Genomic DNA, 57671 nt, shown 5'->3' on the forward strand with positions numbered 1-57671 from the left:
AAGACTTTTCCAATGCAGATTTCAGCTCATCCTTTGTAAAGGGCTTGGTCAAATAATCGACCACGCCGGATTTAATAGCCGCTAAAGAACCTTGAACGGACGGATAGCCCGTTACCACCAACTTGGGCATTTTTGGGTAATGTTCGGACACGAATTTTATGAGCTCGAAACCGTCAACTTCCGGCATTTTTAAATCAGTAATCAATAAATCCATCCGTGTATCCCGTAGGATTGTAACGGCTTCCTTTACTGAAATCGCTTTAAAAACATGATAGCTCCATGATTGCAAATGGCGCTGCAAAAGCTCGAGGATATTGACATCATCATCAACAATAAGTATATTTTCTTTTCGTAACTGCATGGCTATTATTAATCTTTTGGAAGTGTTATGGTAAATATAGCACCTTTTTCCAAGTTATTTTCTGCTGTAATGGTGCCTTTGTGCGATGCGACGATGCCATGAACAACGCTTAAGCCCAAACCCGAACCATCTCCTGTTGGCTTTGTGGTGAAAAACGGCTGAAACACTTTCTCTAAATCATCTTTAGCAAATCCTTTTCCTTCATCAGAAATTTTAAGGACGATGTTCTTTTCCGTTTGGTAGGCTTCAATAATGACCAATCCTTCTTTTGGCGAGAAATAGATGGCATTCATCAACAAATTAAAAATAATCTGGGTCAATTGGATGGGGTCCGCCCGTAACCACAATTCTTTTTCTTCAATCAATACCAAATGTTTAATATGTTCTTTTCTAAACGTGGCATCCAGTAATTTTAAAGCATTTTTTATATGTGGAACAATATTGATGGATTTTTTTTCCTGTGGCATTTCACAGGCAAAAAACATCAATTTTTTAACCACTTCCCTAGAAAAAATAGCATTTTCAATGATTTTATCTAAATCTGGGGTCGCTTTCCCATTTAATTTTAAATCACATTTAAGCAATTCGGCAAAGCCCAAAATATTTGCTAAAGGGGTATTGAGCTCGTGGGCAATGCCTGCTGTTATTTCACCTAAAATACCCAAACGGTCTGCATGCTCCATTTGTCTTTTTAAAGAGGCCTCGCTTTCCTGTATCTCTATACGCTCTAATAAACTCCCTACCTTTAAGGCTACATTATCCAGCAGCAGTTGTTCCTCTTTTAAAAAATTGATCTGTTTAGAATCGGCACCGCTCAATCCTGCAATCAATTCGCCTTTGGTTTTATTGAAAATCTTAATATCGGATTTAATTTCCAATGCGTTACCAATTTGACTGTCAGTAGAGATGGAAATGGTATCCATTATGAAAGATATATAGGTGCTTTCGGGATATTGGAACGCTTTTTTCAAACTAACAACCACTGCTTTTAGCATATCTTCAATCAAATCCACATTGGCATTGCCAATAATGGATGACACCTCATAAAGACAGGTTAGCTCTTTGATGCGTTCTTTTAGTGCTGCTTCGGTACTATTCATTTTTTGACTTCTTTACCCTATAAAAAATAATAAATTGAAACAACACCCCTACCAGAATCAAAAATCCAATTTCTAACTGAGAGATGAGTTTATTATTGTTAAGTGATTTTTGAGCGATATCGGTCATTTGTTTACTTTCTGAGACCTGTATCAATTCTAAATTATTTAAATCGGTTCGCAAAGATTCAAGATAGTTAATAACCTCTTTATTTGCTGAAGTTTGCTCTTTGATTTTAAGTTTTTTAAAATTTTCCTTTAAACTTTCAAACACCTTCGATTCCTTTAGGGTGAGCTTAGTTGTACTGAACACGTCCATAAGCGTTTGAAATTCCTTATTCATTGCATTACGGCCATTGGTTGAATTACTATAAAGAAGCTGTATTTCTTTTTTATGGAGAATAGTGTTCATTCTATAAATATAATCCTGTGCAACAACTCGATCCTTGTACACCGTAGAAAGTGAATGTTGTACAGTTTCAAAATGTCTTTTATCAATACGATTTGTAGCCAATACCAATAAAAAAACGACCAGAAGTGCGAAACCAATATTAATTCGGTTTGAAGTAGATATTTTTTTAAACATGTTTATTTGCTTTAATACCCTAAAAATAAGGTAATATGTTAAATTAATGTAGAACTGATTTAAACTTTTTCGCTTAAATGTAAAAAGTTTAAATCAGTTCGCAATCAAATTTTATACCCCACCGAACTTGTAAAAATACACTATTGATTTTCAAATGATTAAATTTACATTATAAAATACTTCTGAAGAATAATTACCCAATCGAGGAAATATTACCCAACATAACACCTGATCATAAAGATTAATTTATATCATTCCAAGAACCCGTCTTGACTGATGTTTTTAACCGAAAACAAGATAATCCACATAGCCATTGGGAGTTCAGAAGAGCCACGTTTTGCAAGCCACTATACGAGCAAATAAATTATTGGCAGAATTAAAAGGTTATTGCCAAACCTTGCCCAATCCACAAATGCTGTTAAGCACCATTGTGTTGCAAGAAAGTAAAGTGTCTAGTGCCATTGAAAACATTGTAACCACTCAAGATGAGTTGTACAAAGCAGCGTTAATGGGCGATGCTATAAAAAACCAGGCAGCCAAAGAAGTTTTACAATATAGAGAAGCAATTTATTGGGGCATTGATCAGTTAAAAAAAATAATTTAATTACAACTAATTTGCTAGTGGGTTTAATGCAGCGTTTGCGGGGTTCTTCAGAAAACATTAGAAAAAATACAGGTACAAAATTAGCCAATCCTACCAATAATAAACAATAATAAAGTAGTTTACACACCACCAGAAGGTAAAAAAGTTATCAGAGATAAATTATCAAAACTTGAAATTTTTATAAACGATTCTGCTTTTTCAGATTTAGATCCATTAATAAAAATGGCTCTTATACATTATCAGTTTGAAGCCATTCACCCATTTAGTGATGGCAATGGTAGAACAGGAAGAATATTAAATATACTATATCTTATCCAACAAGAACTATTAGGGCTGCCAGTTTTGTATTTAAGTCATTACATAATTCAAAAAAAACCAGACTATTATCGTTTGATTAAATCAATTACCGAAGAAAATAATTGGGAAGAATGGGTTTTATTTGTGGTAAATGGTGTAGCAACAACCGCCGAAATGACTTTACAAAAAATTAAAGACATTTTAGAGTTAAAGATTAATACAGAGATTAATGCTAAAGAAGTGCTAAAATCTTCTTATTCTAAGGAGTTAGTAGATTTACTATTTAGGGTCTCCTCAGACTCTCTGAATAGCCTATTTACAGTGGGTTTTAAACGATTTCAGATGCTTTTTAATGCAAGGTTATTTGCCTCTTTATGCAAATTTTCAGTATTTCGTAACAGTTTTTTTGGGAATAAAATAAAATTTCCGCAATCCGGGAAACACTGTATTTGATAAAAGTATCATTAAAATGGCTTAAAATGCGTATATGGGCATATTGAAAAATCTGAAAAATAGTTTTTTGTTACAAATTGACTTTCTGAGGAAACCCTATTTAGTCATCCTTATTTAAAAACAAAAGTTTTAGAAGATAATAATATAGCCAAAAGACAAACGGCGAGCGAATATTTAAAAAAATTAGAGTCCAACAAAATACTTTCTTCTGTAAAAATTGGTAATGAAATATATTACATAAATCAAAAATTGATTGAGATTTTGTCTCGATAGCAACAAAATGATATGTCGATTCGATCGACACTACAACTATCTATGTCGATTTTTTGTGACAATTTTGACATACTTTTAAATCATGTCGATTGAATCGACATAGACTTTCATACTGTTCATTTTTTTAGTTTTTTTTGACATGACAAAATTTAAAAGTATAAAATATTCAAAGTAGTCAACCCTGAACTTTAAACTTTGAACTTTTTATTTTTGAACTTTTTTCAATCCTTATACAAACTTGGTAAGCTAATTTTAAACTTTACAGCAATTAAGCGTACAATTATTACTACCGAACCAGAAATTACGAACACAATATTATTATCTATGGGTAATTTTCTTAATAAAAAATAAGTGAATCCTCCCAAAATACTGGCTGTTGCATACACTTCTTTTCTAAAAATAATGGGTATTTCATTACAAAGTATATCTCTAATAACACCGCCAAAACAGGCGGTTATAGTGCCTAGGGCAACATAAATAATGGGATGCAACCCAATATACAAGCCTTTTTCAATGCCCACAACCGTATACAAACCAATACCAATAGTATCAAATAAAAACAGAGACACCCTTAAATAATTAAGTCGTTTTCTAAAAATTATAGCAAAAACGGTGGCTGCTATAATGGTGTAAACATAAATCATATTTTCCATCCACGTTACAGGTGTTTTTCCTATAAGTATGTCTCGCAATGTTCCGCCACCAACCGAGGTTACAAAGGCAATAATGAGTACGCCAAATACATCCATTCTTTTTTCCAGTGCTACCAATACCCCCGAAATGGCAAAGGCAAAGGTTCCGAGTATTTCTATTATTTATGCGAATCAAGAGTTGAAAAGATTATACCCATTAGGATTTAGAAAACAATATTAGGGGCGTTAGCCCTGAAATCGTCGTAGATACAAACGTTAATGAAATAAAAAGGGGCGTAGCCCTGTTATCTTTGTAAAATAAAACGATAACGAGCAAAAAAGATATAGTCCTCAAATCTAATAAACACGGTAAACACGTACACAATATGTTTTGTCAAAAAGATGTCAGGGCGAACGCCCCTAATTCATCTTCATGGCACATTTAGCTACAAAGACTATAGGGCTAACGCCCCTAAGTCAAGCGCGCACTCCAATTTTTCAGTCGGCTAAATAGTTACAATATTTTAACCCTTGATTTGCATTATTTGAAAAAACATATTGTTTGGGTGTTTGGTGTTGGTAAAATCAAAAATCTATTTCAACTTCTAAACTCTAACTTGAAACCTTGAACCCTGAACTTGAAACTTTGAACTTTTTAAACTCACATACTTTGCGTATAATAATTATAATCCTTTAAAATAGTGTTTAGAAAATCGACATCATACAAATTCGATTCTATATTTAACACCGTGGTTACTTTATTTCTTAATAAGGTCAGGATTTTATAATCGTTGTTCTTTTTTGAAATGGTAAAGGCTTCCTTAATAATGCGCACATCTTTATCGGTAAGTAGGGTCACGTTATTAAAAACGGGTTGATAGTCTGTTTCTATATCTTCCAAAATAGTACTGGTAATTTTATGTTTCTTCTTTACGCTAATAACCACGGTACCTGCTGCGGCATCGCCCACCCGTTGTTTTTTATCGGATAATAAAATACTTAAAACCCCTATGGATGCAAAAAACAACCAAATATCAATGATGCGCAACATCCATCTAACCAACAGGTTATACCATTGGGTGGGTGCGCCATCCACACGAACCACTTTTATCTTCAATATCATTTTCCCAATGGTTTGTCCGCTAAAAAGGATGTGGCATAACAACGAATAAAAAAGTGCTGGCAACATAAGCAAGCCTAAAAACCCACGCCGGGTCCAATCATCGGTATCAAAAATTTCCGAAAGGGCCACCAAGTTTTCCATGATGGTTATGTAGGTAATTAAAATAAGGACATCGATTAAAAACGCGACAAACCGTTCGCCCAAACCAATTAGTTTGTAATCCACATTAACATTTTGTGCTGTGTTAATTGCTAAATTGCTCATTGAAATGTATATTCGTTCTTTATTAAAATAGTTTTATGCGCGAAGCATCTTTCGTCAAGCAAAATAAGGAAAAATGGATGGGTTTTGAAAGTGCGTTACACAATAATGCAAAAATAAATCCGGACGACTTAGCTTCTTACTACATCCATCTTACCAACGACCTGGCGTATGCGCAAACCTACTACCCAGAAAGTAAAACGTTGTTGTACCTAAACTCGTTAGCATTGGAGGCGCATCAAAAAATTTACATCACCAAAAGAGAATCGAAAAGCAAAATAGTATCGTTTTGGAAATATGAGTTTCCGCTGTTTTTCAGAAGCTATCAAAAAACATTGTTGTACACGTTTTTATTTTTTATGTCTGCCGTATCTATTGGAGCGATTTCAACGTTGAACGACGATTCGTTTGTCCGCTTGATTTTAGGTGATGGCTATGTAAACATGACCATTGAAAACATAGAAAAAGGCGAACCCATGGCGGTTTATAAAAGCGGTAGTAACATTGGGTCGTTTTTGGGCATTACCATAAACAACATTCGGGTGGGCATTATTGCCTTTGCATTTGGCGCGCTTTTTAGTGTGGGCACTATTTACATTCTTTTTAGTAACGGTATTATGTTGGGTGCTTTTATTGCATTTTTTTACAACTATGGCATTTTGGAAAAAACATCGACCATTTGGTTGCACGGCACTATTGAAATTTCGGTAATTGTAATTGCTGGTTGTGCCGGTTTGGTAATGGGAAACAGTTTTCTGTTCCCAAAAACCTATTCCCGACGCGTGGCATTTACCAAAGGTGCTAAAGACGGACTGAAAATTGTGGTAAGTACCATGCCGTTTTTTATAATCGCTGGTTTTATTGAAGGCTTTATTACCCGATACGGTGAACAGATGCCTAAAGTTTTATCGTATGGCATTATTGGGGGTTCGTTATTTTTAATCGTATTTTACTATATTATTTACCCCATCAAACTTCATAACGCTTACCAATCTGAAATTAAAAAAATCAATAAGTGAACAAAACCTATATAGAACTGCGCAACAGAAACGATTTTGGCGAAACCATAAACACCTATTTTCTGTTTCTTAAACAAAACTTTAAACATTACACCAGTTTGTACTTGCGCTACAATGCGGTGAGCATCATCCTTTTAATAGTAGGATCTTATCTGTTGGTTACCGGATTTATGGGGTTGGCAAGTAGGGACTTTAGGTTTGGAATGAACAACGATGGCGACCATACCATTTATCTAATTGCCGGTGCCATTGTTTTCGTGCTTATCTTATTTATTACCGCGCTTATTAACTATAGTTTTTCCAGTTCCTACATGGCAGAATATGTTGATAATGGTGGCCATGTAGCATCTAAAAATGTATGGCAGAACATTAAAAGGAATATGGGCACTATCATATTGTTCATTCTTTTGGGAATAGGTATTTATATTGGATATTTTATAGTTTCGATCATTTTCGCATTCATTCCACTTATAGGAATGCTGATTCAATACGGCCTTAGTTTTTTGTTGACCGCCTTTTTTGGGTTGTCCTTTATGTCCATTTTTTCAGGAAATAAAGGATTAAGTGATGCCCTTGCGGAAGGTTGGTCGTTTACCTTTTCCAGCTTTTTAAAGGTGATTCTTTTTGGCTTGGTAATTGGTATCTTAAATTTAATGATTACCATGCTGATTATTTCCATTCCTGGATTTATAATCGGCATTTACGTTTATTTTTCCTTGGAAAGTAATGTCGATTTAGTAACAAGCGTATTCGCCAATATGGTTTTCACATTAGGGTTCGCCCTATTTTTACTGGCTTTTATTTATAGTCAAGCGTTAACGCAAGTGGCTTACGGGGTTCTGTATTTCAATATATTTGAAGAAAAACATAATATATTTTTAAGAAACAAAATCGAGCAAATTGGTATTGATGAATAAAATAGCATACCATAATGCGTTGGTTTCTTTTGGCTTCTTTCTTAGCAATGCCTATTGTTTTTCACAAGATAGCATTAAAAAAGATTCGTCCCATATTAAGGTCACTTACTTTAAGGATGCCATTAAGGAACGCTATAAAGGCGACGACTTTAATTATTCCTTAAACGATACGGGGGGCATCAATTTATTGCAACGTATCTTGCAGAAATTTTTTGGTTGGCTAGGCGATATTTTTGGTTTCGATATCGATTTTATCAATTACCAAACCTTGGAATATATGGTGTATGGTTTTATGGGGGTTGCAACGCTTTACTTGATTATTAAATTTTTAATGGAATCGCCCATAAATTCGGTCTTTAAAACAGAAACACAAGATATTAACGATTTTAAATATGTTGAGGAAAATATCAAGGATGTTAATTTTGACCAGTTAATTGAAGCCGCTTTAAAAGACAACAACTACCGTTTGGCAACACGGTATCTGTACCTAAAATCCTTAAAAATGCTGACCAATAAAAATATTATTGAATGGCATTACGATAAAACCAATAGTGATTATATAAACGAGATTAAAGACGAAAACACGAAATCGGTTTTTAAGCGCATTTCCTATATATACGATTATGTTTGGTATGGCGAATTCCCTATAGATGAAGGTATTTACACAAAAAACAAATCCGCTTTTGAAAAACTAAACACCCTGCAGCATGGATAAAACCTCTAAAATAGCACTGTATGCCATTGGAGCGATTATCTTGTTGATGATGGCTGCAGAAATAACCAAGCCAAAAGCATTGAATTGGCGCGATTCCTATACGGCTACCGATAAAATCCCGTTAGGCTGTTATGTGCTTTTCAATGAATTAAAAGATTTTTCAAAAACACCCATAACCATTTCAAACAAGACCGCTTTTGAAGCTTTAAAGGATTTTAAAAGTGATGAAAAAACCGTATCTGTTTTTATAAATAATGTGGTTTCGTTTGATAAACAAGATTCGGAAGTGCTCCTTAAATATGTTGAACAAGGGAACTCGGTTTTTATAAGCAGCAACTATTTTTACGGCGTTTTAAGCGATACTTTGAACATAGAAACAGGTACCAATAACAGTCAATTATTCAAAAAGGCATCTTTAAACGGTTTTATCAGCCCACATTTAAAAAATAACGAACGCCAGTTTAAAGACGTTATAGAAAATAGTTTTTTTACCAGTTTAGATACATTAAATGCCGTTGCCTTGGGCACGACGAAAGTGGATAAAACCAAAAAATTGGTTAACGATACCATTCCAGATACCAATATTAATTACATAAAAGTATCTTTTGGAACAAATAACGGCGCATTTTATATGCACACCAACCCGTTTGCATTTACTAATTACCATCTATTGAACGGTAACGAAGCTTATGCTGCAACGGTGTTGTCTTTTTTGCCAAAACACCGCATTGTTTGGGATAATTATTATAAAAGCGGACGCAAAATAATTACGAGTCCATTGCGTTTTGTACTTCAAAACGAAGCCTTGAAATGGGCGTTCTACATCACTTTACTGGCACTCATTCTTTTTGTTATTTTTAGAGGAAAGCGCACCCAACGCATCATTCCCGTGGTTGAGCCTTTAAATAATGCCACCTTGGATTTTACCAAAACCATTGGCGATCTATATTACCAACATGGCGATTTCAGCAACATCATCACCAATAAAATTCAGTATTTTTTAGAACAAATACGGTTTAAATACTACTTAGATACGAATGAACTGAACGAAAATTTCATTTCCAAGTTAGCCATTAAATCATCCAATAAAAAACAAGACACCAAAGCCTTAATAGACTATATGGTGTATTTAAAATCGAAATCGAACCACACGGAAAACGATTTGATCCAACTTAACAAACTCATAGAATCATTCACAAAAAACAGCTTATAATGGAAGAACAAACTCCTGAAAACCAAGATATAAATTTTGAAAATAGAATCGATTTAAAACCGCTTCAAGACCATGTGGAAGCCATTAAAAAGGAAATCGGAAAAATAATAGTTGGGCAAAACGACATGATCGAACTGCTTATCATTTCCATACTTTCAAACGGGCATACCTTAATTGAAGGCGTTCCCGGGGTTGCCAAAACCATTACCGCAAAACTATTGGCAAAAACATTGGCAGTAGATTTTAGTAGAATCCAGTTCACCCCCGATTTAATGCCCAGTGATATTTTGGGAACCTCCATTTTTAATGTGAAAACCAATGAGTTTGAATATAAAAAAGGGCCTATTTTTTCAAATGTTATTTTAATTGATGAAATAAACCGGGCTCCAGCAAAAACACAAGCAGCACTTTTTGAGGTGATGGCAGAACGACAGATTACCATGGATGGTACCAAATATATCATGGAACCGCCTTTTTTAGTCTTTGCTACCCAAAACCCGATTGAACAAGAAGGCACCTACCGCTTGCCCGAAGCACAATTGGACCGTTTTCTGTTTAAAATTGATGTGGATTATCCCAATTTGGATGATGAAATCCAGATTTTAATGGAAAACCACCAACGACTGGATGTCATGGATTTTGATGCCGTTGTACCCGTTTTAAACGCTCAACAAATTGCTCATTATCAAAATCTTATAAAACAGATAGTCGTTGAAAACCATTTGATAACTTACATCGCTTCCATTGTGAACAACACGCGTACCAATGCCAATTTGTATTTGGGCGCGTCGCCAAGGGCGTCTATTGCGATACTGAATACAGCCAAATCCAACGCTGCCATTCATGGACGGGATTTTGTAACACCCGATGATATTAAACGCTGTACCAAAGCCGTTTTAAAACACCGTTTGGTTTTAACGCCAGAGCGTGAAATGGAAGGTTTTACGGTTGAAAAAGTGATCGATCAAATTCTGGAAACTATGGAGATTCCTAGGTAATGATGAATAAAAAACTACCTCGACCCAAGGGTATGAGTTATTAAAATTCCAAAAAGACAAAAACTAAATTCCAAAAAAAAAAAGAAAAACGAGGCAAGCCTCGGGGTAAATCCAAAAAAATGAATAAAAAATAAATTACATGTTTTTACAATCCTTTTGATATATGCAGTCCCTAAGGGACTGGATAATCAAGAGGTTGTATTGTTACCAATATTATATGCCTAAAGGCATAAAGAGGGAGTTTCATAACTAAAACAAGTCCTTGAGAATTGACTCCGAGAGGAGTCCGAACAAAAAATAGAAAAAGAGACTATTTCATGAGTTATGAGACAGCCTCATAAAGCCCCAGAGGGGCAAAATCTTGGTAGAAAGACAATTAGAAAATAAAGAAATGTCCCGTAGGGACAATATATGATTTGTATCGATATCTATGAAAAACAACATAACCATTCGTGAATTTCCCGAAAAAACGGGACAAGCTGTGGCAAAAAATAAACTCAACACATGAAACTTCCATAACGAACTCTCGGATACCCAAGGTAATGACAATATGGAAGAACCATGTGACCTTTAAAAACAAATAATATATACACATGAAACGCCTTTTTAAAAATATGTATTTGAATGTGCGCTTTTTTATAAGTGTCGGTTTTCTTGTGCTACTATTTATTCTAGCCTATATTTTTTCAGGCTTATTGGTCATTGCCCAAATGCTGTTTTTTGTTTTTGTGGGTTTATTGGTAGTCGATTTTATCTTGCTGTTCAAACAAAAAGGCATTTCAGCATCTCGAAACTTACCCGAAAAGCTGAGTAATGGCGATGATAATCCTATTGAAATTACCTTGCAAAATAATTACAATTTTGCGAGCAACATCAAACTTATAGATGAGCTGCCATTTCAATACCAAAAGCGCAACTTTGAAATAGACAGTAAATTAACCAAACAAGAACATAAAAAAATAACCTACACCTTGCGCCCTTTGGAACGCGGCGAATATTATTTTGGAAACTTAAACCTGTATGCTTCCAGTCCCATTGATTTAATTTCCAGACGTTTTCAATTTGGAAACGATGCGATGGTGCCCAATTATCCGTCGTTTTTACAGTTGAAAAAATACATGCTTTTGGCCTTTTCAAACAGGATTTTTGAATACGGATTAAAAAAGATTCGGCGTATTGGCCATACCATGGAGTTTGAGCAAATAAAAGACTATGTGCAAGGTGACGATTTGCGAAACATCAACTGGAAAGCCACCGCCAAAAGCAACCGATTGATGGTAAACCAATATCAAGATGAACGCTCGCAACCCGTTTACAGCGTGATCGATAAAGGTCGCGTCATGAAAATGCCTTTTGAAGGTTTGAGTTTGTTGGATTATGCCATAAACGCATCGTTGGTTATTAGCAATGTGGCTTTGAAAAAGCAGGATAAAGCAGGGATATTTTCATTCTCCAGAAAGGTGGAAAACCGTGTGGTGGCAGAACGCAGACCTTCACAAATGAACACCATTTTAGAAACATTGTACAATTTGAATACCGATTTTGTGGAATCGGACTTTTCAAGATTGTATATAGACGTAAAACGACATCTGAACCAGCGAAGCTTATTGCTATTGTACACCAATTTTGAAACTTTGGATGCCTTGTACAGACAATTGCCTTATTTAAAGGCCATTTCTAAAAATCATTTGTTGGTCGTTATTTTCTTTGAAAACACCGAGTTGCAAAAACTGACCCAAAAAAGTGCTACAAACACCTTTGAAATCTTCGAAAAAACCATTGCCGAAAAGTTTATTTACGAAAAAAAAATGATCGTGAACGAGCTTCAAAAACATGGTATCCAAAGCATCTTGACTGCTCCTGAACATTTAACAATTAATACTATTAACAAATACTTAGAGATTAAGGCAAGGGGGCTGCTCTAGGGTTCCAAGTTCCAAGTTCCGGGTTTCGAGTTCCAAGTTAAATTCCAAGTTCAAAAATCAAAAATCGTTAGTCGTTAATCGTTAATATAAAATGTTCAACGTTGTCAAGTTTCAAGTTCTGAATTGAACATTGAACTTTGAACCTACAATTTTAATTTATAATTAACAGCCATTACTATAAATTTTATTGATAGTTTTAATATTTTTACAGCTTATAATAGGACTATGACCATCACACAATTATCTTACGTATTGGCAGTTGCTGAAAACCAAAACTTTACCAAAGCAGCCGAAAAATGCTTTGTTACACAGCCTACTTTAAGTATGCAAATACAAAAATTGGAGGACGAACTTGATATTCTGATTTTTGATAGAAGTAAAAAACCCATTGAATTGACCGATGTAGGCGGAAAAATAGTAAATCAGGCCAGAAATATTGTCAATGAATCTTACCGAATCCAAGATATTGTGGACCAGCAAAAAGGTTTTATTGGTGGCGAATTTAAACTGGGCATCATCCCCACCATTATGCCCACGCTATTACCCATGTTCTTAAAGAATTTCATTAAAAAACATCCAAAAGTCAAACTTAAAATAGAAGAATTAACTACCGATGAAATCATTACCCGAATTAAAGACGGTCATTTAGATGCTGCCATTGCCGCTACGCCTTTAAAAGATGAAAATATAAAAGAACGGGTGCTTTACTTTGAGCCCTTTGTAAGTTATGTGCCTAAAAACCACAGGCTTTACTCTAACAAAAAAATTGATGTTTCTGATTTGGACATTAATGATATGCTACTTCTTGAAGAAGGCCATTGTTTTCGTGATGGCGTTATCAACTTGTGCAAAGCCTTTAAAAACAATCCGGATGACAAATTTCAAATAGAAAGTGGTAGCATTGAAACCTTGATAAAATTATCGAACGAAGGTTTAGGCATGACGCTTATACCTTATTTGCACACGTTGGACGTTAATGAGAAAGAAAAAGAAAATCTTCATAACTTTAATGAGCCTTCACCAGCTAGAGAGGTAAGCCTTATTTACCACAAAAGTGAATTGAAAATGCAAATTATTGAAGCTTTGCAAGATGTGATATCTGGAGTAATTCGGGGTGCCATTGCGTTTCAAGACGTGAAGATTATTAGTCCGTTACCTTCAAAATAAAAAAAAGCGACCAAAAATTTGGTCGCTTTTTTTATGGTTTTAAATAAATTAAACATTGATTTAACTCTGGTTTTTGCAGCACAAGAGAAAGAATAAATGATTTAAGCTCTTCTAACTCGTGTGGCAATAAACGTTGGACTGCCTTTTGTACTTCTCTGCAAAACAACGTAGCATCAAAACTAACTTTGTTGAGTACAATTTTGGTGTACTCAAGCATTGCTCTTGCCATGACTAATATTGGGTTTTGGTTAATAAATAATAATAGTAGATCTATTTTATAGGCTATAAATTTTTAATTTTTAAGCAATTAAATTTAGTGAAAAATTGCATGCTATTTTCTTTTTTAATTAAATTTAACAAAAAAATAAGGATAAGTGGCGCATCAAATCTTGGTTAACATCAGGTAATATGCTAAAAACAAGGATTAAGGGTCTGTATTTCACATTAAAATAAAAAAAGTTAATATATTTGTAATCAGTATATAAAATGTAAATTGTTAAAACCCTCAGTCTCTCACGCTTATGGTCTCTCACAAATATTTAGCAGTTCTTGCTATTGTTCTATTTTATAATTTTTGTTATTCCCAAACCGGTCCGGGTGGGGTTGGAAACAGCAGTTCGAATGGATTATGGTTAAGAGCCGACAACCTATCACTCGCCAATGGTGCAGCCATTAATAAGTGGTCTGACGTTTCTGGAAATAACAACCACGCCACAGCGATTGGCAGTGAACAGCCTATATATTCATCAACAAGCAGTTTAAATAATATGCCAACCGTTCGATTGGACGGTGTAAACGACCAAATGGTTATAAACGATGCGGCTATTTTGGATGGCACTGCGGGTATTACTTTTTTTTCAGTGATCAGACCTCGAAATCTGGATGGAAATCCCCGTGGTATTTTAGGCAAAAGAATAAACTTCAATACCAATGTAGACTACGCCTATACTTGGTTTTTTTATAATAACAACTATCTTACCGTGGATATTAACACCAATAACGATAGATTTGGGAGTTCTCCAACAGCTTTCTCCAATAACTCTAATTATATTCTACAATTGCATTATGATGGTTCTTTACCTTTTGCACAAAGATCAAAAATATATAGAGGGCAAATTTTAATAGCTCAATCATCAGAAACTTCAACTTCTCTAATAAATAGTGCCGCAAACTTAGTGATTGGTGCATTAAATTATAACTATGGCACTTATCTTGGTGCAGATATTACCGAATTGATACATTACAATTATGCGCTCAATAGTGCTCAACGGATAATAGTAAACAATTATTTATCGGCTAAATATAATATACCTCTAACTTCAGAAGATTATTATACACAAGATGACCCTGGCAACGGAAACTTCGACCATCATGTTGCTGGTATTGGTCAAGCAAATGATGGGACTAACCACACGGATTCTCGCGGCACAGGCATTGTTCGAATAAGTGCTCCAACTGCATTGGCCAATAATGAATTTTTATTTTGGGGTGAAGAAACCAAAAACCCCACTTATAATTTTTCAACAAATACTGTTAATTATACCGAGCAGCTAAATTCCAGATGGCGTGTTAATAGACAAGGAAACTTAGGGACCCTAACCGTATCGTTTGATATTAGTGGAATTGATTTATCTGGAATACAAACTTGTTCACAATTGCAATTGGTAGTGGATAATGATTATGATTTTTCTTCACCAGATGATGTTTACAACTTAACAATTGTTGGTACAACAGCCACTGCTTCAGGTGTAATATTCCACAATAACCGTTATTTCACATTACGCTACATAAACCAAATTGTATGGAACGGAACAAGCTTTTTTAATGGTTCGGGTGCCTCAAACGCTCCCAACAATACCACAGATGCTTGCTTCAAACTTCTTATAAAACCAGGTTCTCCAGCAAATTTAGCGGATAATACTTATGTTAAAGAGGTTGAAGTTGAAACTGGTGCCACTTTAAATGTAGCAGACGGCAAATTATTAACGGTAAAAAATCAATTGGTTATTAATGGCACAATCGATTTAATTGGCGAAGCGCAACTCATCCAAACCCATACGGGCTCTACCGCTAATTCTGGGAGCGGTAATTTAAAAATGAGGCAGCAAGGCACTTCCAATTTATTCAATTACAATTATTGGAGTGCGCCCGTTAACAGAGGTGGCTCTTGGCAAATTGGGTATTTAAAAGATGGTGCAGGCACGGTAAACTTTACAGCAAACGTCAACGCCAATGCAGCAACCTCGCCCATTACCCTAAGTAGCAGATGGCTTTATAATTTTAACGGACCAACCAATAATTATAATTCTTGGAACAAAATAACAACTACAACCAACTTATCTCCCGGAACGGGGTACACCATGAAAGGTTCTAGAGCTTTTATACTTCCTCCCCAAGAGCAAGAATATATTTTTGAAGGCACTCCCAATAATGGCGATTATACTTCACCAATTATAGCTGCTGGCAACGATTTTTTAACAGGAAATCCGTACCCTTCAGCCTTAAGTGCCAACCAATTTATTAATGATAATTTATCGGTTATTGATGGCACCTTATATTTTTGGGAACAGTTTGCAACCAACAATAGTCATTATTTAAAAGACTATGAAGGTGGGCATGCCATCTACAACTTAATGGGAATGGGTATACCTGCCACTGCCGATGCTTCTGGATTAACAAGTGGTAACGGGAGTACATCAAAACCGGCACCAACTCAATTTATAAATGTAGGGCAAGGGTTTTTTGTGACCATTCAAAATTCTGGATCTCTTGTTTTTAAAAATACGCAACGTGTATTTGCAAGGGAGTCCTTAAATGAAACCGTTTTTTTCAAATCCAGCACTAAAAACAAACAAGCCGCAGTTGAAGATACCAGAACTAAAATATGGTTTGCTTTTACCAAACTTAAAAGCTATAGCAAATTTATTGGACTTGGTTACGACAGTAACACGACCCATCAATATGACAATGGGTACGATGCGAAAGTTTTTGACCAATTAAAAAATGACTTGTATTGGTTGTTAGGGAATGATAAATTAGTGATTCAAGCGTTACCGGAAATAAACATACAAGATAATTTACCATTAGGAATTAAGATTTCGGAGGCTGGGTTATATACATTTTCAATTGATAAAATGCAATACGTTCCTGATGATTTAGATATTTATTTAAAGGACAATATTCAGAACATATACTATAATTTAAGAGAAGGGGAAGTAGCACTGTTTTTAAATAAGGAAACCAAAACCGATCAATTTTCCATTACATTCCAAAAAGAAACTTCATTGGGCACAACCCTGTTTGAAAGCAATCTATTTTATACCTCGTACAATTCAATTGCCAAAATTTTGGAGCTGCATACCAACGAACCTTTCAATACCATTGAAACCATAAAGATTTTTAATGTTATGGGGCAGGAAGTGGTGCATGTAAAATCGCCTAAATCCACCAATATGGACCTATCCCGATTATCCGATGGCATTTATGTGCTTCAGGTAATTTCGAAAACCGTTAATAATGTTACCAGTATAAAGTTTGTAAAATATTGATTGGTTTAAAATTTTTAACACCAGGTAATGGTTACACTGGTGGTAATTCATTTTTCATTCAAAATCCGAATTTGGTTTGCAGAATACCAACAAGAGAAATTCCAACAAATCAAAGCCCCATTCATCAACCTCCAGAAAGTTTGCTTTTATGCTTTAAAGTTTATTTTCTTGGAGTTGTGGCAGATTTAAACCAAGAATTTAGGAATAGAACAATGATGGTATATCCATCTCGCTTAACCAATTCGCAAAATGTATTTTTTAATTGGATTAGGAACGTAATATAACGTGAATAACGGATAAGAAAATTAAGATTGAATTTTTCTTTTCCCCCTCCCTAAAAGGTGTAAAAATTCCTGAAATATAGAAAATGTATCACCCTTTAGGGTTGGGAAAGGGACATTTTCGGCTCAATAGGGCTATCCTTTATTCACGTTAATATAAAGTTGGGTTAAAACTTCTGGAAAGTGATATGGCTAACTTAATTAACGGTGAAATATCGTCTGCGTCCTTATTCAGATAGGCTTCCAGATTTTTCATCAAGTCACTGATAGTATCAAAATTATCAGGGGGAGTATAAATTACTTCATTGGTCAAATCATTAACCAATGCTGTTTCGGGCAGCCTTCTAAGTCTGGCATTGTTTTCTTACAGTTCATTCTGAATGGAAATTATTCCGTTTGTATTAAGAAATCCCTTTTCTTTGATTAAGAGTGCACCCATCAGAAGGGCTTGCCTGTATCGTAAAACCTCTTTAGTTGTTACGTCAGGTTTGGCAGATTTGGTGTATAAAGCTTGATAAAGTTTGTCTTGAGTTGTAATCACATTTTCAATTCCAGAACTCGCTTGTGCCTCTTTTAAAATAACAGCATTGATGAGAATGTTCGGATTGGGCAATGTGTTCGTAAGTCCCTTTAATTCTGCCAAAGCAACTGCAGATTTACTTTCTTGTTTTAGAATAGCAATCGTCTCTACCAAAGATTGCTTTGGTGGTAGAAATGGTAAATCATTAAATGCTTTATTTAATTTTATAGCCATAGTCTAAATTAGATTGCATATTCAGCGATCCCGTTTGGTAATTTTTCGTCAACCCAATGCCAAATTCCAAAACGGTAAGTTCCTTTTTCCCAACAATAGAAATCTTGTTCAATTTCATCATCATTGTTTATTGGGATATCAGCAAACTCTTCCCACATTATTTCTAAATCAGCTATTGTCATTTTCTCTTATTCGCTTGTTGGCAGCTTTTTATATTCAATAGTGATACGCTATTTCCTTTCTTTTAATAAAGCTTTAATTAATGATACAAGATTGTTCAAGTCTCGATAATCCATTACTTCAATTGGGGAATGAGAATACCTCCCCGGCCATGACAATGGAATGGAAGGAATACCATAACCAAGAAATGCCTGACCATCCGTTCCACCTACAGTCATTCCGTATTGCACCTTTATTTTATTTTTGTCTGCAAGACTTTGAACCGTTTTCAAGTTTTCTCTGCTAATGAAATTTACACTTTCCAACACTCTAATTACTGCACCATTACCCAAAGGACAATTTGCAAAAGTCTCGTCTGGATAGGCATCATCTGATGAAACGTAGGTGTCTATAGGATAGACTGTTGTTGCGCTTTTGAGATTTTTAGCAGCAAATGTGGAACCAAACAAACCTGTTTCTTCTTCAACAGACCAAATAAAAGTGACTTTCTTGCTCAAGAGATCAGGATTTAAATCGGACAAACTCATAAGTAATACCGCACATCCCACTCGGTCATCGAACCCACGGGCGGCCGCTCTGTTTTCACTTAGGCGGATCATCTTTTTAGGCATAGTAACAGTCGTCGATCCTACTATTATTCCAGCTGCTGTAGCTTCGCTTTCTGAAGAAAATCCAGCATATACACTGAGTGGGTCTGATGATGCCCTTTTTAAAGTTGTTTTATAACCTGCTCTGGGTTCAAATACTCCGTGAATTGGATTTCCGTTAACATGAATCAGGGATGCTTGAGCTTCCCACGGCCATGGAAGCATCCTCCCTCTTTCCTGAAGTATTAATGTTCCATTGTCTTTAATAGAATCCACTACATACCCTGTCTCATCCATGTGGGCGACAAAAACTACATGCTCATCTCCTTGTCCGAAAGTTAGAATAATATTCCCCTTTGAATCTACAGTGGGTTTTGCCCATGGTGGCAATTTGCTCAAAATAAGTTCTCGCACTTTATTTTCATCGCCACTTACACCATACTGATCAATGAGCGAAGAAACTAACGCCTGCTCTTTCTTGAAGTTAGTATAAACAGGTGGATTATCTGTACTATTTACAAGTGGTAACTCCCCTTGTTTTTTCTCAATGTCAAAAATAGTTAACCAATGGTCAATCAAATTTTCTATATCAGAAATCGCAACTAATTCAACAGGTGTTTCCGGATATAAAGAAGGTAATCCATATTCATAAACCGCTTGATTTGTAAACTCTACTGTAGATGATGGCATTCTATATGAAGCGGTTGGTTTAACCGCTAATAAGTTTTTAGCATCTCTTTTCAAAAGTGCACTATTGACTACCAATTTATTACTGTTCACCTGATCAGAATCTAGAAATCTGTTAAACCGATAGATTTCATCAAATGGACCATAATTATTAATAACCGTTTCAATTCCCTTTGAATTAATTAATTCAAGCGCTGTCCAAGCAACAACAACTGTTCCTTCAATTTTATTTTGAGTTAAACTCTGTGCTACCATCGCCATTGCAATTGCAGCAGACTTGGTCTTAGCGGAATTAACGGCAATAAAAGTATTCCCTATAATCACAGGCTTTTTATTCAGGGTTACTGGATCTAACAATTGAATTCCTTTTTGACCGACACCTAACGCTGAAGATTCCCCTAAGTCTAGTCGGGCTTCCTGCCATTGGAAAGTCCCTTTTTCATATTCCGGTGTTGTTCTTGTCCCTTCAAAATGTGCAGAGGGTACGGTAGAGACACCAACTGCAGAACCCTTTTCAGTACTTATATTGACTTCATGCCCTTGTAAAAACTGATGATACAAATTGCCATTATGTCCAGATCCTATCGGGTAGATTTTTAGATAGCCATCTTCTTGAATTTCGCTCACAACATAACCTGGTTCATCCAAAGGAACCGTAAGCAATCGTCTTGGTTCACCACTGCCGATGGTGAGGATTAGATTTCCTAATTTATCTTTCTCCATGGGAGCATTTTGAAACAAAGATTGAATGTAGGAAGCTGCCTGTTCTTCTCTTCCTGTTACCGATGAGGTTTTAGAAAATTCGATAAGATGATCGACTAAACTTGTATTTCCTCCATTCTTTTGTGCCAAAGCAAGTTGAGAACTAAAAACCAATGCTATAAAGTAGAATGTCGTGAATTTCATTTGGTCTATTTATTTTTTAAAAATTCTGACTAACGTGTTTGTGCATTAAAAGTTGCGTGTTTGTGCTCAGCGATTATCCTTAGGAAAATCGGAAGCGAGCAAACACAAAACCAACTTTTGATTAAGCTAAAATAGCAATTTTTCATAGAATACGGTGTTGTGTGTGTTTTTTCTATCCGCCCTTTTTGTATTTTTCACGTCAGAGTAAAATCAGACGTAATGGTTTTCTAAAAGTCCAATTTAATAATTTCCACTTAAATTTCTTTGAGGTTTTCCGCTCCCGAAACAGCGGTCATTTCAGTGCAATATTTTCATTTATTTTTGATTTCTTCAGTGAACAAACCTTTTCGGACTTGCACTTAAACAGCAAAAAAAAACTCCATGCCTAAGACTGGGAGGCGATTTCGTTTCACTTTTTTCCGTCAGAGTTTACTTCGTGGTAATGTTTTTCCTTTTGATTTTTCATTTCGCAACATTTTCAGGATACCCTATGTACAGGGGTTTTTAAACGATTTTAGATGCTTTTTAATGCAAGGTTGTTTGCTCCTTTATGCATATTTCCAGTATTCGTAACACATTTTTTGGGAATAAAATGAAATTTCCGCAATTAAAAAAATACGCCTTTGAGAAAAGAACCATTAAAATGGCTCAAAATGCGGATACGGGCACATTGAAATTCTGTAAAAAATGGTTTTTTGTTATAAATTTACTCTCCAAGGAAACCCTATTTACAACCCATAATAAACAGATTGCTTCGGTCATGCTTCCCCACCATTGACGGTTCATCTCAAAAAATTAACAGATTGCTTCGTTGGTTGCAATGACATTCAAAATACTTTTCTTACTTTTAAAATGTAAAAATCAATTATGCTAAAGAAAGTTTTTGGAAGTGCCGTTTTTGGGGTAGAAGCCACCACGGTTACCGTTGAAGTTAATACAGATACAGGTGTGGGCTACCATCTGGTCGGGTTGCCCGATAACGCCATAAAAGAAAGCAATTACCGTATTGCAGCAGCGCTTCAAAATAACGGTTATAGAATTCCCGGCAAAAAAATCATCATAAACATGTCGCCTGCCGATTTACGTAAAGAAGGTTCTGCCTACGATTTAACCTTGGCCATGGGAATTCTGGCATCAACCAAACAAATACAAGCAGAAGATTTAGAACGTTACATTATTATGGGCGAATTATCGCTCGATGGTACTTTGCAACCCATAAAAGGCGCATTGCCCATTGCGGTAAAAGCACGACAAGAAGGTTTTAAAGGCTTTATTTTACCATCCCAGAATGCCAGAGAAGCTGCCATTGTTGATAATTTGGAAGTTTACGGCATTGATAATATTAAGCAAGTCATTAATTTTTTTGATAAAGGAGAACCATTGGAACAAACCATTATAAATACTAGGGAAGAGTTTGAAAAAAATCTAGATTTTCCCGAACATGATTTTTCCGATGTCAAAGGACAAGAGGGCATAAAACGTTGTATGGAGATTGCAGCAGCGGGCGGGCATAATATTATTTTAATAGGGCCACCGGGTGCTGGAAAAACCATGCTGGCTAAACGCCTGCCCAGTATTTTACCTCCTATGACGCTCCATGAAGCTTTGGAAACCACAAAAATCCATTCCGTAGTGGGGCGTGTTAAGGAAACAGGTTTGATGGCGCAACGTCCGTTTCGAAGTCCACATCATACCATAAGCGATGTCGCATTAGTTGGTGGTGGCGCATTTCCGCAACCCGGGGAAATATCCTTATCGCATAATGGCGTTTTGTTTTTAGATGAATTGCCTGAATTTAAACGCGGTGTTTTAGAAGTATTGCGCCAGCCTTTGGAAGATCGGGAAGTGACTATCTCGCGTGCGAAGTTTACGGTAACCTATCCCTCATCATTTATGTTGGTTGCCAGTATGAACCCAAGCCCCGGAGGCTATTTTAACGACCCCAATGCACCTGTAACTTCAAGTCCCGCCGAAATGCAACGCTATTTAAGTAAAATTTCTGGACCTTTATTAGATAGGATTGATATCCATATTGAAGTTACGCCCGTACCTTTTGAAAAACTTTCTGAGGATAGAAAAGGAGAAACTTCGGTTGAAATCAGAAAACGTGTTACCACGGCCAGACACATACAAACCGACCGCTTTAAAGAATCTGATACTGTGCATTACAATGCGCAAATGAATACGAAGCAAATCAGAAAATATTGTGTGTTGGACGATGGGTCCAAGCAACTGTTAAAAACGGCCATGGAGCGTTTAAATTTATCCGCTCGTGCTTATGACAGAATCCTGAAAGTATCAAGAACCATTGCCGATTTAGAAGGCGTTGAAGAAGTAAATGGTTCACATATCAGTGAAGCCATTCAATACAGGAGTTTGGATAGAGAAGGTTGGTTGGGGTAGGTGGATTAGTTAGCCACTATTTTTTCAGTAAAAATCTTTCAGTTTATATAATGAGCGACCTTATTTTTTTATAAATATATTGGTATAGTACCATTTGCCTTCTGTGTTTACTTCGGCAGCAACATCAAAGTCTGTATAGTCGCCTTCTATAACAGCTCGGTGTCCATCACTTTTTAACCACGCTTTTACAACTGTTTGTGCAGAACTGTATCCATAAGCTACATTCTCAGACACTTTTTGAGCCCCTGCATTTGCCTTTAAATAATTACTTCTTTTAAAAAAATTGTCGTGAGACACTGCGTTATTATCCACCATATAATCCGTATGGCTAAATGCTACCGATTTAACCAAGGTCATATCAGTCAGTGCATTGAGCCCTAAAGATACTCTGTGGTTATTTATAAGTTCCAGTATCTCTATTTCAATGGTTTTGGTTTCTGGAGTGATTAGGCTTAGTTCAATCGCATCTGCTTTATCATCTAAGCTATCTGTGGTGCAAGAAAAGCATAGCATGGCCACTAATGCCAGCACAGGCAGTTTCATTAATAATTTCATAAGTAGGTAATTTTGATTTGGTTCTATAAATTTACCAGCCTACTAGTGAAGTAATTGTTAATTAAATGTTAAAATCGATTAAAGGTGTGCTTTTTGTCGATATTTATTGTATTTAATCGTTTAGGTGTCGATGTAAAAATAATAATTACCGTGTTTAACCTATTTACTAAGGAGCTAATCGTTGCATGTCCCAGTTATAATCCGGTTGAAGTTTATACCTAATTCTATCGTGCAGTCTATTGGGCCGCCCTTGCCAAAATTCCATTTCAATGGGCTTTACAATGTAGCCTCCCCAATTTAAAGGTCTTGGAATCTCTTTTCCTTCGTATTCCTTTTCAAGCTGAGCCAATTTTTGCTCTAAATAAGCTCTATCTTTTACCACCTCACTTTGGTTTGAAACCACTGCACCCAATTGGCTACCTCGCGGTCGCGATTCAAAATAACCATCGCTTAAGTTTTCAGCTATTTTTTCAGCCTTACCTTTTATTATGATTTGACGTTCGGCACTATGCCAAAAAAACGACAAACAAACATTCGGGTTGTGCGCTATGGCTTTTCCTTTTTCACTATTGTAGTTGGTATAAAAAATAAAACCTTCAAAGGTAAATCGCTTTAGCAACACGACCCTATTTTTAGGATAGCCATCCAAACCCATAGTAGAAACAGTCATGGCATTGGTTTCATCTTCATTAAAATAGGTGTCCACCTCATAAAACCATTTTTGGAACAATTCCAAAGGGTTTTCGGGTATATCTTTTAGAAGAAGCTCGCTCTTTTCGTAAGATTTTCTATAATTGCCTAAATCTTTTTCCATACCCTACAAATTAACAAAAATTTAGTGTCATCTAATACTTAAAACTTATGTAAAGTTCTTAAATTTGCCGCCCCCTAAGAAAACAATCATGAAGTTTGAAGATTCCCAATATGTTGAATCAGTCCATTATAAAATAGAAATGCCCTTTGGTAATTTTTATTTATTGGATAAATTTTTTATTTCCGAATTAAATGAAGGCGTTCATTTTGATTGGGAAATGATTAAAAATATCATGGAGGAAGTGGTCGATTTTTATGGCGAAAATACTAAAATAGGCTACATATCCAATAGAGTAAATTCCTATTCCATGGATCCCCAAAATTGGATTGCAGTCCAAAACAAGTATAACATGTTTGTAGCAGGAGCCATTATATATTATAACAATATGACTTTTATGAATTCTTCCCTCGAAAAAAAATTTGCAAGCATAAGCGTAAAACGTTGTCTTTCTTTGGAGGAGGCGATTGGATGGATTTTGGGCTTAAAAGAGTTAAATTGAAATTTTTTACATCTCAATGTATAACCGTTTATATTAAAAAAAGCACTTAAAGCTACTTTGCTTAGTAATGCGAATCAAGTGTTGAAAAGATTAAAATCCATTACGATTTATAAGACAATATTAGGGGCGTTAGCCCTAAAATCATCGTAGATACAAACGTTAATTAAATTAAAGGGGCGTAGCCCTGTTATCTTCATAAAATAACAAGATAATGAACAAAAAAAGATATAGCCCTGAAATTCAATAAACATGGCAAACACGTTCACAATTATTTTATTAAAGATGTCAGGGCTAGCGCCCCTAATTCATCATCATGCCTCATTTTGCTACTAAGACTACAGGGCTAACGCCCCTAAGTAAAGCACGTAATCCAATTTTCAGTCGGCTGAGTAGTTACAATATTTTAACTCTTGATTCGCATAAGTAACAATATCTTATAAAGAATGTTACCTATTTCTTCAAATAAAAAATTTCTTTAAACCGACTATCCTCGAGGCTGTGCCATAGAGGTGTTTCGCAGGTTTCATTTTGGCCTTAGGACCAACGAAATTTTATATTTTGCCCCACCCAGAATTGCGAAAAGGCAATTCCGACCTCCCCAAAGGGGCGGTAAATTCGGAAACCCCGAGGTAGAACCGTCGGGGAATTATTTAGATTAAATGAAAATTCAGTTTTAAAAAAAAGCTGTATATTGTTCCATAATGAAGTTTGAAGAGTCTCAAAACCTATCAAAATTTATTCGCAAAAAAATAGAACTTGCTTTTGGAAAGTTTTTTATTTGCGACCATTTCGTGGTGGCGGAACTAAACCATGAAATTCATGTGGACTGGTTAATAATCCAAAAAATTGCCCACATGATCATTGATCAATATGGTACTTCGAGAAAAATTGGTTTTATATCGAATAAAGTGAATTCCTATTCCATAGATCCCTATGTTTGGATAACATTTAGTCAAGAATATGATTTTATTGAAGCGGCAGCCATTGTTTGGTACACGGATGCTGGTTTTATGAGCGCTACTTTAGAAAAAATGTTTTTAAAAAGTAGCGTGAAACTTTGCGAATCTTTAGAAGAGGCTGTTCATTGGATATCAAATCCTGAAGAATTCAGAAGTTAAAAGTCTTTCCGTCTTCGCATAATTCCACATTTTCAAAAACTTCCTGTGCTTCATCCTTAAAAGGATCCAACCCATCATACCGCGTAGAATAATGCCCCAACAATAAGATGCCCGCATTGGCTTTTTTTGCTATAATGGCTGCCTCTTTTGCGGTAGAATGTTTGGTTTTTTGGGCTAAATGCACATGTTTTTCTAAAAAAGTAGATTCGTGGTATAGCACATCTACATCCTTAATAATGGGTACAATAGCTTCTTTGTACATGGTGTCACTGCAAAAGGCATAACTTTTTGGTTTTAAACCAGGTTTGGTAACTGCATCGTTTTTAATAAGGACTCCATCATTATTTAAAACATCAAAACCCTGTGCCAGTTTTCTATAGTACGCTATATGTATGTGGGCATCTTCCACTAAACCCATGTCCAATTTACGGTTTCCTTCTTTTTCCTTAAACAGAAAACCATTGGTATAAACGCGATGGTTTAAAGGAATTGTAAATACTTCAACTTCTTCATCTTCAAAAATCAATTCTGAATTATTAGACGTTAATTCATGAAAAACAAGATTGTAATTGGTCCAAGAATCGGCCAATTTCATTTGAAGGGTTACCACTTCTTTGATGCCGACAGGGCCGTAAATATGCAGATCGGTTTCTCTAGTCAGTAACCTAAATGTAGATATTAAACCTACCAGGCCAAAAAAATGATCGCCATGTAAATGCGAAATAAATATATGTTTAATACGATTGAACTTAATTTTGTGCTTGCGCAATTCTACTTGGGTGCCTTCGCCACAATCAATTAAAAACATGTGGTTGTTAATCTCTAAAACTTGAGAAGTTGTATTGTTTAAAGCTCTTGGTGTGGCACTGTAGCATCCTAATATGGTAAGCTTCATCTATTGAGTTTATGGGTTTATGTGGTTTTTGAGGTTATGTGGTTATAAGTTTATGGGTTTATTGGTTTATGGGTTTATTAGGCTATGGGTTTATTAGGTTATTAGTTTATATGTTTAAGTCCTTTATAGTTTATTTAGTGGATAAACTCATAAGCTCTTTTCATAAACTCATAAACTCCCTTTAAATTCCTAAATCGCGTTCCATTTCTTCCATTTCAATAATATCATAAGCTTCCTGAATGGTAGGAACCACCACGATTTCATCGGGTACACTATCCAAATCCATTTTATCTGAAACAATTACAAACGAATGCTTTGTTGCCCTATGTGTATTTGAAAGTTCAAGAAACTCGATAATGTCCTCTAAATTTATTTTTCTTAAAGAAGTTAAAGCAACAATAATGTTGTTATTTTTGAATTTAGGATATAACTCCTGTATTTTTTTAACCAACTCAACAACGGTTGCCTTCTCTTGTGTAATGATGGAAATGGTTCCATCTTGATCTATAATCATGCTTTACTGTTTTATTTTTGAAGCTAATAAATAAATGACCGCCATTCTGATAGCCACCCCATTTTGTACTTGTTCCAAAATAATGGATTGTTTGGAATCGGCCACATCACTGGTAATCTCTACCCCTCTATTGATGGGCCCCGGATGCATAATGGTAATTTCTTTATCCAAAGAATCCAGCAACTCTTTATTGACTCCAAATTGTTGCGTATATTCTCTGGTTGAAGGGAAATAATTAATATCCATACGTTCGTTTTGAACCCGAAGCATATTGGCTACATCGCACCAATTTAAGGCTTTTCGTAAATTTTTTTCAACTTTTACTCCAAGACTTTCAATGTATTTTGGCAATAAGGTTTTTGGTCCGCAAACCATCACTTCCGCTCCTTGGAGCTGTAATGCGAATATGTTTGAAAGAGCTACCCTACTATGTAAAATATCGCCAACAATGACCACTTTTTTTCCTTGCACGCCTCCCAACTTCTCTCTTATTGAATAAGAATCCAACAAGGCTTGTGTGGGGTGTTCGTGCGCACCATCGCCCGCATTGATAATGCTTGCTTTTACATGTTTTGACAAAAACACACCAGCGCCTGGATTTGGATGCCGCATAACCACCATATCTACTTTCATGGATAGGATGTTGTTTACGGTATCTATTAAGGTTTCTCCTTTTTTTACTGAAGATTGTGATGACGAAAAATTAAGTACATCGGCAGAGAGTCTTTTTTCAGCCAGTTCAAAAGATAATTTTGTTCTGGTGGAATTTTCAAAAAATAAATTGGCGATGGTAATATCTCTTAGCGAAGGCACTTTTTTGATGGGTCTGTTTATCACTTCTTTAAAATGATCGGCAGTTTCAAAAATAAGTTGAATATCTTGTTTGTTCAGATATTTGATTCCTAATAAGTGATTGACACTTAATTCGCTCATCTTTTTGGTTTAAAAGTTTATGGGTTTATTGTTTAAAAGTTTATTGTTTCAAGTTGATTACTTATTAAAAATAAACATTCATTGTTTCCATTCTCTATGGTCTATTATCTATATTCTATTTTCCTTCTTCCGTCTTCGGTCTTCGGTCAAAATTCATTTTTCAATTAAGTAAACGGAATCTTCATGATCGTTTTCTTTCCAGTTTACTTTTACTTTTTCATTATTTATCACATCTACTTGTCGTCCACGATAATTTGGTTGTATTGGCAAATGTCTGCTAAAACGTCTGTCAATAAGCGTTAAAAGTTCAATTTCATTGGGTCTTCCAAACGATTGAATAGCGGTTAAAGCGGCACGGATGCTTCGGCCTGTATATAACACATCATCAATAAAAACCACGTTTTTATCTTCGACTAAAAAATTAATTTTTGTGGTGTTGGCCTCTAACGGCTTTTCGCCTCTTCTAAAATCATCCCTAAAAAAAGTGATGTCCAGATGCCCTAAATGGATGTTTTTTACTTTATAATCCTCTCTTAATATTTTAGCAATTCTATCGGCTAAAAATATGCCGCGCGGTTGTAAACCAATGAGAACGGTGTTCGAGAAATCGTTATGTTTTTCAATAAGTTGACAAGCCAATCGGTGAAGAATGATGTTTACCTCTTTCTCGTTAAGTAAAACTTTTTGACCCATATACTATCCAAACGTGTTTGGTGTACAAATGTAATGGAAAATTTAAAAACTTACGTAATTTTTATAAAAAAGACTTCTGTCAGGTTTTCAAAGCATAAGTGTGTTCGGAAGTTGAAAATTTTTGATAAACCGTTCCCCTCCTTGGAGGTGCTAGGGGTGGGTTTTATGTTTTTTATCTCATTTACAAAATGGTTATATTAATTTACCCACCCCTAACCCCTCCCAAGAGGGGAATTAATCCGTTTTTAATTTCAAATTAAAGGTTTTTACCAACTATTTCATCCATTTTTTTGTCAATATTTTGTCTTCAGAACACTTATATTTTTAAAACCCGACAGGTCTGGAAATCTTAGGCATGAAAAAGCCTCCAATCCCGATAGCTATCGGGAATTGAAGGCTTTCATTCTATAAATGGATTGCTAAATTATTTTTTAGCTTTGACTTTAGGTTTTGCAACCTTACCGTCCATTTTATCTTTAAGTGCTTGTAACGCTTCGTTAGCATCACCTAAAGTTGGTTTTGCTTCTGCCGCTTGTGCTTCTGCTTTTTTAACAGCTGCTTTTACATTGGCAACTTCTTCTGCTTTAAAAATAGCAGTATGGGAAGCTACAACACGTTTAAACTCTTTGTTAAATTCAATGATTTTAAACTCGGCACTTTCTCCTTTTTTAAGTTTACTTCCGTCTTCTTTTTCAAGGTGACGTGTTGGAATAAACGCAACGATATCTTCATTAAACTCTACAGTTGCACCTTTGTCAACAATCTCTTCAATAGTACCTGTGTGAACAGTTTCTAAAGCGAAATCGGTTTCGTATTCATCCCAAGGATTTGGAGTGGTTTGTTTATGACCTAAAGATAATTTACGTCCTTCAACATCCAATTCCAATACAATAACTTCTAACTTATCACCAGCAGCACAGAATTCGCTTGGGTGCTTGATTTTTTTGGTCCAAGATAAATCAGAGATATAAATCAATCCATCAATACCTTCTTCCAGTTCAACAAAAACACCAAAGTTTGTAAAGTTACGTACAATACCTGTGTGCTTAGAACCTAATGGGTATTTAGTGGTAATGTCTGTCCAAGGATCTGACGTTAATTGTTTGATGCCTAAAGACATTTTACGGTCTTCTCTATCCAAAGTTAAGATAACGGCCTCTATTTCATCCCCTACGTTAACGAAATCCTGGGCAGAACGCAAATGCGTTGACCAAGACATTTCAGAAACGTGTATCAATCCTTCAACGCCATCAGCTACTTCAATAAACGCACCGTAATCTGCAATAACAACTACTTTGCCTTTTACCTTATCGCCAACTGCAACCGTATCAGCTAATGCTTCCCATGGGTGCTTAGATAATTGTTTAAGACCTAATTGGATTCTTGATTTGTTTTCATCAAAATCAAGGATTACCACGTTCAGTTTTTGGTCCAATTCTACAATCTCGTTAGGGTGGTTGATTCTAGACCAAGATAAATCGGTGATATGGATCAAACCATCAACACCACCAAGATCGATGAATACACCGTAAGAAGTAATGTTTTTAACAACACCTTCCAACACTTGACCTTTTTCAAGTTGACCAATGATTTCTTTTTTCTGTACTTCAATATCAGCTTCAATCAGCGCTTTATGGGATACTACTACGTTTTTGAATTCGTGGTTGATCTTAACAACCTTAAATTCCATGGTTTTATTTACGTACTGATCGTAATCTCTAATTGGTTTCACGTCAATTTGAGAACCTGGTAAGAATGCTTCGATACCGAATACATCCACAATCATACCTCCTTTAGTTCTGCATTTAACAAAACCATTGACGATTTCGCCAGTTTCGTTAGCTTTGATAACGCGATCCCATGCTTTGATAACACGCGCTTTTCTGTGCGATAATACCAATTGTCCTGTAGCATCTTCACGTACATCAATCAATACTTCTACTTTATCGCCTACTGCTAAGTTTGGGTTGTAACGAAATTCGTTTAATGAGATAACACCTTCAGATTTTGCATTGATATCAATAATAGCATCTCTATCAGAAATGAATACCACAGTACCTTCAACAACTTCATCGTCCAAGGTGTCAACGAAATTCTCTGCTACTAATTTTTCAAATTCCTGCAATTGTTTTTCATCAACCTCATCAATACCTTCTTGGTAATTGTGCCAGTTAAAGTCTTTCAGGAATTTTTCAGGATTCGCTTTCGCTTCAGATACTACTGGAGCCTCTGCTGTTGGAGCTTCTTCCAACACATCGGAATCTACTTGTTTTGCTTTCGCTTCAGATACTACTGGAGCTTCTGCTGTTGGAGCTTCTTCCAACACATCGGAATCTACTTGTTTTGCTTTCGCTTCAGATACTACTGGAGCTTCTACTTTTGCTTGAGTTGCTTCTTCCGAAACTTCGGAATCTACTTGTTTTGCTTTTTCAGCCATTTAAAATGAATAGGTAATTTTAATAAAATTTTATTTTTTCAAACCTTACTAAATTACGTTTTGTATCCTGTATGCTTTGGAAGATTTTAAGCGATTAACACACAGAAGTGTTATTGATTTATGTTTCGTATTCCTTTTATCTTTCCTATAATTCGCCAAAAGGAGCGCAAAAATACACATTATTGGGCTAATTACCTAAAAATGAACAAACAAAATTCATGTGACTTTTATTAGTAATTTGTGTCTGAATAAGTGTAGAAGAAATCTTAACTACCCATTAATATATTCAGGTTTAGAAATTGACTATCTTAGAGGACATTATTATTAACTATTTAAATTATTTATATATTATGACAGCAAAATCAAAATACCAAGCAGTACTGGATTTAGGCGAAAAGTTAAACATTAAAAACGGTGATGTTACAGAAGAAAACGGCATTTTAAAAGTTAAAGGAACTGCTAACACCCCCTATGAAAAGAATTTGCTTTGGGATAAAATAAAAGAAATTGGTGGCGATAAACCATCTGATATTATGGCGAATATTACCGTAGCAGACGAAAGTGTTTACCACAGACATACTGTGAAAAGTGGAGAAACATTAAGTAAAATAGCAAAGCAATATTATGATAATGCATCTAAATACCAAGCTATTTTTAGTGCTAACACAAACATTTTAAAGAATCCTGATTTAATACATCCTGGGCAGGAATTGGTTATTCCGAATATATAGTTAGGCGTTGGGCGAAATTATAAAACGAATCTTTATTAATTTAAGGGTTCGTTTTTGTTTTACTGAAAACTGGGACCGAGACTGAAACTGAAAACCCATATTTATTCTATACTTTCTTGAGTAATATTTACAAGTTGCAAGATTTTATCAAACTGTTCTTGCAGACTCATGTTGGAATTATCTATTTCAATAGCGTCTTCAGCTATAACTAATGGCGAATCTTCTCTGTTGGAATCTATATAATCGCGTTCCTGAACATTTTTTAAAACAGCCTCGTATGTAACAGCATCCCCTCTTTCAATTAGTTCTGAATAGCGTCTTTCTGCTCTAGTTTCGGCTGAAGCTGTCATGAATAATTTAAGTTCGGCGTCAGGAAAAACAACCGTTCCAATATCGCGCCCGTCCATCACAACACCTTTGTCTTTTCCAAGTTTCTGTTGTTGTTTTACCAATAGTTGGCGCACTTCGGATATTTCAGCCACTTTACTCACAAAATTGGAGACCTCTAAGGTTCGGATATCATTTTCAATGTTTGTACCATTTAAATATACTTCTGCAAAACCAAGCGAATTATTAAACTTGAAACTAATTTTAATGTCATCCAAATTAGCTACAAGTCCGTCAACATTAAAATGATTAGAATCAATAATACCCTGCTGCATCGCGTAATAGGTAACTGCTCTGTACATGGCACCAGAATCTACATATACATAGCCCAAATGTTTTGCAATTTGTTTTGCAACCGTGCTTTTTCCTGTGGAAGAAAACCCGTCTATGGCGATGGTAATTTTTTTCATTTTTATACTTTGAAATGTCTAAAACACTTAAATTTAACAACTGAATACTGCGACTGCATACTTAATTACCGTAAATCTATTTGCAGACCAAAAAAGTTGGCATTGGCGGCACTTGTATATTTTGCATAGGTATAACTAAAGCGCATTTTATTCATTTTTATGGAGATACCCGCAGACAGCCCCGAAAAATTACGCTGGTCCAAGATCCGTAATTCTTCGGCTCTTCTAAAATTATATCCCAAACGGATATTAAACCCACCTTCGGGAAACAGTTCTGCGCCAAAAATACTATGTCGCATCACCTGGCCTAAGAATCCAATTTTTTCATCGGTTTGGTTGCCCCCTAAATCGCTGCTGGTTCTTGCTGGGTTTGGTCTTGCAATGGGCCATTCCTGTAGATTTTCTAAAGTAATATGCCAACGGATGGGTACATTTTCCAAGCGTTGCGACATTCCGAAATCGACTTCAAAAGGTAATTTTTCCCGAAGTCCTGCGTAAGTTGTTATTTGCGTACCGATGTTTCTAATGGCCAAAGCTGCTTGAAAATCCAAACGTTCATCAATATAGATCAGACCCAGATCTGCCGCTACTCCAAAAGACGTGTATTGCTCGAGTTTTGAAGTAATCAGTTTAGCGTTTGCACCAAAATAAAAATCGGAATAGCCTATTTGAAGCGCATACCCAAATGACAGAGCCGTTTCGTTTCCTGAAAACGTTCCTGTAGCATTGCCATCTTCATCATACCCATCAAACGAACCGTAATTTATATAAGTGATGCCCGCATGAAATGTTTGTGTGCGCCTATCAACTGTGTACGCATAAGCCGCTGTGCCGTAACTGATACCACCCAAATAACTGCTGTAATTTAACGCCAATTGATTATCCATTTCCACATTAATGGTGGCGGGGTTATAAAGCGCTTGCGTTACATCATAATCAACGTTTGTTAGCACCTTGCCGCCCAATGCCGCTTGACGAGGCGACGAAACCAAATTCAAAAATTGATAGGTAGACTCCCCTCCAACCTGCGCATGGGCCAAGACACTAACAAATAAACAAAAAAGCGTGATAATTTTCTTTAGCATATTTACGATACAAAGTAAGTAAATCTATCTTAAAACGGAAGCAAGTATCTTTTATTTTAAATCATAAAAAAACCTCGAAACAATTCGAGGCCTTTAACATCTTTTTTAAAGCTTCTTTGCGTTGGCCACTTTTTGGTTTGTGAGCGCTATTTTAATAACATCGCTCATATCGGTGACGTAATGGAAGGTCAAGCCTTTTAGATAATCTTGTTTTATTTCCTCAATATCGCGTCTGTTTTCTTCACAAAGCAAGATTTCCTTGATCCTGGCGCGTTTTGCTGCCAGAATTTTCTCTTTAATGCCACCAACGGGAAGCACTTTTCCACGTAGTGTGATTTCGCCGGTCATGGCTAAGCTTTTCTTCACTTTTCGTTGTGTGAACAGCGATACTAATGATGTAAGCATGGTAACACCTGCACTTGGCCCGTCTTTAGGCGTGGCGCCTTCCGGTACGTGAATGTGCACATTGTATTTTTCAAAAACCTCCGAATCAATTCCAAATGCATCTGCATTCGATTTGATGTATTCCATGGCAATGGTAGCAGATTCTTTCATAACAGTACCCAAATTACCGGTAATGGTCATCGCTCCTTTTCCTTTCGATAAGATAGATTCAATGAACAAAATATCGCCACCAACACTGGTCCAAGCCAATCCTGTAACCACGCCAGCCACATTATTGTTTTCGTACTTATCGCGCTCCAATTTGGGCCCGCCCAATACTTCTATAATATCCTCATTTGAAATTTTAATATTATACGGTTCTTCCATAGCGATGTTTTTCGCCGCATAACGCACCATTTTTGCGATTTGTTTTTCCAAACCACGCACCCCCGATTCACGCGTATAACCTTCCACGATTTTTTCCAATTGTGCCTTGGCAATTTTAAGATGCGCATCGGTCAAGCCATGTTCTTTCAACTGTTTGGGAAGTAAATGGCGTTTACCAATTTCAACCTTTTCTTCAATGGTATAACCGGTAACATTGATGATTTCCATACGGTCCCGCAATGCCGGCTGAATGGTTGATAAATTATTGGAGGTAGCGATGAACATCACTTTTGAAAGGTCGTAACCCATTTCTAAAAAGTTATCGTAAAAATCAGAGTTTTGCTCGGGGTCCAGTACTTCCAACATAGCAGAAGAAGGATCGCCTTGATGCGAATTGGAAAGCTTGTCAATTTCATCCAAAACAAAAACAGGGTTTGAGGTACCTGCTTTTTTTAAACTTTGGATGATACGCCCGGGCATCGCGCCAATATAGGTTTTTCGGTGGCCGCGAATTTCCGCTTCATCGCGCAAACCTCCTAATGAGATACGCACATATTCCCTTCCTACGGCTTCTGCAATGGATTTTCCCAACGATGTTTTACCAACTCCTGGAGGTCCATACAGACATAAAATAGGCGATTTCATATCGTTACGCAATTTTAAAACGGCAAGGTATTCAATAATTCTTCGCTTCACATCTTCCAAACCATAATGGTCGCGGTCCAGAATTTTCATGGCCCGTTTTAAATCGAATTTATCTTTACTGAATTTATTCCAAGGTAAATCCAAAAACAACTCCAAATAATTGCGCTGAATGGAATATTCCGCCACTTGTGGGTTCATGCGTTGCATTTTAGCGAGTTCTTTCTCAAAGTGCTTTGCCACTTTTTCGTCCCACAATTTTTCTGTGGCTCGCTTGCGCATGTCCTCAACCTCTTCATCATGGTTTACGCCTCCCAATTCCTCTTGAATGGTTTTCATTTGTTGGTGCAGGAAATATTCGCGCTGTTGCTGGCTCATGTCCATGTGCACTTTCGACTGGATATCGTTTTTAAGCTCCAACTTCTGGAACTCGATATTCATGTACTTTAGTGTTGCAAGCGCACGTTTTTTAAGGTCATCGATTTCCAATAACGATTGTTTTTCGGCAACCGAAAGATTCATGTTGGACGATACGAAATTGATTAAAAAAGAATCGCTTTCAATATTTTTTATGGCGAATGATGCCTCACTGGGAATATTCGGGCTTTCCTTGATAATGTTGAGTGCCAAGTCCTTGATGGATTCTATGATGGCCAAAAACTCCTTGTTTTTTAAGGCAGGCCGTGCTTCGGGAATGTCCCTGACGGTAGCATTCATATAAGGGTCTTCTGTTAAAACCTCGGCAACTTTAAAGCGTTTTTTCCCTTGGATGATCACCGTTACATTACCATCGGGCATTTTTAAAACACGCAATATTTTGGCAACCGTGCCTATTTCGTGGATTTCTTTTGCAGATGGATTCTCGACAGACTCATCTTTTTGGGCCACCACACCAATTACTTTGTTTCCTTTGTTGGCATCATTGATCAATCGAATTGATTTATCGCGACCTGCGGTGATAGGAATAACCACCCCGGGAAATAAAACCGTATTCCGTAAAGACAAAATAGGCAAGGTTTTAGGGAGTTTTTCATTGTTTATTTCTGCTTCATCTTCAGGTGTCATAAGTGGGATCAATTCTGAATTTTCATCAAAATCCTGCAATGACAAACTGTCAATACTCATAATATTAGATTTCTTCATATATATATTTAGGTCAATCTGTCATTAAAACAAAATCGATCATTTATTATATTTATTCTTAAAAAAATTAAAAACACTGAAAACCAGTAACTTAAAAACATTACAACACATCCAGCCATACTATAATTTCAATAGCTATGCCATTTTTCAAATTCAGAATTCAGAATTTTACAGCTTCCCTGCTTTCTTCAAAATAAACAACAAAACAATTGGTATCAGCAATAAGCCAATCATTAGTAAATTGCTTTCAAAAAGCCACGGTGCTAAAATCAATGTGGTAACAAACCCACCAATGGCGCCCCCAAAATGGGCATCGTGCCCAATGTTCCCTATTTTGTTTTTCATTCCATAAATAGAGTAAAGCAAATAGCCGATACCGAACAAATAAGCAGGAATGGGAATAGGAACAAAAAACAGATACAAACTCATGCCAGGTTGCAACAATATGGCGGCATATAAAATACCCGTTACCGCACCACTGGCGCCCACGGCCGTATAATGGTATTCATCTTTATGGAAATAAAAAGATAGCAGACTTCCAGAAACAAGGCTTACCATATATATTATTATAAAACCCAAGGGTGCCACATAATCAATTACCGGGGCCGCAAAAAAGTAAAGCGTAATCATGTTAAATAGCAAATGCTGTGTATCTACATGTAAAAACCCAGAACTTACCATACGCAGCTTTTCGCCCCGTTGTATGCCACCAACATGAAATTTATATGTGTCGAAAAAAGCATAATCACTAAACCCTTTATAGGAAATAATAACGTTGGCGGCTATAATAATGATGGTGATTAAATCTAGATTGCCCATGAAGTGTAAACGTATAAGTTTAAAATTAACATATATTTGCTGTTGCAAATCTAAAATTAATTCATGCAATTTTTAGCATATATTCTTGTTTATCCCTTTTTATGGTTGGTTTCCATACTTCCGTTTCGGTTACTATACTTGTTTTCTGACGGTTTATATGTTCTACTCTACCACATAATAGGCTATCGTAAAAAGGTAGTTACCAATAATTTGGAACTTGTTTTTCCTAATAAATCCGATCAAGAAATTGCCTCCATCAGAAAAAAATTCTACAAACATTTATGCGATATGTTTTTGGAAATGGCCAAAACCATGAGCATTTCTGAAAAAGAACTGAAAAAACGTTTTTATATTGTTAATCCTGAGGAACTTAAACGCTTGGAGAGCTTGAACAAAAGTATTATTTTGATTTTTGGCCATTATGCCAGTTGGGAATGGTCTATTGTTTTACAGAATTACATCCATTTTAAAGGATTGGCGGTTTATAAAAAGTTAGCTAACAAATATTTTGACAAATTGGTAAGAGACATCCGTTCTAAATTCCATACCGATTTAATTAGTACCAAGGAAACTATCCAGGTCATCAATGAAAATGAAGCCAAAGGCATTAAAAGCATTACTGGGTTTTTAAGCGACCAATCGCCCAGACTTACAAACGATGTGCATTGGGGCAGGTTTATGGGCATTAAAGTGCCCTGTTTTACGGGGGCCGAACGACTTGCCAAAAAACTGGATTTAACCACAGCCTATTTAAAAGTGAGCAAAGTAAAACGTGGCTATTATAAAGCGGAAATTAAAACCTTGGCGGAAAACCCAAACGAGTATGCCGATTACGAGTTAACCGATCTATTTTTAAGGGAAGTTGAAAAACAAATCCATCAAGCTCCTGAATATTATTTTTGGACACATAAGCGGTGGAAGCATAGAGAGTTTTGATAGGGTTTTTATGTTAGCTGTTTGTTAACAAATCATTCTTTATTGGAAACCAATACAAAAATTTTTTATCAGCTATTTCTTTTTTCATTCTTCTAATTCACTGAAATATGAAAATCAGGGTAAAAAACCGGCAAATAGAAAGGAGGTTTGGATTTTAAAAGATGAACCTATTTAAACTTTTGAAAACCAAATTTGAATATTTACTTGTATAGGAGATGATAAATTACTTAGATTTAAATACCACACGTAACTTCCCCCCTCTTGGGAGGGTTAGGGGTGGGTGGAACCTTAAAGAAAATAACGGCTTTGATTGAAATTAGGATATTGAAAAGATTAAAAACCCACCCCTGGCCCCTCCAAGAAGGGAAACACCTCTGGTTTATGTTTCAAATTTTTAAAATCTTTCGTAAATAGCTTTTAATTGATCTCGGCCCTAAAAAGTTTAAATGAGTTCAGTGTATATTTATTATACAACTACAATTATTTATTATACAGCCACAGTGGCTTCTTTTTTGCCGTTGGTAAATCCGTTATCATTAATTCATCCGTATATTACAACCTATACCCGTTAAGTTTGTGTGCTTAAAATCAATGGCACTAAATAAAGTGCGAACCATACCCCCTCAAATGGAAACATTCCTGTTTTAAACGAAACATATTTTTTCTGTTTAGAAACCAAACCATTTTACGATACAAGCTTTTCCATTCCGCAAAAGCGATATCTATAAATTTTCAATACATTTGTTTTTGGTAAAAAAAGCATGTTGTTTAGTTGTGTGTTGTTAAGTAGAAACAACTAAACAACACACAACATTCCATAAACAACAAAAAGTATAAAAATGAAAAACACAGCCTTAACAAAAACCCACGAAGCGCTTGGTGCTAAATTGGTGCCATTTGCAGGTTTTAACATGCCCGTACAATACGAAGGCGTTACAATAGAACACGAAACCGTTAGAAAAGCCGTTGGCGTTTTTGATGTATCGCACATGGGCGAGTTTTTAATTGAAGGCGAATATGCTTTGGAATTGATCCAAAAAGTATCAAGCAACGATGCTTCTAAATTGACCATTGGTAAAGCGCAATACAGTTGCATGCCAAACGAAACTGGTGGTATAGTGGACGACTTGATTATTTATAAAATAAAAGAAGACACCTATTTATTGGTGGTGAATGCCAGCAACATTGAAAAAGACTGGAACTGGATTCAGTCTAAAAATACTGTAGGTGCTACCATGCGCGATTTAAGCGATGATTATTCCTTACTTGCCATCCAAGGGCCAAAAGCGGTTGAAGCGATGCAATCGTTGACAAGCCATGATTTATCTTCCATCAATTTTTACAATTTTATTATGGGTGATTTTGCAGGTATCGAGCATGTTATTATTTCGGCAACGGGTTATACAGGCAGTGGCGGTTTCGAGATTTATTGCAAAAACAGCGAAGTGAAACACGTTTGGGACAATGTATTTGAAGCTGGAAAAAGCTTTGGCATCAAACCAATTGGGTTGGCAGCTCGTGATACTTTACGTTTAGAAATGGGCTATTGCCTTTACGGAAACGACATTAACGACAGCACCTCACCTATCGAGGCTGGTTTGGGTTGGGTAACAAAATTCACCAAAAACTTTACTAATTCCGAAGCTTTAAAAAAGGAAAAAGAGCAAGGTCCAGAACGTAAATTAGTAGCTTTTGAATTGGACGAACGTGGTATTCCGCGTCATGATTACGATATTGTGGATAGCAACGGAAGCAAAATAGGCATCGTAACTTCTGGCACCATGTCGCCAAGTTTGGGTAAAGGCATCGGTTTAGGGTATGTGCCCACTGTGTTTTCTGAAGTTGGAAGTAAAATTTATATTCAAATCCGTAAAAATGCCATACCAGCAACGGTAGTAAAATTGCCGTTTTACAAGAAATAAATATGCACGATTTCCAAGCCATCCTAAATGATATCCATAGCAACATCATTAAAACCAAAGACAAAGGTGTCGTTGCTTCTTACATCCCCGAATTGGCGCATGTTGATAAAAATAATTTTGGGATCCATTTAAGAACTGCCGACGGAAACCACTATGGTGTGGGCCATTTTAACAAACCTTTCTCCATCCAAAGTATTTCAAAAGTATTGGCACTCGCCAAAGCCATTTCGTTTAAAGGAAATGACGTTTGGAAACGTGTGGATGTGGAACCTTCCGGAAACCCCTTTAATCATTTGTCCCTGTTGGAATTGGAAAACGGCATTCCCCGAAACCCATTAATAAACGCAGGCGCCCTTGTAATTGCCGATATCTTAATTTCGCATTTAAAAAACCCTAAGGAAGACTTTTTAAATTTTGTAAGGGACTTAGCAGGCGATCCTTCCATTAGTTATAATGAACAAGTTGCACAATCTGAAAAAGCAACGGGATTTAAAAATTATGCAGCGGCAAACCTTTTAAAATCCTTTAAAAATCTTGAAAATAGCGTGGATGATGTCTTGGATTTTTATTTTCATCAATGTTCCATAGAAATGAGTTGCAGCCAGCTATCCAAAGCATTTTATTTGTTTGTGAATAAAGGTAAATGCCTGATGGACAAAGCACACCTTACCGAAAGCCAGGCAAAGCGTGTGAATGCCGTTATGCTTACCTGTGGGTTTTATGACGAAGCTGGCGAATTCGCTTTTGAGGTCGGTTTACCCGGGAAAAGTGGTGTGGGCGGTGGCATTGCAGCATTGCTCCCAAACCATTTTGTAATTACTACTTGGTCGCCCGGATTGAACAGAAAAGGCAATTCCCAATTGGGCATGAAAGCGTTAGAGCAATTCACCTCTAAAACGAAACTATCTATTTTCTAGAATAATTCCAGTGAAGCCGTTTGATTTATGATTAAGAAAGAAGATAAACATAGAATCCTTATTTTAGGCGCCAGCGGTTTTTTGGGCAATGCCATTTATAAGGAACTCTGCCCCTATTTTAAAACTTTTGGCACCTACAACACCAGCCACGGCCAATGGGAAAAGAACCACCAATTTTTTCAGTACAATTTTGAAGAAGACGATGTTTACAAGATCCTCGAAATTGTAAAACCAACCATCATTATTTCGGCACTTCGGGGCGATTTCGCAACCCAGTTTATAGCCCACAAGCACCTTGCGGAATATGTGTATTCAAAAAAAATAAAAATCATCTTTTTATCATCTGCCAATGTTTTTGATGCGTACAGCAAATACCCAAGTTATGAAGAAGACAAAACCCTGAGCAACAGTGTGTACGGGCATTTCAAAATTAAAATCGAAAACATGCTGTTGCGCCTACCAAAAAAACAAGTCGCCATTTTAAGGCTTCCCATGGTTTTCGGAAAACAATCTCCCAGAATTCAGGAAATTATTCAAAATATACAAGAAAAAACGCCGATTGAAGTATTTCCGAATTTAATAATGAATGTAACCACAGAGGCTAAACTAACCCTTCAAATCCATTACATCATTAACCGAAACAAATCGGGTGTTTTTCATTTGGGCAGTATCGATTTGGTGCACCACGACGAGTTTATAACCGACATCACAAAAACTTTAGGCCTTACCAACGCCATTTACAAACACGTGTACACCACCAACGACGACCGTTATCTGGCCGTATTGCCAAAGTTCAATTTGCTCCCAAAAAACCTTCAATTAATAAGTCAGGATATTATAACCGAACTAGGAATTTAAGGCATTTGGGCGTTCCCCTGCGGGTCGGGTTTTCCCTTCCAAGTCCTCGCTCCTGCGTCGCTGTGGGCTTTCCAGTCCAACCCCTAACGCAGGCGTACTTGCAATGTAACCGCAAACTCCTAAGATTTTCACAACCTGCAAGGTTTCTGTATAAGACCTGACAGGTTTTTAAAACCTGTCAGGTCTAAAATAAATCAATTAACAAATGTTTTTAATTTGAAATCACTAAATTTACATTTCACATAAAAATCCATTATTATGAGCAAACTTTCAGCAGAAGACATAGAAAAAAGATTATTGAACTTCCCAGATTGGGAGTATTACGATGATGCCCTACACGCCGAATTTGAATTCGGAAACTTTAAGGACTGTTTTAGTGCCATGAGCCGAATTGCATTTGAATGCGAGGCGCTAAACCATCACCCCGATTGGTCCAATGTATATAATGTGCTTACCATTTCACTCTCAACACATTCCGCTAACGGAGTTACCGAAAAAGATTTCAAACTGGCAAAAGCCATTGATGCGATTGTGGAACCAGAAGATGAGGATTAAACTCCAGTAATCAGTTTACAGTATATCACATTATAAAAATCAACATCTGTTATTTCAATCCATGGAATTTTCTAAATTTGCACGGTTAAAAAAACTTTTAACTTTTAACTTTTAACTTTTAACTTTTAACTTTTAACTTTTAACTTTTAACTTTTAACTTTTAACTTTAGTATGGGAAGAGCTTTTGAATTTAGAAAAGCACGTAAAATGAAGCGTTGGTCTGCCATGAGCAAAGCATTTACACGTATTGGGAAAGATATTGTAATGGCTGTAAAGGAAGGCGGTCCCGACCCTGCAAGCAATGCCCGTTTAAGAGCCGTTATGCAAAACGCCAAGTCTGTAAACATGCCAAAAGACACCGTAGAACGTGCCGTGAAAAAGGCAAGTGAAAAAGGACAAGGCGATTATAAGGAAGTTGTTTTTGAAGGCTATGCTCCTCATGGAATTGCTATTTTGGTTGAAACCGCCACCGATAACAATACCAGAACCGTAGCCAATGTACGCAGCTATTTTAACAAATGCGATGGCAGTTTAGGTACGTCGGGTTCGGTGGTGTTTATGTTCGACCATACGTGTAATTTCCGTATTAATGCTGAAGGATTGGATGCCGAAGAAGTAGAATTGGAATTTATAGATTACGGTGCCGAAGAAGTTTTTGCCGATGAAGACGGTATTTTAATTTATGCTCCGTTTGAAAATTTTGGAGCTATCCAATCGGCATTGGAAGAAAAAGGCATTGAAATACTTTCCTCTGGTTTTGAGCGTATTCCGCAAGTAACCAAAGCACTTACTCCAGAACAAGCTGCCGATGTTGAAAAACTTTTGGAAAAATTAGATGACGATGACGATGTTCAGAACGTGTACCACACTATGGAGGAAAGCGAAGATTAATTAAAAAAGAGCGCTCAAAACACTCTTTTTTGTTTTAAACCAATCCATGAAAGACAAAAACAGAATCAAATGGGGCATTATAGGCTGTGGCAATGTTACCGAAGTTAAAAGTGGCCCTCCTTATAAATTAACCGAAGGTTTTGAACTCGTGGCAGTGATGCGGCGTGACGAAGCAAAAGCAAAAGATTATGCTAAACGGCACGGCATTAAAAAATACTATACCAATGCCGATGATTTGATCAATGATCCAGAAGTGGACGCTATATACATAGCAACGCCTCCAGATACCCATAGACTTTATGCTTTAAAAGTGGCCGAAGCCGGAAAAATTTGCTGCATAGAAAAACCCATGGCACCCAGTTATGCCGAAAGCCTGGAAATATATAATGCTTTTAATGAAAAGAAAATCCCTTTGTTTGTTGCCTATTACAGGCGTTCATTGCCTCGATTTACAAAAATTGATGAGTGGCTAAAAAACAATGAAATTGGCGACGTCAGGCACATCAATTGGCATTACAGTAAACCTGCTAGCGACTTGGACAAGTCTGGCGATTACAATTGGAGAACGGATGCTAAAATTGCTCCGGGTGGCTACTTTGATGATCTAGCAAGCCATGGTTTGGATTTGTTCAATTTTTTGTTGGGAGACATCAAAGAAGCCCATGGCATTAGTTTAAATCAGCAAAACAACTATTCAGCAAAAGATGCCTTTACGGCCTGTTGGTTGCACGGAAACAGCATCACGGGTTCTGGAACTTGGAATTTTGATTGTGCCGATTCGGTAGATAGCGTGACCATCTATGGAAGTGAGGGTAAAATTGAGTTTTCAATATTCCATGAAAATCCTATCATTTTAACCAATAAAACAAAAAACGAAGCGCTTTTTATTGAAAACCCGAAGCATATCCAATTGCTCCACGTTGAGGGCATGCGCAATGTGCTCATTCATAAAAATCATACCCATCCCTCCACCGGACTTTCCGCGCTCCATGCCAATTGGGTTATGGATAAAATTCTTGGTCAAATTTAAGCCCGAAAAAGATTTAAAAAAAAAGCTACTTCAAAATTGAGGTAGCTTTTTTATTTGTGGGCTAGTAATGTTTCTTTTTATGAACAAAGAGTTCTTTACTTTATGTTTCATTTTCTAACACTGCAAATATAATCCAATTTTTATGCCATACTAATAATGTTTCTAAATGAACTGGTTTAAACTTTCTTCAATTGGCAGCAAAATGATATTCTTCGCTTCAATCAGAAAAGTTTAAACCAGTTCAATAAAACAGATTACTTTTTTAAGTAACTTTTGCTTAATATTACAGTCATACTATTCAATACGAAAAAAAAAACATTTTTTTATGAGCAAAACCCTTTCATCAGCAAAAGCCAATTTTGGCACGTTGCCCGTGTTTTTAACCGCCATATCAACCATTCTTGGTGCGGTTATGTTTTTGCGTTTTGGCTTCGCAGTTGGTTCCGTTGGTTTTATGGGCACCTTGCTTATAATATTCATCGGTCATTTGGTTACAATACCTACAGCAATGGCATTAGCTGAAATTGCGACCAACCAAAAAGTTGAAGGCGGTGGTGAGTATTTTATAATTTCAAGGTCTTTTGGCGTGAACATTGGTGCCGCTATTGGTATAGCTTTGTATTTATCGCAGGCCATTAGTGTCGCTTTTTATGTCATTGCGTTTGGCGAAGCTTTTGAAGCCATAAAACCATGGGTAATAACCGAATTCGGTTATGATATTTATGACAATCGATTGTTTACCATACCTGCGTTGTTATTGTTAATAAGCCTTATGGTTACAAAGGGTGCCGATGTAGGCATGAAAGCATTGTATGTGGTGGTTGCTATTTTAGCAGTATCACTTGTTCTATTTTTTATGGGATCTACCGAATATGCCCAAGTTTTTGATAGCTCACAAATGTTCAACAACATAGAATCTGATAAAGGATTCTTTTATGTTTTTGCCATTATTTTCCCCGCATTTACCGGTATAACTGCCGGTGTAGGGCTATCGGGAGATTTAAAGGACCCAAAAAAGTCAATTCCAATGGGAACATTGGCAGCAACCATTATTGGAATGGTTATATATGTATTTATAGCCTATAAGCTAACCGTATCTGCAAGTCCTACCGATTTGGTGACCGACCAACTCATTATGGGTAAAATCGCTTTATGGGGCCCCATTATCCCCATCGGTTTAGCTGCCGCAACCATTTCATCTGCCCTAGGTTCTTTTATGGTGGCTCCAAGAACATTGCAAGCCATTGGAGGCGATAAAGTTTTCCCTAACAAAAGTGTTAATTTTTGGGTTTCAAAAGGCACTAAAAAAAACAACGAACCCAGAAATGCAACCATTTTAACGAGTGTGATTGCCATTGTGTTTGTTTTAATGGGCGATGTGAATGCCGTGGCAGAAGTTATATCTATGTTTTTCATGGTTACCTATGGGTCATTATGCCTTATCTCGTTCCTGCAACATTTTGCGGCCGACCCATCTTACCGTCCATCTTTTAAATCAAAATGGTATTTATCCTTATTAGGTGCTGTTATGAGTATTTACCTAATGTTTAAAATCAATACGCCATACGCTATAGCTGCAATTGCGTTAATGGTGATTTTGTACTTTTATATCTCAACAAAGAGCGTCAATAAAAAAGGGATGGCCAACATATTCCAAGGTGTTATTCATCAATTTAGTAGAAGAATGCAGGTGTTTTTGCAAAAAGCCGATAAAGATAATACCGAAGACAATTGGAGACCAGCTGTTCTATGCCTATCAAAAGACAGCTTTGAGCGTTATGGCGCCATGGAAATGATGAAATGGCTATCAGATCGCTATGGTTTTGGAACCTATATCCATTTTGAAAAAGGTTATTTTTCCGCAGAAACAAAGAAAATTGCGGCTGAAAAACTAGACAAGCTGATAAATACGGCTTCCATTAGTAAATCCAATGTGTTTTTAGAAACCCTCATTTCGCCATCAAATACGGCTGCCATTATTCAGGCCATCCAACAACCAGGTATATCGGGCCAACCCAATAACATGATGCTTTTTGAATATAAAAAAGGTGAAAAAGAATGGTTAACCGATATAATCGATAATTATAGTATATTGAAAACTGCTAAATACGATTTATGCATTTTGGCAAGTTCCGATAAAGGCTTTGGATACAAAAAAGACATCCATGTTTGGATACGTAAGGAAGATTATGAAAATGCTAATTTGATGATTTTATTGTCTTATATTATTTTAGGGCATTCGGATTGGAAAAAAGGTGAAATCAAACTTTTCGCCACCTTCCCTAAAGAACATTTACAACAAGAATTAGATCATTTAATTAAATTAACAAGCTCTGGCAGACTTCCAATATCTGCCAACAACATTCGGGTATTGCCCCTAGATACTGATAAAAACCGGGTAGATATTATTAATGAATATTCTATGGATGCCGATTTAACGCTAATCGGTTTTCATGATAGCATGATGAAAGTAGACAGGGGCACGGAATCTTTTGATGCGTATGATAAAATTGGTAACGTATTGTTTGTAAATACATTAACCTCTAAGTTTATAAAGTAAGTCAACTGTTTGTTTAAAAAGGTGAAGATGATTATAATACTTTCACCTTTTTAAATTTTAAATATCATCGGCATGGGTTGTTGCCTCGAAAATTTCAGCATATTTTAAATCTTTAAACCAATAGGATGAAGATATTATTGAAAACACAATAAAGTTGGTACCCGATTCTTCTTTATTCAATTGCCAAATAATATTTTTTGCTTCTTTAAATTCCTCGCTTTCCAATTGTTCGTGGTACAGCCTATTGATTAATGCATTTTTAGGCATGCTTTTAGCCAATAATCGTATTAGGGCAGATTCGGTTTCTAATTCAAAAACAGTCAAATCTTCAGCATTTTCAGTGCTTATTTTAATTTTAAACTGAACAGCTTCTGGGTGCGGAAATTTACCATTATAGGTTTCATAAAGTAATTGTGTCACATTAAAAAATTCTTCATGCAAGGATAAATCGGGATATTCTTCCCATATTTTTTCTTCTAGCATTTCATTCGATAAATTTTCAATCTGCCCTGAGTTCAATCGTTCATTAAAAATATACCTCAAAATAATTATAGCTGCATCTACGGGTTCATTTTCAGAAAGCAATATTAAGCAAGTCTCTTTTAATTCTTCTGAAGAAATATCGCCTACATTACCATAATCCATTAATTCAAGTAATACTTTGTAGTTATTGGGATTCCAAGCATTTGGCAACTCTGTAATTGTTGAAAATTTTATAAGTTCTACTTTAAAAATGGGGGTCATAAATAATTATCTTATAAGTTAAAAAACAATATCTGTCTCAAAAGGTTCAGACCACTTAGATGCTTCATTAATAGCAGGCACCAATGTGGCGAATACTTCTAATTTTCTGGTATGGTACGAATGACTGCCGTGTAAGTTACCAAGTTTTAAAGCTATAGGTGTTTCAATAATATTGTTGCTGTTGCCAGAAGAAGCGTTAATGGCTATCATTTCCTTTCCTAACAAATCATCCTTTCCATCTAGTTGCATTCCAAAAAATGTACTGTCGTCCCAATTGCTCACTATTATGGGGACATCTGGTTTTCCATGAACGTCATAAACAAAAAGGTATAATAAATACTCCATTTTTAGCGACATGTCTAAATGGTGGAATTCTATTTGTGTCACAATAATAATGTCGCTAATATTATCCCCTACGTCTATAGTTTTAGGAATATGCTTTAGTGTTACAGATTCTATTTTAGCCATTGGTATATTGTTTAGATTTGCGTTTTATTCATGATTTTTTTCTTAATAGATAAAAGGATACCAACCAATAGACCTACACCAAAACTCCCCAGAATAACCAATACACGTGATATCGAGAGTTTCCAAAAGAAAAATTTCACATCGATAACTTCTGCATTTTGAAGTGAAAAAATCACTATAATGGCAGCAAATAAGAGTCCTACACTAGTTCTGAATTTCATGATTGTTATTTTTTTATAATTTGAGATTTATCATTTAATCCTTCAACTTTAATTTCAGGATTACCGTAAACATATACATAGCTTCTGCCCTTAGCGTACAGAGTTAAAAGCTTACTGGCTCTCACATAAATATCCGATGTGTTAGAAGCATTTATGTTTACATTCGTAGCCAATAAATCTTTTGCTTTAACATCAGTAGAACCGGATGTAATCAAGTTTAAATTATCGCAGTTCCCTTCAATATTCATATCTGCCTTTTTACTCATTGTTAAATCGAGATTATCTGTAGAAAGACTTCCTTTTAAAAAGGACTTATCATTTAAGCTCATGGTTGAATTAATACTTCTTAAATTCAATTTTCCTTTAGATGAATTGTTTAACTGAAGCGAAAATACTTCTGAATTAATGTCTAAATCGAATTCTGAGCCATCAAGAGATATAAGTGATAAGTCTTTTGAATTGATAACATTTTGACCTTTAAGTTCTGAATCGTTTTTTAGTGTAATTTTATTCAATTCTGTACAGTTTAAATAAATTTCCAATGATTTACTAGAGGTTATTTTATTTGATGTATAAATTCTCAATACACTATCTATCACTTCAAATTTAATCGTGTTTACTAGGTTAGAATCCGTTTTCAACCTAAAACCTTCTGAAACCGATTGCATAATATTAATTTCTAAACCGTCTGAAATTTCTACTTCGTTAAAAGCATCCAAGTCATCAAATATTTCAATGACTTCTTTGTTTCCTTTTATTTTTTCCTTTTTTTGTGCATTTACATTAAAGGATGATAAAATGATTAGTGTTAATATTAGTGTTTTCATTTGTGTTCTCATTTTTTGAAAAATTTAATTTGATTATTACTGTAATGCATTAAGCTTTTTTAGTTACTCGTGTATCAACCAGTTCGTTAATAGGTATTACTACTACATCATCTTTTACCTTGATACTTATGCAAATATTGTCTATGGATATTATTTCCCCTGTAATAGTATCTAAAGAGATGGTTTGACCAACTTCAAAATTTCGTTTTGAATAAAAAGAAAATAGTAGACTTTTTATAACGTCTCTAGACCCGAAACCAAACCCTATGGCTATAGTCAATAAAAAAGCTCCTAAAATTATTGTCAGGTTATTGGTTATGATTTCGGTATTTATACCAGCTTGATTTAAAGCAGTTATGGTAATGGTTATAATAATTACATAGAATACTAAGGAGCTTATTACACGTTCGCCCATTAAATCGAACGATTCAAAAATACCTTGAATGGCTTTTTTAACAAAATTAGCTATGTACAAGCCAACCATGAATAAGGCAATGGCGCTAAAAAGTTGTGGCAAATAACGAAGTAAATTTCCAATTTCGATAGAAACTATTTTCCAATCCATAACATCTGATGCAATTATTAAAACCACTAAGTATAAAATCCATTTAACGAAGGCGACAATAACATTAGTAACATTAAATTTTAAATCGGCTTTACCGAATAGATTTTTTTGATTGATAACTTCGGTTAATATATCTACTTTAGCAAAATTCAAGGCACGTTTTAATGCAAAAGCAATTATTTTTGTTATTATCCATCCAACCAAAAGTATTAAAATAGCAAACACTATTTTTGGCCCTACAATGGCAATATCACTTGCCATTTGATTAACAGATTCAAACATTAATTCTTTAATTCCTGTAACAGTTTCCATGTTTTTATAGTTTATTAGTTAATTAATCTTTTTTCTTCTTCCCAAAAAAAGTCTTTGCTGCATTTGAATAATTAGATGTGAATAAATCGGTTATATCCATAAACAATCTAATTCTAGCAACATCAGCCATGACTTTAGTTTTTAGTTCCTTTGGCACTTCCTGTGGCGGTTCTGCAATTTTTTTGAATGGGTTTTCCATTTGTTTTATCTTAAATCGTTATAAGCCTCTATTAATCTTGCTTTGGCTCTTTTTAATCTCATTTTTACGGCACTCTGACTAATTTCCAAAACAGTCATAATATGTTTTATTGAAAAATCGTCTTGATACTTTAGTAAGAGTATCATTTTATCTTCTGGAGCTATAACTTCTAAAGCCTTTTTTAAAGTTTCTTCTTTTAATAGAAATAATGAGGAATCATCTACTTCTATTTGCAATGGGTTATAATCTTCAACGTCTATATTGTTAGTGCTAACTTTTTTTAAAACATGTTTATTTACATAATCTACACACATATTATATGTAAAGGCATAAAGCCATGTAGAAAATTTTGACTTGCCTTGAAATGATGATAACTTCTGAAATAGTTTCACAAAAACGTCTTGGGTTAAATCTTCTGCCTCAACTCTTGTTTTAGTAAACCCATAGCATTTGTTGTATACTAAATGAGAATACCTTTCATATAAAATCCCAAAAAGAATATCGTTTTTTGTCTTAACAATTTTTTCTACAAGTTCCTCGTCTAAAAGATTTTGGAATTCGTCATTTGTTTTCAAGGTGCTTTTAATTAGTTATTATTATTATTATTATGACTGGAGTATTTTAAAAAAGTCACTTATTAAAAATTATAATACAAAAAATAGGGAGTTAAACCTCTATAAATGAGATAAACTAAAGGTAGGTATAATAGAAGAGTATTTGTTAAATTTAAGTTTGAATATACTAAGAATAATCAGGTATTTTTCCTTTTACACCTTTAAAAAAGTGGTGCATAAATTCAAAATCCGCTTTTATATCATCGGTAGGATAAAAAGGTTCTGAAATTTTATTTTGCTTGTTTTCAAAATCGAGGGTAAACATAATGATGGGGACGTTTGCTTTTTTCGCTATAAAGTAAAAACCAGTGCGCCATTCTTTTACTTTTTTACGGGTGCCCTCAGGGGCCATGGTCATTCTAAACTCTTCTTTTTCATGGAATAGTTTGGCAATGGCATCCACCTTGTTTTCGTTGTTCTGCCTGTTTATTGGAGCGCCACCTAAAGCCTTAAAAAACCATCCAAAAGGAAAAATAAACAACTCTTTTTTGCCAACAAAATTTGTTTTAAGGTTTAATACGGCACGTAATAGAACACCTATGTAGAAATCGTGCCAACTAGTATGTGGCACCGCTATAATGACCGCTTTTTTAACAGTATCTTGAGACATATTGGTGTTGCCAACCACTTTCCATCCTAAAATTTTAAAATAAATAAGTTTTGCCAACCATTGCATCTACATTTTTTGATAAAGTTCCTTAAGCTTTTTTGAAGTGATGGTGTTTCTCCAATTCTTGCCTATGGCATTTTCCCATAGAGGTACTAGGTTTAATGCGATGTTTATCATAATATCAAATTCTTCATCACTTAAATTGGCGCAAATGCCTTGTGGTAATTCAACTTTATGGATTCTTTTCATCTCTTTAAACAATTTGACACCTTCAGGATAAAACTCTTCCAAGTGGTCAAAAACGATGCAATTCCCTATTCCATGCTTTACGCCCAAAAGATACGCTAGACCATAACTCATAGCATGCGCCACACCTACTTGCGAGTAAGCAATGCTCATGCCCCCATGCCATGAAGCCATCATGAGTTTTTCTTGCGATTCTTCTTCAGATAAGGTATCATCCAAAAACAGTTCTTTACATAGCTGTAAAGATATATCTCCATAAGTTTGACTGAATGTATTTAGATAGGTACCGCTTAAAGATTCAATACAATGGATGTAGCAATCCATACCCGTGTAGAACCATTGGTTCTTCGGTACATCTTTGGTCAGTTCGGAGTCTAATATAACTTGATCGAAAGGTGTGAAATCTGAATTTATACCCAATTTTTTTTCGGGACCTGTTAGCACCGTCGTTCTAGAAACTTCAGCACCCGTACCAGATATGGTTGGAATACCCACATGGTAAATGGCCGCATTTTTAACCAAGTCCCAACCTTGGTAATCTTTGGCTTCGCCTTCATTGGTCAGCATAATGGAAACCGCTTTTGCCAAATCTAAAATAGAGCCACCGCCAATACCAATGATTCCGGAAGGAAGTGCTTTGGTCATCAAAATAATATCCTCCACCAAAGCATCCACTTGAGATGTTTTTGGTTCTTCCTTAGTGGATATGAAGATTATTTTGTCATCATACGAAAGCTGGATACGAGAGGTAATCCATATATTGTTTTTAAACACATCATCTATCAAATAAATAAATGGAGCGTTCATACTTAAGCGTTTTGGGGCCAAAATTTCACTTAACTGATTGAAACTACCTCTGCCAAAAACAACTTTTGACACCATTGGAAAGTTTTTATAACTCATTCAAAATGTTTTCTAATTCAAAATGTAAAAATAATACTATTTTGATTTTACTGATATAAATATTCTTGTTTTTGAAAAATTTATTCAAAGTATTAATCCAATAATTGTAATAAATCCCTTAAACTGCTTATTGTTTTATATGCTTTTCCATTGGTTTCCTTCTCGGTTACTTGTTCGTGTGCCCAAGTGGTATGAAACGGTACATGAATGGCATGGGCTTTTATGTTTATTAACGGTAAAACATCCGATTTCAGTGAATTCCCTATCATTAAAAATTCTGAGGGTTTGATGTCCAGATGATTCAATAATTTGGAATAATTTGCTTCTTTCTTATCACTTAAAACCTCAATATGATGAAAATATTTTGTCAACCCAGATTTCTCAAGTTTTCGTTCTTGATCCAGTAAATCGCCTTTGGTAGCTAAAATAATGCGGTATTTTTTTGAAACTATTTTTAAAACATCTTCAACGCCATCCAATAATTCCACAGGTTTGTTGAGCATATCCTTACCAATATTCAATATGGCTTCAATGGCTTTTGTTGAAATGTTATAATTAGATTGCTCCAAAGCACTTTCTACCATGGATAAAACAAAGGCTTTAATGCCATAACCGTACATGGGTAAATTATCAATTTCCTTTTTAAAAAGCTCTTGATCTATGGTGTTCAAGGTTTCATATTCAGATAACAACTTACCGAACTCAATCTCAGCTTCCCTGAAATAAGTTTCATTTACCCAAAGTGTGTCATCGGCATCAAATCCAATTACTTTTATGTTATCGTAATTTATTTTCAAATTATTTAATTGGTTTTATTATTCAGATAAAAAGAGATTCCTTTTTTCAAAGGAATTATTTCCATAATTTCTTGGCACGTTCCAAATCTTCTGGGGTGTCAATTTCAACACCTTGCACATCGGTCTCTACCATTTTAATACGTTTACCATACTCTAAATAACGAATGCACTCAATTTTTTCCGAAGCTTCCAAAGGTAACATGGGCAATCTATAAAAATCTAAAATAGCTTCCTTTCTAAAAGCGTAAACACCTTTATGCTTGTGGTATTTTGCACCTACATGTGGATCTCTTGGATATGGAATGGGACTTCTTGAAAAGTATAAAGCGAAATTTGATTTATCAACAATAACTTTTACCGTATTAGGGTTGTTTATTTCTTCCGAATCTGTAATATGAACCATTAAAGAAGCCAAATCGATACTTTTTTCTTGGTCGTCCCTAAAAACGTCTATGAGTTTTTTCAAGGATTCCTTTTCGGTAAAAGGTTCATCGCCCTGAACATTGATTACAATATCTATATCCATAAATTCCACAGCTTCTGCTATTCTGTCGCTGCCGCATTCATGCTCTTTTTTGCTCATTAAAACCTTACCACCATTATTTTTAATTTCATTGAAAATGATGTCGCTATCGGTCACAACAAAAACATCATCAAACAAATTGGTGGCTACCGTGGCTTCATAAGTACGTAGAATGACCGTTTTGCCCCCAAGATCTTGCATGAGTTTCCCAGGAAAACGGGATGCACTATAACGTGCCGGAATCATTGAAATTATTTTCACGTGTTTAAAATATTGTTTTTTATCGGTCACCTGTTACTTCCATATAATCATTTCCTTGCGTAGCGAGAACTCGTTATGGAAGTTTCATCTATAGATATTAATCGGTGTCAAAAATATGATATTTATTGTGGTTTTTGGTTTTAGTGAGTCTAAATTTTTATAAATGTATTAGGATTGATTGTTACACAAAGGTTTTTTCTCGCAAAGGCGCAAAGCCGCAAAGGTAATGCTGAAAACTGTAACTGAAAACTATCTTAAGCTTCTTCAAAAAAATCATCCTTAAAGCCAATAAGATACAATTTTTCCTTGGCTCTGGTTACAGCTGTGTATAACCAACGCAAATATTCTTTGTCAATCCCATTTGGTAAATAAGGTTGCTCCACAAAAACGGTGTTCCATTGGCCACCTTGCGATTTGTGACAGGTAATGGCATACGAGAATTTCACTTGCAGCGCATTAAAATGTTTGCTCGCTTTTACTTTTAAAAACTTTTTATAGTTGCTGGTTTCGTTCTCAAAATCCTTCATGACTTCTTGATAGAGTCTATTGGAGTCTTCATAAGACAGAGAAGGTGTTTCAGATTCGATAGTATCTAAAAGTAAAACCGTTTCAAAAGGAAGCATTTTAGGATAATCGACCATACGGATTTTTACTTCCGCAAAGCGAAAACCATAAAGTTCTTCCATTCTAAAAATCTCTAAAACTTCAATAATATCGCCATTGGCTATAAACCCCGCTTCGGTAGTTGGTTTGATCCAAAAATAATTATTCTTCACCACCATTAAATAATCTCCCGAAGACAATTCACTTTCATTGAATAAAATCCGGTTTCTAATTTGCTGGTTGTATAAATTGGCTCGTTTGTTACTTCGCACAATAATGGCGGTTTCCTCATTACCCAAATCGCTATAACAATCGTTTATGGCGTCCATAATTTCATGACCATCAATAAGCCTAACGATGTCTTTATAAGGTGTCAAATCGAACTTAAACGCATCGTTTACACCGTTTGACAACGCTTCGCGAAGCACGGTGGCATTGGCAAGAATTCCAGAATCCTGTTCCTGCCTCACCACTTCATCCAACTCCATTTTAGTGACTTCCTTGTTGTAATTTAAAGCCAGCAGGTTTTCATCTAAAGCAGGACTTATATCCAGTTTTACAGGCGGCAATTGTGCGGTGTCTCCAATAAACAACAATTTACATTGGTGGCCCGAATACACATACTGCATCAAATCGTCCAACAGCGAACCATTTTCAAAGAGTTTAGAATCTCCCGGAGTATCGGGTATCATAGAGGCTTCATCCACAATAAAAATCGTGTTTTTATGCTTATTGGGTTGCAAAACAAACGATACGCCCCCTCCTTTTTCCTTTTTAGGAAAATAAATTTTTTTGTGGATGGTAAATGCCTCTTTTCCAGAATAATTAGAGATTACTTTCGCCGCCCTACCCGTTGGTGCCATGAGTACAGCGCTTTTTTTGGCTTTCCATAAATTGTTCACAATAGTACCAACAATGGTGGTTTTACCCGTACCAGCATAGCCTTTAAGCACATAGAGCGCATTTGGAGCGGAGTTAAAGATAAAATCAGCTAATTGCTGTAAAACAATATTTTGCTTTATAGTGGGTTTAAACGGAAACTGTTGATTTATAAGCGAATAAAATTCTGGAGCGGTCATTTAAATGGGTAAATTACAAATTATTCAAAGATAGAAATGATTTTTAGTCTCAATACGTTTTAACGATTAAAAAAAAATTGTAGATTTGCGAAAGACCTTTAATAAACTATTTAATTAAAAAACTATTATGCTGAAATTTATTCTTATTGCTGTTGCAGTTATACTGCTTACAATTGGCTTGGTTAAGTTAGTTGATAAATTCATCCCTTCAAAATTTAAGCCTGTGTTAAAAATAGTGCTATGGGTATTGATTGCATTCCTTGGTTATCAAACATACATGTCTATTTACACCCCTATTTTATTCAACAAAGAAAAGAACAAGCGGTATGCCAAAGTCATTGAAAATTTAAAAGATATAAGGGACGCTGAGTTGGCACACAGACAGGTTACAGGGAAATTTACAGATAATTTTGATGAATTGGTTAAATTTATTGAAACTGCCAAATACACCATCACGCAACGTCGCGACTCGAGTGTTTTGGATGTTGCAATGACTAAACAGTTTGGAGTGGACTCGTATAAAGATATTGTTATTGTTGATACTTTGGGATTTGTTCCAGTAAAAGATTCCTTATTCAAAAACTCTACTAGATATAAAACAATGATGAACGTTCCTGTTGGAAAACCTGGCGAAAAGTTTAAATTGCAGGCAGGTTTTATCGACCAGAACGATATAAAAATTGCTGTTTTTGAAGCTTCAGTAAAAAAAGACGTTTTATTATATGACTTAGATAGAGATTTGGTAATCCAAGAAAACCAAGTGATTTCAGTTGATGGCGTTAATGGCGATGTTTTAAAAGTAGGTTCTATGAGCGAAGTTAATACCAATGGAAATTGGCCAAAAACCTATGGCTCCAACGAATAAAATTTCAAGCAGGCTACCTAATTTAGAACTGTCCATTCAAATAAGTTTGAGTGGACTTTCTTTTTGTATCTTACAACGAGATACCCATACCATTACTTTTTTAAAAGAGATTGATTTTCAAAAAAAATTAAATCCTTTAGAACTTTTAGATCATTTAAAGCATGTATTCAATACAGAAAAAGTTACGGACACCAGTTACAACGCCATAACCGTTATTCACGATAACGAGCTTTCTACGTTAGTGCCCAAACCTTTGTTTAAAGAAGAATGTTTGGTCGATTATTTAAAGTTCAATTCCAAAATCCTTGCTACCGATTTTGTGACCTATGATGACATTGTTATAAACGAAAGTGTCAACGTATATGTACCCTACATAAATATCAATAATTTTATTTACGACCAATTTGGCGCTTTTACTTTTAAGCATGTTTCCACTATTTTAATAGAGGAAATTTTACATATTGAAAAAAATGCCAGTTCTCCAAAAGTATATGTGAATGTGAGCAAAAACAACTTTGAAATGGTGGTTGTTGAAAACACAAAATTGATGCTTTACAACACATTTGAATACGCAACGCCCGAAGATTTTATATACTACATACTTTTTGCAACCGAGCAGTTAAACCTAAACCCAGAAACTTTTAATCTGGTGTTTATTGGTGATGTGCACACAGATGATGCACTTTATACCATGGCATACAAATACATTAGGCATGTTAGTTTTGGCAATAG

Annotated in this window: 59 protein-coding genes and 1 pseudogene (2 of these 60 cut by a window edge); 27 read left to right on the plus strand and 33 right to left on the minus strand. The window is 35.7% G+C overall.

The window, feature by feature from the left end; all coding sequences use genetic code 11:
• The 3 genes in view from ACU1LP_RS04015 to ACU1LP_RS04025 are tightly spaced (at most 8 nt apart) and all read right to left on the minus strand, a layout consistent with a single transcriptional unit that may run on beyond the window.
• Positions 1–361, minus strand: partial view of a sigma-54-dependent transcriptional regulator gene (locus ACU1LP_RS04015; RefSeq protein WP_445733783.1) — the 5' portion only. It extends 968 nt beyond the left edge of the window; the window shows 361 of its 1329 coding nt (coding positions 1–361); the start codon lies at positions 359–361; its stop codon lies off the left edge, out of view.
• A gap of 8 nt (positions 362–369) precedes the next feature.
• Positions 370–1461 carry a sensor histidine kinase gene (locus ACU1LP_RS04020; protein ID WP_445730944.1) on the minus strand — a complete coding sequence of 364 codons (1092 nt, stop codon included), beginning with the start codon at positions 1459–1461 and terminating at the stop codon, positions 370–372.
• Complete coding sequence (locus ACU1LP_RS04025) at positions 1454–2044, minus strand: MCP four helix bundle domain-containing protein (protein ID WP_445733782.1); 591 nt, start codon at positions 2042–2044, stop codon at positions 1454–1456. Before ACU1LP_RS04025 ends, ACU1LP_RS04020 begins: the two co-directional genes overlap by 8 nt.
• Positions 2045–2381: 337 nt before the next feature.
• Between ACU1LP_RS04025 and ACU1LP_RS04030 the strand changes: the two genes are divergently transcribed.
• The 3 genes and pseudogenes from ACU1LP_RS04030 to ACU1LP_RS04040 form a co-directional block, all read left to right on the plus strand.
• Entirely contained in the window at positions 2382–2648 is a 267-nt protein-coding gene (locus ACU1LP_RS04030; protein ID WP_445735666.1) for a Fic/DOC family N-terminal domain-containing protein, read from the plus strand.
• Positions 2649–2747: 99 nt separating this feature from the next.
• Positions 2748–3398: a Fic family protein gene (locus tag ACU1LP_RS04035; RefSeq protein WP_445735667.1), complete on the plus strand. Its 651-nt coding sequence runs from the start codon at positions 2748–2750 to the stop codon at positions 3396–3398.
• Positions 3399–3500: 102 nt separating this feature from the next.
• Positions 3501–3671 (plus strand): annotated as a pseudogene (locus ACU1LP_RS04040) (Fic family protein); the annotation flags it as partial.
• A gap of 221 nt (positions 3672–3892) precedes the next feature.
• On the opposite strand, the gene ACU1LP_RS04045 reads toward ACU1LP_RS04040, so the two are convergent.
• Both ACU1LP_RS04045 and ACU1LP_RS04050 read right to left on the minus strand, forming a co-directional pair.
• Positions 3893–4486, minus strand: a complete 594-nt coding sequence (locus tag ACU1LP_RS04045; protein ID WP_445730966.1) for a trimeric intracellular cation channel family protein — start codon at positions 4484–4486, stop codon at positions 3893–3895.
• Positions 4487–4964: 478 nt separating this feature from the next.
• The gene (locus tag ACU1LP_RS04050; RefSeq protein ID WP_445735629.1) at positions 4965–5690 is read right to left on the minus strand and encodes an RDD family protein; all 726 of its coding nucleotides are present in this window, start codon (positions 5688–5690) and stop codon (positions 4965–4967) included.
• Between the two features lie 35 nt (positions 5691–5725).
• On the opposite strand from ACU1LP_RS04050, the gene ACU1LP_RS04055 reads away from it, so the two are divergent.
• The 7 genes from ACU1LP_RS04055 (at position 5726) to ACU1LP_RS04085 (ending at position 13641) form a co-directional block, all read left to right on the plus strand.
• Complete coding sequence (locus ACU1LP_RS04055) at positions 5726–6706, plus strand: stage II sporulation protein M (protein WP_445735630.1); 981 nt, start codon at positions 5726–5728, stop codon at positions 6704–6706.
• On the plus strand, positions 6703–7623 hold the full coding sequence (locus tag ACU1LP_RS04060; RefSeq protein ID WP_445735631.1) for a hypothetical protein: 921 nt from the start codon (positions 6703–6705) through the stop codon (positions 7621–7623). Before ACU1LP_RS04055 ends, ACU1LP_RS04060 begins: the two co-directional genes overlap by 4 nt.
• Positions 7616–8338, plus strand: a complete 723-nt coding sequence (locus ACU1LP_RS04065; RefSeq protein ID WP_445730938.1) for a DUF4129 domain-containing protein — start codon at positions 7616–7618, stop codon at positions 8336–8338. The genes ACU1LP_RS04060 and ACU1LP_RS04065 overlap by 8 nt, the downstream gene beginning before the upstream one ends.
• On the plus strand, positions 8331–9551 hold the full coding sequence (locus tag ACU1LP_RS04070) for a DUF4350 domain-containing protein (protein ID WP_445735632.1): 1221 nt from the start codon (positions 8331–8333) through the stop codon (positions 9549–9551). Before ACU1LP_RS04065 ends, ACU1LP_RS04070 begins: the two co-directional genes overlap by 8 nt.
• Positions 9551–10549 carry an AAA family ATPase gene (locus ACU1LP_RS04075; RefSeq protein ID WP_445735633.1) on the plus strand — a complete coding sequence of 333 codons (999 nt, stop codon included), beginning with the start codon at positions 9551–9553 and terminating at the stop codon, positions 10547–10549. The genes ACU1LP_RS04070 and ACU1LP_RS04075 overlap by 1 nt, the downstream gene beginning before the upstream one ends.
• 593 nt (positions 10550–11142) lie before the next feature.
• Positions 11143–12474: a DUF58 domain-containing protein gene (locus tag ACU1LP_RS04080; protein WP_445735634.1), complete on the plus strand. Its 1332-nt coding sequence runs from the start codon at positions 11143–11145 to the stop codon at positions 12472–12474.
• A 225-nt stretch (positions 12475–12699) separates the two neighbouring features.
• Positions 12700–13641 (plus strand): hydrogen peroxide-inducible genes activator, encoded by a 942-nt coding sequence (locus ACU1LP_RS04085; protein ID WP_445735635.1) that lies wholly within the window; start codon positions 12700–12702, stop codon positions 13639–13641.
• Between the two features lie 31 nt (positions 13642–13672).
• Here the strand turns inward: ACU1LP_RS04085 and ACU1LP_RS04090 are convergent, their stop codons facing one another.
• A complete protein-coding gene (locus ACU1LP_RS04090; RefSeq protein ID WP_445735636.1) occupies positions 13673–13870 on the minus strand; it encodes a hypothetical protein in 198 nt (65 codons plus the stop codon).
• Positions 13871–14162: 292 nt separating this feature from the next.
• Between ACU1LP_RS04090 and ACU1LP_RS04095 the strand changes: the two genes are divergently transcribed.
• Together ACU1LP_RS04095 and ACU1LP_RS04100 are read left to right on the plus strand one after the other, a co-directional pair.
• Positions 14163–17189, plus strand: a complete 3027-nt coding sequence (locus ACU1LP_RS04095) for a T9SS type A sorting domain-containing protein (RefSeq protein ID WP_445735637.1) — start codon at positions 14163–14165, stop codon at positions 17187–17189.
• Positions 17186–17473 carry a hypothetical protein gene (locus tag ACU1LP_RS04100; protein ID WP_445735638.1) on the plus strand — a complete coding sequence of 96 codons (288 nt, stop codon included), beginning with the start codon at positions 17186–17188 and terminating at the stop codon, positions 17471–17473. Before ACU1LP_RS04095 ends, ACU1LP_RS04100 begins: the two co-directional genes overlap by 4 nt.
• A 361-nt stretch (positions 17474–17834) precedes the next feature.
• Here the strand turns inward: ACU1LP_RS04100 and ACU1LP_RS04105 are convergent, their stop codons facing one another.
• Genes ACU1LP_RS04105 through ACU1LP_RS04115 form a run of 3 tightly spaced genes read right to left on the minus strand, consistent with a single transcriptional unit; the run spans position 17835 to position 20584 of the window.
• Entirely contained in the window at positions 17835–18224 is a 390-nt protein-coding gene (locus tag ACU1LP_RS04105; RefSeq protein ID WP_445735639.1) for a Fic/DOC family N-terminal domain-containing protein, read from the minus strand.
• Between the two features lie 8 nt (positions 18225–18232).
• Positions 18233–18406 (minus strand): hypothetical protein, encoded by a 174-nt coding sequence (locus tag ACU1LP_RS04110; RefSeq protein WP_445735640.1) that lies wholly within the window; start codon positions 18404–18406, stop codon positions 18233–18235.
• A 48-nt stretch (positions 18407–18454) separates the two neighbouring features.
• Positions 18455–20584, minus strand: a complete 2130-nt coding sequence (locus tag ACU1LP_RS04115; protein WP_445735641.1) for a M28 family peptidase — start codon at positions 20582–20584, stop codon at positions 18455–18457.
• A 592-nt stretch (positions 20585–21176) separates the two neighbouring features.
• Here ACU1LP_RS04115 and ACU1LP_RS04120 point away from each other — a divergent pair.
• Together ACU1LP_RS04120 and ACU1LP_RS04125 are read left to right on the plus strand one after the other, a co-directional pair.
• Complete coding sequence (locus ACU1LP_RS04120; RefSeq protein WP_445730849.1) at positions 21177–21362, plus strand: hypothetical protein; 186 nt, start codon at positions 21177–21179, stop codon at positions 21360–21362.
• Between the two features lie 89 nt (positions 21363–21451).
• The gene (locus tag ACU1LP_RS04125; RefSeq protein WP_445730850.1) at positions 21452–22987 is read left to right on the plus strand and encodes a YifB family Mg chelatase-like AAA ATPase; all 1536 of its coding nucleotides are present in this window, start codon (positions 21452–21454) and stop codon (positions 22985–22987) included.
• Positions 22988–23047: 60 nt separating this feature from the next.
• Here ACU1LP_RS04125 and ACU1LP_RS04130 read toward each other — a convergent pair whose 3' ends face one another.
• Entirely contained in the window at positions 23048–23542 is a 495-nt protein-coding gene (locus ACU1LP_RS04130; RefSeq protein ID WP_445730851.1) for a CAP domain-containing protein, read from the minus strand.
• Between the two features lie 166 nt (positions 23543–23708).
• Positions 23709–24356, minus strand: coding sequence for a pyridoxamine 5'-phosphate oxidase (gene pdxH, locus ACU1LP_RS04135; RefSeq protein WP_445730852.1), 648 nt, complete (start codon positions 24354–24356; stop codon positions 23709–23711).
• Between the two features lie 88 nt (positions 24357–24444).
• Between pdxH and ACU1LP_RS04140 the strand changes: the two genes are divergently transcribed.
• Entirely contained in the window at positions 24445–24855 is a 411-nt protein-coding gene (locus ACU1LP_RS04140; protein WP_445735642.1) for a hypothetical protein, read from the plus strand.
• A 701-nt stretch (positions 24856–25556) separates the two neighbouring features.
• Positions 25557–25973: a hypothetical protein gene (locus ACU1LP_RS04145; RefSeq protein ID WP_445730854.1), complete on the plus strand. Its 417-nt coding sequence runs from the start codon at positions 25557–25559 to the stop codon at positions 25971–25973.
• Here the strand turns inward: ACU1LP_RS04145 and ACU1LP_RS04150 are convergent.
• From ACU1LP_RS04150 to rpsA, 5 genes are all read right to left on the minus strand, one after another.
• Positions 25963–26868, minus strand: coding sequence for a ribonuclease Z (locus ACU1LP_RS04150; RefSeq protein WP_445730855.1), 906 nt, complete (start codon positions 26866–26868; stop codon positions 25963–25965). The two genes, ACU1LP_RS04145 and ACU1LP_RS04150, sit on opposite strands and share 11 nt — an antisense overlap.
• A 181-nt stretch (positions 26869–27049) precedes the next feature.
• Positions 27050–27382 carry a ribonuclease Z gene (locus tag ACU1LP_RS04155; protein ID WP_445730856.1) on the minus strand — a complete coding sequence of 111 codons (333 nt, stop codon included), beginning with the start codon at positions 27380–27382 and terminating at the stop codon, positions 27050–27052.
• 3 nt (positions 27383–27385) lie between these two features.
• Positions 27386–28315, minus strand: a complete 930-nt coding sequence (locus ACU1LP_RS04160) for an aspartate carbamoyltransferase catalytic subunit (RefSeq protein ID WP_445730857.1) — start codon at positions 28313–28315, stop codon at positions 27386–27388.
• A 153-nt stretch (positions 28316–28468) separates the two neighbouring features.
• Complete coding sequence (gene pyrR / locus ACU1LP_RS04165; RefSeq protein WP_445730858.1) at positions 28469–29008, minus strand: bifunctional pyr operon transcriptional regulator/uracil phosphoribosyltransferase PyrR; 540 nt, start codon at positions 29006–29008, stop codon at positions 28469–28471.
• A 424-nt stretch (positions 29009–29432) separates the two neighbouring features.
• On the minus strand, positions 29433–31445 hold the full coding sequence (gene rpsA / locus ACU1LP_RS04170) for a 30S ribosomal protein S1 (protein WP_445735643.1): 2013 nt from the start codon (positions 31443–31445) through the stop codon (positions 29433–29435).
• Between the two features lie 350 nt (positions 31446–31795).
• On the opposite strand from rpsA, the gene ACU1LP_RS04175 reads away from it, so the two are divergent.
• On the plus strand, positions 31796–32176 hold the full coding sequence (locus ACU1LP_RS04175) for a LysM peptidoglycan-binding domain-containing protein (RefSeq protein WP_445735644.1): 381 nt from the start codon (positions 31796–31798) through the stop codon (positions 32174–32176).
• A gap of 101 nt (positions 32177–32277) precedes the next feature.
• Here ACU1LP_RS04175 and cmk read toward each other — a convergent pair whose 3' ends face one another.
• From cmk to ACU1LP_RS04195, 4 genes are all read right to left on the minus strand, one after another.
• Complete coding sequence (gene cmk, locus ACU1LP_RS04180; protein WP_445735645.1) at positions 32278–32973, minus strand: (d)CMP kinase; 696 nt, start codon at positions 32971–32973, stop codon at positions 32278–32280.
• A 65-nt stretch (positions 32974–33038) separates the two neighbouring features.
• Complete coding sequence (gene porQ / locus ACU1LP_RS04185) at positions 33039–34058, minus strand: type IX secretion system protein PorQ (protein WP_445730862.1); 1020 nt, start codon at positions 34056–34058, stop codon at positions 33039–33041.
• A gap of 105 nt (positions 34059–34163) precedes the next feature.
• Complete coding sequence (lon, locus tag ACU1LP_RS04190) at positions 34164–36614, minus strand: endopeptidase La (RefSeq protein ID WP_445735646.1); 2451 nt, start codon at positions 36612–36614, stop codon at positions 34164–34166.
• A gap of 168 nt (positions 36615–36782) precedes the next feature.
• A complete protein-coding gene (locus tag ACU1LP_RS04195) occupies positions 36783–37433 on the minus strand; it encodes a rhomboid family intramembrane serine protease (RefSeq protein ID WP_445735647.1) in 651 nt (216 codons plus the stop codon).
• A 63-nt stretch (positions 37434–37496) separates the two neighbouring features.
• Between ACU1LP_RS04195 and ACU1LP_RS04200 the strand changes: the two genes are divergently transcribed.
• The 4 genes from ACU1LP_RS04200 (at position 37497) to ACU1LP_RS04215 (ending at position 42066) form a co-directional block, all read left to right on the plus strand.
• Positions 37497–38369 (plus strand): lysophospholipid acyltransferase family protein, encoded by an 873-nt coding sequence (locus ACU1LP_RS04200; protein ID WP_445735648.1) that lies wholly within the window; start codon positions 37497–37499, stop codon positions 38367–38369.
• Between the two features lie 839 nt (positions 38370–39208).
• On the plus strand, positions 39209–40291 hold the full coding sequence (gene gcvT / locus ACU1LP_RS04205; RefSeq protein WP_445735649.1) for a glycine cleavage system aminomethyltransferase GcvT: 1083 nt from the start codon (positions 39209–39211) through the stop codon (positions 40289–40291).
• Positions 40292–40293: 2 nt separating this feature from the next.
• A complete protein-coding gene (locus tag ACU1LP_RS04210; RefSeq protein ID WP_445735650.1) occupies positions 40294–41208 on the plus strand; it encodes a glutaminase in 915 nt (304 codons plus the stop codon).
• Between the two features lie 27 nt (positions 41209–41235).
• Positions 41236–42066 (plus strand): sugar nucleotide-binding protein, encoded by an 831-nt coding sequence (locus ACU1LP_RS04215; RefSeq protein WP_445735651.1) that lies wholly within the window; start codon positions 41236–41238, stop codon positions 42064–42066.
• Here the strand turns inward: ACU1LP_RS04215 and ACU1LP_RS04220 are convergent.
• Positions 42055–42198 (minus strand): hypothetical protein, encoded by a 144-nt coding sequence (locus ACU1LP_RS04220; RefSeq protein ID WP_445730869.1) that lies wholly within the window; start codon positions 42196–42198, stop codon positions 42055–42057. The genes ACU1LP_RS04215 and ACU1LP_RS04220 overlap by 12 nt on opposite strands.
• A gap of 126 nt (positions 42199–42324) precedes the next feature.
• Between ACU1LP_RS04220 and ACU1LP_RS04225 the strand changes: the two genes are divergently transcribed.
• The 4 genes from ACU1LP_RS04225 (at position 42325) to ACU1LP_RS04240 (ending at position 47102) form a co-directional block, all read left to right on the plus strand.
• The gene (locus ACU1LP_RS04225; protein ID WP_445730870.1) at positions 42325–42621 is read left to right on the plus strand and encodes a 4a-hydroxytetrahydrobiopterin dehydratase; all 297 of its coding nucleotides are present in this window, start codon (positions 42325–42327) and stop codon (positions 42619–42621) included.
• A gap of 171 nt (positions 42622–42792) precedes the next feature.
• Entirely contained in the window at positions 42793–43512 is a 720-nt protein-coding gene (locus tag ACU1LP_RS04230) for a YebC/PmpR family DNA-binding transcriptional regulator (RefSeq protein ID WP_445730871.1), read from the plus strand.
• A gap of 46 nt (positions 43513–43558) precedes the next feature.
• Complete coding sequence (locus ACU1LP_RS04235) at positions 43559–44542, plus strand: Gfo/Idh/MocA family protein (protein ID WP_445735652.1); 984 nt, start codon at positions 43559–43561, stop codon at positions 44540–44542.
• 325 nt (positions 44543–44867) lie between these two features.
• Complete coding sequence (locus ACU1LP_RS04240; RefSeq protein ID WP_445730873.1) at positions 44868–47102, plus strand: hypothetical protein; 2235 nt, start codon at positions 44868–44870, stop codon at positions 47100–47102.
• Positions 47103–47159: 57 nt separating this feature from the next.
• On the opposite strand, the gene ACU1LP_RS04245 is transcribed toward ACU1LP_RS04240, so the two are convergent.
• The 12 genes from ACU1LP_RS04245 to ACU1LP_RS04300 all read right to left on the minus strand — a co-directional run bounded on the left by ACU1LP_RS04245 (position 47160) and on the right by ACU1LP_RS04300 (position 56074).
• Complete coding sequence (locus tag ACU1LP_RS04245) at positions 47160–47846, minus strand: hypothetical protein (RefSeq protein ID WP_445735653.1); 687 nt, start codon at positions 47844–47846, stop codon at positions 47160–47162.
• 18 nt (positions 47847–47864) lie between these two features.
• The gene (locus tag ACU1LP_RS04250) at positions 47865–48314 is read right to left on the minus strand and encodes a hypothetical protein (protein ID WP_445735654.1); all 450 of its coding nucleotides are present in this window, start codon (positions 48312–48314) and stop codon (positions 47865–47867) included.
• 11 nt (positions 48315–48325) lie between these two features.
• On the minus strand, positions 48326–48535 hold the full coding sequence (locus ACU1LP_RS04255; protein ID WP_445735655.1) for a lipopolysaccharide assembly protein LapA domain-containing protein: 210 nt from the start codon (positions 48533–48535) through the stop codon (positions 48326–48328).
• A 5-nt stretch (positions 48536–48540) separates the two neighbouring features.
• Positions 48541–49362 (minus strand): head GIN domain-containing protein, encoded by an 822-nt coding sequence (locus ACU1LP_RS04260; protein ID WP_445735656.1) that lies wholly within the window; start codon positions 49360–49362, stop codon positions 48541–48543.
• Between the two features lie 49 nt (positions 49363–49411).
• Positions 49412–50239 carry a mechanosensitive ion channel family protein gene (locus ACU1LP_RS04265; RefSeq protein WP_445735657.1) on the minus strand — a complete coding sequence of 276 codons (828 nt, stop codon included), beginning with the start codon at positions 50237–50239 and terminating at the stop codon, positions 49412–49414.
• Positions 50240–50261: 22 nt separating this feature from the next.
• Positions 50262–50438 carry a hypothetical protein gene (locus tag ACU1LP_RS04270; protein ID WP_445735658.1) on the minus strand — a complete coding sequence of 59 codons (177 nt, stop codon included), beginning with the start codon at positions 50436–50438 and terminating at the stop codon, positions 50262–50264.
• A gap of 5 nt (positions 50439–50443) precedes the next feature.
• The gene (locus tag ACU1LP_RS04275) at positions 50444–51013 is read right to left on the minus strand and encodes an RNA polymerase sigma factor (RefSeq protein ID WP_445735659.1); all 570 of its coding nucleotides are present in this window, start codon (positions 51011–51013) and stop codon (positions 50444–50446) included.
• Between the two features lie 166 nt (positions 51014–51179).
• On the minus strand, positions 51180–51728 hold the full coding sequence (locus ACU1LP_RS04280; protein ID WP_445735660.1) for a 1-acyl-sn-glycerol-3-phosphate acyltransferase: 549 nt from the start codon (positions 51726–51728) through the stop codon (positions 51180–51182).
• Entirely contained in the window at positions 51729–52811 is a 1083-nt protein-coding gene (locus ACU1LP_RS04285) for an iron-containing alcohol dehydrogenase family protein (RefSeq protein WP_445735661.1), read from the minus strand.
• Between the two features lie 92 nt (positions 52812–52903).
• The gene (locus tag ACU1LP_RS04290) at positions 52904–53608 is read right to left on the minus strand and encodes an HAD family hydrolase (protein WP_445730878.1); all 705 of its coding nucleotides are present in this window, start codon (positions 53606–53608) and stop codon (positions 52904–52906) included.
• 55 nt (positions 53609–53663) lie between these two features.
• Complete coding sequence (gene kdsB / locus ACU1LP_RS04295) at positions 53664–54377, minus strand: 3-deoxy-manno-octulosonate cytidylyltransferase (RefSeq protein ID WP_445735668.1); 714 nt, start codon at positions 54375–54377, stop codon at positions 53664–53666.
• Positions 54378–54646: 269 nt separating this feature from the next.
• Positions 54647–56074, minus strand: coding sequence for an ATP-dependent DNA helicase (locus ACU1LP_RS04300; protein WP_445735662.1), 1428 nt, complete (start codon positions 56072–56074; stop codon positions 54647–54649).
• Positions 56075–56201: 127 nt separating this feature from the next.
• On the opposite strand from ACU1LP_RS04300, the gene ACU1LP_RS04305 reads away from it, so the two are divergent.
• A complete protein-coding gene (locus ACU1LP_RS04305; RefSeq protein WP_445730880.1) occupies positions 56202–56939 on the plus strand; it encodes a hypothetical protein in 738 nt (245 codons plus the stop codon).
• Positions 56923–57671, plus strand: partial view of a DUF3822 family protein gene (locus ACU1LP_RS04310; RefSeq protein WP_445735663.1) — the 5' portion only. It continues 73 nt past the right edge of the window; the window shows 749 of its 822 coding nt (coding positions 1–749); its start codon is at positions 56923–56925; its stop codon lies off the right edge, out of view. Before ACU1LP_RS04305 ends, ACU1LP_RS04310 begins: the two co-directional genes overlap by 17 nt.

It is taken from the genome of Mariniflexile sp. (assembly GCF_052728615.1).

Coding starts and splice junctions, on each gene's coding strand:
- ACU1LP_RS04020 (WP_445730944.1), bottom strand. CDS start 1,461: ATGAATAGTACCGAAGCAGCACTAAAAGAACGCATCAAAGAGCTAACC.
- ACU1LP_RS04025 (WP_445733782.1), bottom strand. CDS start 2,044: ATGTTTAAAAAAATATCTACTTCAAACCGAATTAATATTGGTTTCGCA.
- ACU1LP_RS04050 (WP_445735629.1), bottom strand. CDS start 5,690: ATGAGCAATTTAGCAATTAACACAGCACAAAATGTTAATGTGGATTAC.
- ACU1LP_RS04055 (WP_445735630.1), top strand. CDS start 5,726: ATGCGCGAAGCATCTTTCGTCAAGCAAAATAAGGAAAAATGGATGGGT.
- ACU1LP_RS04065 (WP_445730938.1), top strand. CDS start 7,616: ATGAATAAAATAGCATACCATAATGCGTTGGTTTCTTTTGGCTTCTTT.
- ACU1LP_RS04070 (WP_445735632.1), top strand. CDS start 8,331: ATGGATAAAACCTCTAAAATAGCACTGTATGCCATTGGAGCGATTATC.
- ACU1LP_RS04075 (WP_445735633.1), top strand. CDS start 9,551: ATGGAAGAACAAACTCCTGAAAACCAAGATATAAATTTTGAAAATAGA.
- ACU1LP_RS04080 (WP_445735634.1), top strand. CDS start 11,143: ATGAAACGCCTTTTTAAAAATATGTATTTGAATGTGCGCTTTTTTATA.
- ACU1LP_RS04085 (WP_445735635.1), top strand. CDS start 12,700: ATGACCATCACACAATTATCTTACGTATTGGCAGTTGCTGAAAACCAA.
- ACU1LP_RS04090 (WP_445735636.1), bottom strand. CDS start 13,870: ATGGCAAGAGCAATGCTTGAGTACACCAAAATTGTACTCAACAAAGTT.
- ACU1LP_RS04095 (WP_445735637.1), top strand. CDS start 14,163: ATGGTCTCTCACAAATATTTAGCAGTTCTTGCTATTGTTCTATTTTAT.
- ACU1LP_RS04105 (WP_445735639.1), bottom strand. CDS start 18,224: ATGGCTATAAAATTAAATAAAGCATTTAATGATTTACCATTTCTACCA.
- ACU1LP_RS04110 (WP_445735640.1), bottom strand. CDS start 18,406: ATGACAATAGCTGATTTAGAAATAATGTGGGAAGAGTTTGCTGATATC.
- ACU1LP_RS04115 (WP_445735641.1), bottom strand. CDS start 20,584: ATGAAATTCACGACATTCTACTTTATAGCATTGGTTTTTAGTTCTCAA.
- ACU1LP_RS04120 (WP_445730849.1), top strand. CDS start 21,177: ATGAAATTTCCGCAATTAAAAAAATACGCCTTTGAGAAAAGAACCATT.
- ACU1LP_RS04125 (WP_445730850.1), top strand. CDS start 21,452: ATGCTAAAGAAAGTTTTTGGAAGTGCCGTTTTTGGGGTAGAAGCCACC.
- ACU1LP_RS04130 (WP_445730851.1), bottom strand. CDS start 23,542: ATGAAATTATTAATGAAACTGCCTGTGCTGGCATTAGTGGCCATGCTA.
- pdxH (WP_445730852.1), bottom strand. CDS start 24,356: ATGGAAAAAGATTTAGGCAATTATAGAAAATCTTACGAAAAGAGCGAG.
- ACU1LP_RS04140 (WP_445735642.1), top strand. CDS start 24,445: ATGAAGTTTGAAGATTCCCAATATGTTGAATCAGTCCATTATAAAATA.
- ACU1LP_RS04145 (WP_445730854.1), top strand. CDS start 25,557: ATGAAGTTTGAAGAGTCTCAAAACCTATCAAAATTTATTCGCAAAAAA.
- ACU1LP_RS04150 (WP_445730855.1), bottom strand. CDS start 26,868: ATGAAGCTTACCATATTAGGATGCTACAGTGCCACACCAAGAGCTTTA.
- ACU1LP_RS04155 (WP_445730856.1), bottom strand. CDS start 27,382: ATGATTATAGATCAAGATGGAACCATTTCCATCATTACACAAGAGAAG.
- ACU1LP_RS04160 (WP_445730857.1), bottom strand. CDS start 28,315: ATGAGCGAATTAAGTGTCAATCACTTATTAGGAATCAAATATCTGAAC.
- pyrR (WP_445730858.1), bottom strand. CDS start 29,008: ATGGGTCAAAAAGTTTTACTTAACGAGAAAGAGGTAAACATCATTCTT.
- rpsA (WP_445735643.1), bottom strand. CDS start 31,445: ATGGCTGAAAAAGCAAAACAAGTAGATTCCGAAGTTTCGGAAGAAGCA.
- ACU1LP_RS04175 (WP_445735644.1), top strand. CDS start 31,796: ATGACAGCAAAATCAAAATACCAAGCAGTACTGGATTTAGGCGAAAAG.
- cmk (WP_445735645.1), bottom strand. CDS start 32,973: ATGAAAAAAATTACCATCGCCATAGACGGGTTTTCTTCCACAGGAAAA.
- porQ (WP_445730862.1), bottom strand. CDS start 34,058: ATGCTAAAGAAAATTATCACGCTTTTTTGTTTATTTGTTAGTGTCTTG.
- lon (WP_445735646.1), bottom strand. CDS start 36,614: ATGAAGAAATCTAATATTATGAGTATTGACAGTTTGTCATTGCAGGAT.
- ACU1LP_RS04195 (WP_445735647.1), bottom strand. CDS start 37,433: ATGGGCAATCTAGATTTAATCACCATCATTATTATAGCCGCCAACGTT.
- ACU1LP_RS04200 (WP_445735648.1), top strand. CDS start 37,497: ATGCAATTTTTAGCATATATTCTTGTTTATCCCTTTTTATGGTTGGTT.
- gcvT (WP_445735649.1), top strand. CDS start 39,209: ATGAAAAACACAGCCTTAACAAAAACCCACGAAGCGCTTGGTGCTAAA.
- ACU1LP_RS04210 (WP_445735650.1), top strand. CDS start 40,294: ATGCACGATTTCCAAGCCATCCTAAATGATATCCATAGCAACATCATT.
- ACU1LP_RS04215 (WP_445735651.1), top strand. CDS start 41,236: ATGATTAAGAAAGAAGATAAACATAGAATCCTTATTTTAGGCGCCAGC.
- ACU1LP_RS04225 (WP_445730870.1), top strand. CDS start 42,325: ATGAGCAAACTTTCAGCAGAAGACATAGAAAAAAGATTATTGAACTTC.
- ACU1LP_RS04230 (WP_445730871.1), top strand. CDS start 42,793: ATGGGAAGAGCTTTTGAATTTAGAAAAGCACGTAAAATGAAGCGTTGG.
- ACU1LP_RS04235 (WP_445735652.1), top strand. CDS start 43,559: ATGAAAGACAAAAACAGAATCAAATGGGGCATTATAGGCTGTGGCAAT.
- ACU1LP_RS04240 (WP_445730873.1), top strand. CDS start 44,868: ATGAGCAAAACCCTTTCATCAGCAAAAGCCAATTTTGGCACGTTGCCC.
- ACU1LP_RS04245 (WP_445735653.1), bottom strand. CDS start 47,846: ATGACCCCCATTTTTAAAGTAGAACTTATAAAATTTTCAACAATTACA.
- ACU1LP_RS04250 (WP_445735654.1), bottom strand. CDS start 48,314: ATGGCTAAAATAGAATCTGTAACACTAAAGCATATTCCTAAAACTATA.
- ACU1LP_RS04255 (WP_445735655.1), bottom strand. CDS start 48,535: ATGAAATTCAGAACTAGTGTAGGACTCTTATTTGCTGCCATTATAGTG.
- ACU1LP_RS04260 (WP_445735656.1), bottom strand. CDS start 49,362: ATGAAAACACTAATATTAACACTAATCATTTTATCATCCTTTAATGTA.
- ACU1LP_RS04265 (WP_445735657.1), bottom strand. CDS start 50,239: ATGGAAACTGTTACAGGAATTAAAGAATTAATGTTTGAATCTGTTAAT.
- ACU1LP_RS04270 (WP_445735658.1), bottom strand. CDS start 50,438: ATGGAAAACCCATTCAAAAAAATTGCAGAACCGCCACAGGAAGTGCCA.
- ACU1LP_RS04280 (WP_445735660.1), bottom strand. CDS start 51,728: ATGCAATGGTTGGCAAAACTTATTTATTTTAAAATTTTAGGATGGAAA.
- ACU1LP_RS04285 (WP_445735661.1), bottom strand. CDS start 52,811: ATGAGTTATAAAAACTTTCCAATGGTGTCAAAAGTTGTTTTTGGCAGA.
- kdsB (WP_445735668.1), bottom strand. CDS start 54,377: ATGATTCCGGCACGTTATAGTGCATCCCGTTTTCCTGGGAAACTCATG.
- ACU1LP_RS04300 (WP_445735662.1), bottom strand. CDS start 56,074: ATGACCGCTCCAGAATTTTATTCGCTTATAAATCAACAGTTTCCGTTT.
- ACU1LP_RS04305 (WP_445730880.1), top strand. CDS start 56,202: ATGCTGAAATTTATTCTTATTGCTGTTGCAGTTATACTGCTTACAATT.